This window comes from Mesorhizobium sp. B3-1-8, assembly GCF_006439495.1.
Classification (GTDB): Bacteria; Pseudomonadota; Alphaproteobacteria; order Rhizobiales; family Rhizobiaceae; genus Mesorhizobium.
Genome location: NZ_VFTK01000001.1, coordinates 56,596 through 112,995, shown reverse-complemented (window position 1 = coordinate 112,995; position 56,400 = coordinate 56,596). Strand labels below are relative to the sequence as shown.

Below are 56,400 nucleotides of genomic sequence, written 5' to 3'. Positions count from 1 at the left end.
GCCAGCAATCGCGCGCCGCCGCCGGTCACGGTGCGGTCGATCGCCTTGAACAGCGAGCCGTCGCGGCTGCCCGACAGCGTGCGCAGCAATTCCAGATTGGCGCGCGTCGCCGGATCGATGAACAGCGTCGAGCCCTGCTCCTCGCGCTCGGGCCGCGACAGCGGCGGCCGTTCGGCCTTCTGCGTTTTTTCCACATAGGCTATGGCGCCCGAGATCGCCGACAGCTCGGCGCGCGAAAACGTGCCGAAACTGTCCGGCGTCGCGACCTCGAAGAAGCGCGCGATGCGGCTTGTGGCCGAAGCCGAATCGAACAGCGAAGGCGGCTGCGGGCTGGCGACCCGGCCCAGCACGTCGAACACCGGCCTGAGCTCCGGATCGTGGAAAACCGGCTCGGCGACGATCAGCTCGCGCGGGTCGACGCGGAAGATGTCGGCAAGCAGTCGCTCGGCGCTCGTCTCGGCGACGCGGAAGGCGCCGGTCGAAATGTCGATCCAGGCCAGTGCGAAATTCGCCTGACTGGCCGCGCTGCCCCCCTTGACGCGGCCGAGCGCCATCAGGAAGCTCGATTCCGAGGGTGCCAGCAGCTTGTCCTCGGTGATGGTGCCTGGCGTGACCAGCCGCACCACGTCGCGGCGCACCACCGATTTGGAGCCGCGTTTCTTGGCTTCGGCCGGGTCCTCGATCTGCTCGCAGACGGCAACGCGAAAACCTTGCGCGATCAGCTTCTGCAGATAGTCGTCCGCCGCATGCACCGGCACGCCGCACATCGGGATGTCGTGGCCCTGGTGCTTGCCGCGCTTGGTCAAAACGATGCCCAGGGCCTGGCTCGCCTTCTCCGCGTCGTCGAAGAACAGCTCGTAGAAATCGCCCATGCGGTAGAACAGCAGCGAATCCGGGTTCGCCGCCTTGATCTCGATGAATTGCTCCATCATCGGCGTGACGCCGCTCGTGGCGGGCGCAGGCGTCGTCGTCTCCTGGGCGTCGGTATCTGCGGGCATGTGCATGTTCATGCGGCAACGCTAGCAGAAGTGGCGGCCCGGTTTAATGCCGGCGCCGCGAAAAGCAGGGGAAGACTGGCGGCGGCCTGCTGTGACGCGCCTGGTTGCGCCGGGCCGGCCTGGCACTCTATGCTTCCCGTGGGGAAAGGGCGGCGGGGACTCGTGGATCAGGACAAGCAGGAGACGTTCGACGAGATGGTCGGCCCGGTCGGCTCGGCCGCCGAGCGCTTCTGGCTGCTGGCGACGCGGCGCGCCCATCGAACCGCGAACAAGCTCAGGGTTTCGGCGCGCAAGCGCTTTCCCTATATCCTGCCGGCGCGCGGTCCCTTGTCCGATCTCGATGGCGGCATCGAGATGTCGGCTCATATATTCAGCCGCGACCCGCTGGTGCTCTATATCCCGGTCGGCGGACCCCGTCCCCTGCATCCGCTGGCGGCCATCGGCCGGCGCCTTGCCGAGCGGCGCGCCACCTTTCTGCTGATGCCGATGTGGACGATGGAGAGGCCTGCCGTCATCGCCCAGATGGGCCGCGATCTTGCCTGGTATGCGGCGCGTTTTCGTCTTCATGAGGTGATTTTCCTCTGTAACAACGAGGAAGAGCGCCGTCTCATCGCCGCGGTCGGCGGCAAAGCCATGTTCTCCAATCACAATCTGATGATATCGGAAGATGTTTTCCGGCCGCTGCCGGATGTGGCGGTCGAGTTCGACGCCGTCTACAATGGCCGCATCTCGCCGATGAAACGCCACTATCTTGCCTTCGAGGTCGACCGGCTGGTCCACGTCACCTATTCGATCGGCGAATTGACGCCGCCCGCCGCCCGCGCCTTCATTCGCCGCCTCCAGGCGCAATCGCCGCGCCATCGCATCGCCAATCCGATCGTGGACGGTCTGCCCGGCCGGCTGACCTCCGCCGAGGTCAACCAGGTCTACAACCAGGCCGCCGTCGGGCTGTGCCTGTCCGCCGTGGAAGGGGCGATGTATTCCAGCATGGAATATCTGATGGCCGGATTGCCGATCGTCAGCACGCCGAGCCTCGGCGGGCGCGACGTCTATTTCGATCCGGACTATTGCCTGATCGTCGATCCGGAGCCGACGGCCGTTCGCCGCGCCGTCGAGCGGCTTCGGGATCGCGCCATGCCGCGCGAGGAAATCCGCGGCAGGACGCTGGAAAAGGTTCGCGCCCAGCGGCAGGAACTCACCGCGTTCCTGTCGGCGCTTCTGCGGCGCAAGGGCAGCAGCGCTCCCCCGCTGGAGACGTGGCCGTTCTCAGGCACCGAGGGCTTGATGCGCTGGGCCACCGTGCGGGAAATTGCCACGCTCGTCGGCGAACCGGACCGCGCCTGACCGCTTGGCCGTTTACAGCGCTGCCGTGTAGCCTTAATCCCAAGACACATAAACACGCACCTGCCTCAAGGGTGCGCGAAGGCGAGGAAATCAAAAGCATCATGGCCAGGAAAACCGAAAGCAGCGGCCCCTCCGTCAGTCCAGAGGAGGCGCTGGAATTCCACGCCATGGGACGGCCCGGCAAGCTGGAGATCGTCGCCACCAAGCCGATGGCCACGCAACGCGATCTAAGCCTCGCCTATTCGCCTGGCGTCGCCGTTCCCGTGCGTGCCATCGCCGAGGATCCGAGCCGCGCCTTCGATTATACGACGCGCGGCAATATGGTCGCCGTCATCTCGAACGGCACCGCCATTCTCGGTCTCGGCAATCTCGGCGCGCTGGCCTCGAAGCCGGTCATGGAAGGCAAGGCGGTGCTGTTCAAGCGTTTCGCCGATGTCGATTCCATCGATCTTGAAGTGGCGACCGAGGATGCCGACGAGTTCATCAACTGCGTACGCTTCCTCGGCCCCTCTTTCGGCGGCATCAACCTCGAGGACATCAAGGCGCCGGAATGCTTCATCATCGAGCAGCGGCTGCGCGAGCTGATGGACATCCCCGTCTTCCATGACGACCAGCACGGCACGGCAATCATCTCGGCCGCCGGCCTGATCAACGCGCTGGAGATCACCGGCCGCGACATGAAGACTACCAAAATGGTCTGCAACGGCGCGGGCGCCGCCGGCATCGCCTGCATCGAACTGATGAAGGCGATGGGTTTTTCGCCGGAAAACATCACCCTGTGCGACACCAAGGGCGTGGTCTTCCAGGGCCGCACCGAAGGCATGAACCAGTGGAAGTCGGCACATGCGGTCAAGACCGAGGCGCGCAGCCTGGCCGAGGCGCTGGACGGCGCCGACGTCTTCCTCGGCCTGTCAGCCAAGGGGGCACTCACTACCGCCATGGTGCAGTCGATGGCCAAGAACCCGATCATCTTCGCCATGGCCAATCCCGACCCGGAGATCACGCCGGAGGAAGTGGCCGAGATCCGCACCGACGCCATCATGGCAACGGGCCGCTCGGACTATCCGAACCAGGTCAACAATGTGCTGGGCTTTCCCTATATCTTCCGGGGAGCGCTCGATGTGCGCGCCACCACCATCAACGACGAGATGAAGATCGCGGCCGCCAGGGCGCTTGCCGAGTTGGCGCGCCAGGATGTGCCGGATGATGTCGCCGCCGCCTATCAGGGCAACCGTCCGAAATTCGGCCCCAACTACATCATCCCGGTGCCGTTCGATCCGCGCCTGATCTCGGCGATCCCGCTGGCGGTGGCGAAGGCGGCGATGGAATCCGGCGTCGCCCGCAAGCCGATCCTCGATCTCGACCGCTATGCGCAGGAACTGTCCGCCCGCCGCGATCCGATTGCATCCACCTTGCAGCGCATCTACGACCGCGTGCGCCGCCAGCCCAAGCGCATCGTCTTCGCGGAGGGCGAGGAGGAGCAGGTGATGCGCGCCGCCGTCTCCTATGTGAACCAGAGGCTCGGCACGGCGATCCTGCTCGGCCGCGATGACGTCATCAAGGACAATGCCCGCAATGCCGGCATCGACCTGAACAAGCCGGGCCTGGAGATCATCAATGCCAGGCTGTCGCGCCGCAACGGCATCTACACCGACTATCTCTACGAGCGCATGCAGCGGAAGGGTTTCCTGTTCCGCGACTGCCAGCGGCTGATCAACAACGACCGCAACCATTTCGCCGCCTGCATGGTGGCGTTGGGCGATGCCGACGGCATCGTCACCGGCGTCACCCGCAACTATTCGACCGCGCTCGACGACGTGCGCCGCATCATCGACGCCAAGCCCGGCCACCGCGTCATCGGCGTGTCGATCGTGCTGGCGCGGGGCAGGACGGTGCTGGTCGCCGACACCGCCGTGCACGACATGCCGAACGCCGAACAGATCGCCGACATCGCCGAGGAGGCGGCCGGCTTCGCCCGCCGCATGGGCTACGAGCCGAGGCTCGCCATGCTTGCCTATTCCACCTTCGGCCATCCGCAGGGAGAACGTTCCGAGCGCGTGCAGGAGGCGGTGCGCATCCTCGACAAGCGCCGCGTCGATTTCGAATATGACGGCGAGATGGCAGCGGACGTCGCGCTGAACCCGCGCGCCATGGCGCAATATCCGTTCATCCGGCTGACCGGCCCGGCCAATGTGCTGATCATGCCGGCATTCCACTCGGCCTCGATCTCTACCAAGATGCTGCAGGAACTCGGCGGCTCGACCGTCATCGGCCCGCTGCTGGTCGGCCTCAACAAGCCGGTCCAGATCGTCTCGCTCAACGCCAAGGACTCGGACATCGTGAACATGGCGGCGATCGCCGCCTATACGGCGGGGAACTGACGAGGCCGTTTCATTGCTTGAGTCAAAACAAAAAGGCCCGCGGCGATGCCGCGGGCCTTTACTTTGCGATCTTTGCGTTCGATCAGAAGTTGCGCTGGAAACGGACGATACCGCCCCAACTGTTTTCCTTGTCGGCCTTGGTGAAGTTGAAGTCGTCGGCCTGGCCGAACTTGCCGTCATGGTAGTAGTCGACTTCGGTCGTGACCGTGAAGCCGGGAACGGGCGTGTAGGCTACGTTTGCCGCGACGGCGAAGTTCTTGGCGTCGTCGGCCGAGACCTGGAGGTTGAAGGCGGTCTTCGGATCGAACTTGTACGTGCCGCCGCCCCAGACGGCCCAGTTGCCGCCCCAGGGCTTGTAGAAGCCGCGGCCTTTGGCATGGTCGATGAAGTTGTCGTCGGTGCCGTAGCCGCCCATGACGAACAGCGACAGTTCCTTGGTGACGTTGACGTCCAGGCGAACCTTGCCGGCCACTTCCTCGTAGTTGCTGTCATAGGCGACGACGCCGGTGATCGCGCCCCAGTCGCCCTTGTACTTCAGGCCGCCGACGACATGCGGGACATAGCTGTCGATCGTGCCGGCGATGAGCACGGTGCTGCCGCTGGTGACGTCCGCACCTTCTTCGAGCGAGACCACGCCCGAGAAGCCGCTGCCGGCGTCGAAATAGTAGCTGACGACGTTGGTGACCTTGATGCCGTACGGGATGATCGTGTCCTGCACCACGTTGCCGGCATAGCCGATGAACTGGTCGTAAGGCGTCTCATCCACACCGACGCGCAGGCCGCCGAGCTGGACCCAGCCGAATTCCAGGTTCACCGCCGACGCACCGTTCTTGAAGTTGAAGCGGGTCTCGGTATAGGTCTTCAACGTGCCGAGCTCGGTCTCCTGGCCGGTCCAGGTCCTCAGTGCGAAACGGGCGTTCTTGTTCCAGCTGTTCTGCGAGTCGCCGTCCATGACGTCGGTCGTCTTGCGGCCGTCGAGGGTGCCGGGATCGCCGAAGCCGGCGTCATAGCGGATGTAGCCGCCGACGCGCAGGCAGGTCTCGGTGCCGGGGATGTAGAAGTAGCCGGCGCCATAGACGTCGCAGATCTTGACGTATTCGGCCGGTTCCGGCTCGGCGACGGTCACCGCGTCGGCGGCGCGCGCGCCCGAAACTGCGATCAGGGCCGCAGCGGAGCCGAGAAGAAGGCTCTTGATGTTCATTTTCTTGAATCTCCAGTCAAAGGTTCAAGACAGGCCTGACATGCCCTTCGGCTTTTGCCACCCCCGTCCCCATCATTGAAAAAGTCGCGCACCGGCGCCGCTTCTTCGCCTTGGACATGGCTTAATCGGCCGTCACGTACAACAGAGATTGTGTCTGAAAGGCGGCTTTTTGATTCTTATGAAGGTCATGTTGCCCAAATATCACGTCATATATTTGTAAAAATGGAACATATTGAACAATCTATACAATCGAAACGCAAAGAATGACACGGAAACGTGCCAAATGTGCCAATATTACAGTTTTATGACGAAAGATTTGCCGGCTAAAGGGAAGGGCGAACTTGAAAAAACGAATCCGGGTCAGGACAGCCCGCGGGCTGCGCGTACCACGTCCTCGACCATGTCATCCCTCAACATCTCGATGGGAACGTGGCCATCCAACTCCGGCGACGGCCGGCTCAGCCAAAACCAGGCAAGCCTCGGATTGGCGATCGCCGAAAGCACCTCGCTGATCCCCGGGACCGGCCTGCCGTCGACGAACTGGGCCAAGGGGAAGACATGTTTGCGGCCGCCCTTGCGCAAGGCAACGACCTCACCGCGTCTTTGCCAGCGATGCAGCGTGGAGCGCGGGATACGGAGCCTCTCTTCCAGATAGGTCGAGCCGGCGACCTCGCCGGCCCAATCCTCGATCAGCATGGATTGCAGGTCCGCGGCTCGCTTGGCGATCGGCTGGGCCGTCGGCCTCCCTGTCTCCGACTTCGGCGGCGAGCGCCCGAAGGCGCGGTCGGATATGGCCGCGCCGTCGCTCGTTTCGTTCCCCGTCATCACACGGAGAAAGTCGGAGGCAAGGTCGGTCCACTCGCCGTTGAAGGAGCCGATGGCAAGGCGCTGCGCCGGCGGCAGGAAGGGGAGGGCGGCAGCCACATGGCCCGCGATCTTGCTTGCCGAAGTCAGCGCCTCGGCGTCCAGCATGACGCCATGCTGCATCAGCGCCTGTCGCACGGCTTCGGCCATAAGGCCTGCCAATGCCTCTTGTGAAATCCCGTCGGACGGGTTCTGGAATCTGGTCATGAATCTATCTTGCGGCCCGCGCTCCTCCCCAGGCGCCGGCGGTTGCTGAAAATTCTATCGCGGACAATAAAATATGCGACGGCAACGGGCCTCGCGGCCCGGCAACTTGCTGGTTTGCATCTTCACACCCCTGGTTTGGCGTGCCGAAATGTCAGTCGCGGAACGCCTCATTTTGCATCTTAGAAGTCCAACGTGACAGGTCCGCGACAGGCGGCCCTGTTTGGAGGCAGCCGGCGATGACGCAACGGCATCTCTTCCCACGCAATTGCGGGACCGAAAGCCGCCACTGCTTTGTCAGGGTGTTCACAAGCGGATCATCGTTTCGCGGGAGCGATGATCTGCTCTATCTCTTTGTTTCGGCACGATTTTCGACGGAAGGCTACAGCGAACACACCAAGCCCGTCCGTAGGCCGATTAGAGAAGCCCGGCTTGCTCGGCCTCGCGGCGCAGGTTCTGGCGCGGGCGCGGGCCGATCTGCTGGATCACCAGCCCGGCCGCCAGCGAGCCGAGGTCGCCGCAGTCCTTGAGGCTGCGGCCGGTCGTGTAGCCGTAGAGGAAGCCGGCGGCATAGAGGTCGCCGGCGCCGGTCGTGTCGACCAGTTCCTTGATCTTCGTCGCCTGGATGGTGACGGTCTCGTCGCCGCGCACGATCACCGAGCCTTTTTCAGAACGGGTGACGGCGGCTATTCTGCAATCCTTGCGGATGGCGGCGAGCGCCTCCTCGAAGGAGGCGGTCTGGTAGAGCGACTTGATCTCGTGGCTGTTGGCAAAGACGATGTCGACGGTGCCCGAACGCATCAGCTCGAGGAATTCGTCGCGGTAGCGGTCGACGCAGAAGGAATCCGACAATGTCATCGACACTTCGCGGCCGGCCGCATGCGCCAGCTTCGCCGTCTGGCGGATAGCCTCCTTGGCGCGCGGCGGATCCCACAGATAGCCTTCGAAATAGGTCACCTTGGAGCCGGAGGCCTTGTCGGCCTCGACATCCTCGGGGCCAAGTTCGACGCACGCGCCGAGATAGGTGTTCATCGAACGCTCGCCGTCGGGCGTGACGAAGATCATCGAGCGCGCCGTCGGCGGTTCGCCCTCGAGCGGCCCGGTATCGAAGGCCACGCCCTGGGCATGGATGTCGTGCGTGTAGATTTCGCCCAGTGCGTCGTTCGACACCTTGCCGAAGAAGGCTGCCCGTCCGCCGAGGCTGGCGACACCAGCCGCCGTGTTGCCGGCGCTGCCGCCGGAAGCTTCGATCGCTGGTCCCATGCGGCTGTAAAGCAATTCGGCGCGCCTGGCGTCGATGAGGTTCATCGCGCCCTTGATGATGCCGTTGGTCTCGAGAAAAGCCTCGTCGCATTGCGCGATGATGTCGACAATGGCATTGCCGATGCAAAGCACGTCATATTCCGGCATCAAAATCTCCGCCAAGGACTGCCCGGCTATCTGGCATGCCGGCCGGGCGCGGGTCTAGCGAGTTGGCGCCGCTTTGCCTACCCTGAAAATCGCGCTTGCCTTCCGTGACGCCGCCCCCCGGCGCCGATTGTTCGCCGGCTGCGGCAGCGTTCGTATCGAACTGGCCCACAACAGTCACGACCCTGACAGCTATGGTTTCACCGCGATCCAAACATTTCCGCGGCGTCGCGGGCTAGAAGCGGATCGTTCCGGCGACAGGCTGAAGGGCGCGAACCACGAATGTCCGAGAAGACCGAAATGTCCACCGACCTGGCGCTGCTCGGCGTCCTGGCGGTGCTGTGGGGCGCTTCGTATACCTTCATCAAGATCGGCGTCGAGACGATCCCGCCCGTGACCTTCATCGCCGCCCGGACGCTGATCGCCGGGGCTATTCTCTTCACCATCATCCGCTGGCGCGGCCTCGCCATGCCCGCCGACGCGCCGACATGGCGCCGGTTCGCCTTCCAGGCCTGCCTCAACAGCGTCGTGCCGTTCACGCTGATCGCCGCCGCCGAGCGCTCGGTCGATGCCGGCCTTGCCACCATCCTCAATTCGACGTCGCCGATCTTCACCTTCCTGCTGACGGCATTGGTCACGCGCCATGAGCCCGTCACGGCGCGCAAGCTGGTCGGTGTCGGCGCCGGCATCGTCGGCATCTGTCTCATCATCGGCACGGAGGCGCTTGGCGGACTTGGCCATGAGCTGTGGGCTCAGCTTGCGATCGTCATTGCGACGATCTCCTATGCCGGAGCAGCGATTTTCGGCCGCGGCTTCAAGGGCCTCGATCCGATGATACCCGCCGCGGGTTCGATGCTTTGCGGCGCCGTGATGCTCGTGCCGTTCAGCCTGATCGTCGACCGGCCCTGGACGCTCGCGCCTTCGGCCGCGTCGATCCTGGCCCTGCTTGGACTGTCGGTCTTTTCGACGGCGCTGGCCTTCGTCATCTATTTCCGGCTGATCCACACGCTGGGCTCGGTCGGCACCACCTCCCAGGCCTATCTGCGCGTGCCGATCGGCGTCGGCATCGGCGCCATCGTCCTCGGCGAAAGCCTCGGGCCAGCGGCCTTGGTCGGCATGGCCTTCGTCGTTGCAGGCGTCGCGGCAATGACGATTCCGGCCAGGCAAGCCAGGCTCGCGCGATAATGCATGTCGCCCAAAAGTGTGAAGCGGTTTTGGGGCCAAGCGACATGCTTCGAGACAATGCATGTCGCCCAAAAGTGTGAAGCGGTTTTGGGCCAAGCGACATGCTTCGAGACAAAACCCAAAGCGCGTCGACGAGACGCGCTTTGGTTGCGCCAGGGATCGAGGCGGCCTATCTGCGAAGCGTCGTTTCTCGATGAGGGCCTGGACCTGCCGTGATCCTAGACGCCGCCCGCGCCGCCGCCAGCCGGCTGTTCTCGCCTGAATTCCGCTCCGTCTTCCTGAAGACGCTGGGGCTGACGCTGCTCGCTTTGGTGGCGCTCTGGCTCGGCCTCGACAGCCTGCTCGAATGGCTGGCCTGGCCCTGGCTGCAAGCGCTGCTGCCAGATCTGCCGTCCTGGGCTGGATGGCTGGGCGGCATCATCGCCGGCATCGTTCTGGCTGTGGGCTTGGCCTTACTCGTCGCGCCGGTCACGGCGATCGTCGCCGGCCTCTTCCTCGACGATGTCGCCGAAGTGGTCGAGCGTACCGACTATCCCAACGATCCGCCCGGCAGGCCCGTGCCCGCGCTGCATTCGCTCGTGCTGGCGATCAAATTCTTCGGCGTGGTGGTCCTCGGTAACATCGTCGCGCTGCTCTTGCTTCTGGTGCCGGGCATCAACATTGCCGCCTTCTTCATCGTCAACGGCTATCTGCTCGGCCGGGAATTCTTCGAGTTTGCCGCCATGCGTTTTCGTCCCGAACCCGAGGCCAAGGCGCTGCGCCGCAAATATGCCGGCACTGTGTTCCTCGCCGGACTGGTCATCGCCCTGTTCCTGGCGGTGCCGCTGCTCAACCTTCTGACGCCGCTTTTCGCGGCCGCCATGATGGTGCATCTGCACAAGGCGGTTTCGGCGCGGCAGCCGGTCTAGCCCTGCTCCTTGCCCTCCCGGAACAGCGCCTGCAGCTTGCCGAACGGCATCGCCGCCCGGGTGAAGCCGAAGGTGCCGTCCTGCTGGATCTCGCGGGCCGCCGTCTCCAGCATGCCATAGGCGAAATTGGTCAGCCATGGTCCGAGCGAGATGCGCTTGACGCCGGCCATGGCAAGGTCGGCGATGGTGAAGCCTGGCCGGGCCATCACATTGACCGGCCGGCTCACCGACGAGCAGATCGTGCGCACCATCCCGACGTCGCTAATGCCCGGCGCGTAGAGCACGTCGGCGCCGGCTTTCTCGAAAGCCTGCAGCCGCTTGATGGTATCGTCGAGATCGCTCTTGCCCCACAGGAAATTCTCGGCCCGCGCGGTGAAGACGAAATCGTGCTTGAGCGCGCGGGCAGCCTCGACGGCCGCCGCGACGCGTTCGGTCGCCAGCGCGAAATCGTAGATCGGATTGGCGGCGTCGCCGGTGTGGTCCTCGATCGAGCAGCCGGCGAGGCCCGCGGCTTCGGCCGCGAAGATGGTTTCGGCCGCCTGCTCGGGGCTGTCGCCCTTGCCGCGCTCCAGATCGGCCGAAACCGGCAGGTCTGTCGCCGCAGTCACCTCGCGGCAATGGTGGATCATGGCGTCGAACGTCACGGCGCCGTCCGGCAGGCCGCGCGAGAAGGCAAAGCCGGCGCTGGTCGTCGCCAGCGCCTTGAAACCGAACGAAGCGAGAAGCTTGGTCGTGCCGATATCCCAGGGGTTGGGTATGACGAAGGTGGAGGCATGCAGATCGCGAAAAATCTTGCCCTTGTCCATGGCGGGTCCTCGATTGGGGTCGTAGGGGGAATTTATCGCGCTCGCTCGAACCGGGCAAACGAATGCGTCTGGCTCAGAAGCGCTCGGCGTTTTCTGCTGACAATTTCTCGAAGGCGCCAGAATCCTTGACGTAGCGCGACGCCTTGGCATCCCAGCGATAGGTGACGGAGATATCGTGCGAGACGGCCTTGGGCGCGGGTTCCTCGCAGCTTTCGCCGCTCGGCTTGGTGGCGTCGGTCACCGTCACCTTGATCGCCGAATAGGGTTTGTCGCCAGCATGCGTCTGGAAGGACAGGTCCTGCGTGCGCTTATAGGCGCAGACATTCTCGTCGAACGTGTTGATCTGGTCGATAGGCTCGAAGCGGCCGTCGCGGACCAGGATCAGGATCGTGCCGACATAGCCCTGGTTCGAATTGAAATGCGTGCTCATGGTTATGAGCGCGTCGTCATCCGGGCTGATCGCGAGCTTGCCCGGATCGCGAAAATAGGTGCTTTGGTCGGTTCCGACATTGACGGCGTCGAGCAGCTTCGGCTTGCCCGTGATGTCGTAAAACGCCAGCGCGGCAAACCCTTCGGCGCTGTCCTGCGCCTGGCCGAGGTCGAAAAGCATCGCCAGCCGGTCCTTGCCGCCTGCCTTGACGGCGAGCGCGGCGGCATTGGAAAGGCTGATGGTCTCGGGCGGCGAGCCGCCCTCGTCGCCGCCGAGGATGTCGCGCATCTCGATCGGCGCGCTGCCCTTGTAGAAACCGTCGTCGCCGGCCTTGAGATCGGGCACGATCATTTCGGCGAGGTCGAAATAGGTAACGTCTCGATGTCCGGGAACGGCGCTGCTCAGCTCGGGAAAGCTGACGGCCTGGGTCGCCGCGGCCGTCCACAGGCACGGCAACAGCAGGCATGCAAGCATGAAACGGCATAGTATGGAAATCATGGACCGCGCCCCCTCGGATGCGCTCACGCTAGCACGGCGTTTTGCGGTGCGCAGCCGGGTGCGATCAGCGTATGGGCACGAGTCCGGCCAACTCCCGCATGTCGTCGAACAATATGCCGCCGGCCGCCGCCAGGCCGTCGCGATCGGAGAACGGATCGGCGTGGTAGGAGAACACCCGCATGCCGGCGGCGATGCCGGCCTGGGTACCGGCGACGCTGTCCTCGATGACGATGCTGTCGGCCGGCGCGAAGCCCATCGTCTTTGCGGCATGCAGGAAGAGGTCCGGGAACGGCTTGCCGCGCCCGACCATGGTCGAGGAGAACATGGCATGCTCGAACAGCGGCAAAAGCCCGGTCTGCCCAAGCGTGATGTGCATCTTGAAGACCCGCGCCGAGGAGGCGACGCAATAGGCAATGCCGGCCTTGCGCACCGTCTCGATGAAGTCGCGCACATAGGGGATCGCCTCGACGCCACGCGAGAAAAGGTCCGGCAGGCCGGCATTCCAGCGATCGACGAAGTCGGAGCCGAGCCTGACCTCGGTCGTCTCTTCGATCTCCTTCTGCACCGAGGCCATGCTGCGGCCGGAGAAGTTCTTGCGGCAATATTCGAATGTCGTCGTAAAACCGGCGGCGGTCAGCCATTCGGCAAGGCGCCTGTTGGCAAGGTTCTCGGTGTCGACCAAGACCCCGTCGCAGTCGAAAATAACGAGTTTAGGGATTGCCATTCAAGCGGTGCCGGTCGACCCGAAACCGCCAGCGCCCCGCGTCGTGCCGCCGGCCAGCGCGCGTTCCTCGACCGCAACCTGGGTCACGGCGGCGAAGACGATCTGGGCGATGCGCAGGCCGCGCGTCACTGAAAAATCCTCGTCGCCGAGATTGACCAGCAGCACCTTCACCTCACCGCGATAGTCGCTGTCGACGGTGCCGGGCGAGTTGAGCACGGTAAGGCCATGCTTGAAGGCAAGGCCGGAGCGTGGCCGCACCTGGCCTTCCATGCCTTCGGGGATTTCCAGGACAAGTCCGGTCGGCACCAGGGCTCGCTTTCCAGGCAGGATGAGCAACGGCCGGTCTTCCGGCACCGCCGCGCGCAAATCCATGCCGGCGGCGCCCGCGCTCTCATAGGCCGGCAGAGGCAAGCCCTCGCCATGCGGAAGCCTGACGAAACCGACGGTGGGGCCGATGACGGAGGTAGGATAAACAGCGGTGCGCATGAGCACACTCCTATCGGCGCGAAAGCCGATTCGGTCAACTCTGACGTAGGGCCTATCAACGGCTTTCTTTCGCGTCCGGTTCCAGGGCCGTCAGCGCAGTTCCACCGGCACCACGGTCGTCTCCTTGATCTCCTCCATGACGAAGGAGGCCGAGACGTCCGACAGCGCCACCTTGGCGATCAGCCGCTGGTAGAGACGGTCATAGGCTTTCACGTCGGCGACACGGGCGCGCACCACATAGTCGAGATCGCCCGACATGCGGTAGACGCCGGTTATCTCCGGAAAGCCGGTCACCGCCGCGCGGAATTTCTGCAGCCAGTCCGGATCGTGGTTGGAAGTGCGGATCAGGATGAACACAGACAGGCCGAGGCCCAGCTTGTCGGCATCGACCAGCGCGACGCGACCGGTGATGACGCCATCTTCCTCCAGGCGCTTGACGCGCCGCCAGCAGGCATTGCGCGACAGCGCCACCCGCTCCGACAGCTGATCGACCGACAGCGTGCCGTCGCGTTGCAGTTCGGCCAGCAATCTTCGATCGATCTCATCAATTTCCACCGACATGTTGGGATGAATGTCCCATGAAGCCGGCAAAAGCAAGGACAATTTGGGACCGATGAACCAAACCCATGTGGCACGATACTCAGCATCGGGGCTCATCCCGGCAGGAGGGATCACCATGACGACCAGGCTTGCGGCGCTCTTCACCTCTCACCCGGAGAAGGTCGGCGAGACCTATTTCGGCCACATGGCCTTCGCCGCCTGGTTCTGTTCGCGGCTGTCGATGGCGGCGGGCGCCGCGCTCGTTCACGCTTTCTTGCCATTTCTGTTCGAAACTACGGCGAGCCGAATCGTTCGCGAACTCTATGAGCGCACGCACAACAGAGGCTCGCATGCGTCAAGGAGCCGGCGGCTCTGATGGATCGCGCCTGATAGATGGTGGAAAGCGATGTGCCGGTGGGCGGCCTATCTTGGTGAAGCGGTCTTCCTCGAAGACATCATCACCGCGCCCTGCCACTCGCTGATTGCCCAAAGCCACTGCGCCCAGGAAGCCAAGTCGCCGACCAATGGCGACGGCTTCGGACTCGCCTGGTATGGCGACCGGCCCGAGCCCGGCCTTTATCGCGACATCCTGCCGGCCTGGTCCGACCCCAATCTGAAGAGCCTTTGCCGGCAGATAAAATCCGGCCTGTTTCTGGCCCATGTCCGCGCCTCGACCGGCGGCGCCACCAGCCGCATGAACTGCCACCCCTTCATCTCCGGCCGCTGGTCGTTCATGCATAACGGCCAGATCGGCGGCTTCGAAAAGATCCGCCGCGCGCTGGAAAATTCGCTTTCCGACGCGGTCTTCGACCAGCGCGAGGGCACTACCGATTCCGAACTCTTTTTCCTGCTGATGATCGATGAAGGATTGTCCGGCGATCCGCAGGGCGCGGTCTCGCGGGCGACCGGCCGCGTGCTCGATACGTCGCGCCGGACCGGCATCGAGCCCTCCCTGAAACTGACGGCGGCCTTTTCCGATGGCCAGGCGCTGTACGCGGTTCGCTATGCCACCGACGACCATGCGCCGACGCTCTATACCGGCGCCTTCGCCAAGCGCGACGGCCATTGCATCGTCTCGGAGCCTTTCGACCGCGACGGTGGCGAGTGGCAAGCGATACCCCCGGCGAGCTTCGTCACCATGACGAGGGACGGTACCGGGATCCGTCCGTTTGCGCCGGCGGCGAATAAGCTGGCGCTGGTCGGCTGACGCAAATCCCAGGCTGCCGCGTTCAGGCAGAGATCAGCAAAACGTAAGCACGGCGTAAGGACGCCAAAGCTCCCTCCTGTCATCTGTGGCGCCGGACGAGCCGCGAATTCATTCGCACGCTCAAAAGCGAATCGATAAGAGGATCACAGGACAATGTGCCGGTGGGCAGCCTATCTCGGCGACGCGATCTTCCTGGAAGATGTCATCGCCGCACCCTCCCATTCCCTGATCGCTCAGAGCCGCCAGGCGCGGGAGGCGAAATCGCCGACCAATGCCGACGGCTTCGGCGTGGCCTGGTATGGCGATCGGCCGGAACCCGGCCTTTACCGCGATGTCCTGCCAGCCTGGTCCGATACCAATCTCAGCAGTCTCGGACGCCAGATAAAATCCGGCCTGTTCCTGGCCCATGTGCGCGCCTCGACGGGCGGCGGCACCGGCCGCGCGAACTGCCACCCCTTCGTCTCGGGCCATTGGTCGTTCATGCACAACGGCCAGATCGGCGGCTTTGAGCGGGTCCGTCGGGTGCTGGAGAATTCGCTCTCGGATGCGCTGTTCGACCAGCTCGAAGGGACCACGGATTCCGAACTCTTTTTCCGCGTGATGCTCGACGAAGGCCTCGCGCAGGATCCGCAAGGCGCGGTGTCCCGCGCCACCAGCCGCGTGCTCGAGGCTGCGCGCCGCGCTGGCATCGAGCCGGCCCTGAAACTGACCGCCGCCTTCAGTGACGGAAGGGCGCTTCACGCCGTTCGCTACGCCACCGACGGCCAGGCTCCGACGCTCTACACCGCCGCCTTCGCCAAGGGCGTTGGTCGTTGCATCGCCTCGGAACCGTTCGATCGCGATGGCCGCACCTGGCACGAGATTCCGCAATCGAGCTTCGTGACGATGACCCGCGACCGCACCAGCATCCGGCCGTTCGCGCCAGCTGCCGCCGCGCTGGCGCTGGCGAGCTGAGGTCTCGGCATACTCTCTGCCGGCGGCTTCCGCCGCCAGCCGGCTACTGATCGAAGCGCGACAGAGCGTAAGGCGCCAGCAACGCATCGCGCTCGTCGTCGAGGATTTCGCGGGCAACGAACAGCCCCACGGCCGGCGCCAGCGTGATGCCGGAATGGGTGACGGCGATGTAGAGGCCGCCGACACCGTCGGCGCGGCTGACGATCGGGAAACCATCGGCCGGCGTCGGACGGTAGCCGATCGTGTGGAAGTCGAGTTCCAGCCCGTCGGCGCCGCGCAGCTTCGCTTTCATCGCCTCGAAAAGCGCGCGCGCGTCGGCCTGCGGGTTCTCGCCCGGCTCGCCGCCGCCGAAGTCAGAGCCGGCGACGATGCGTCCCTCGGCCGTCTGGCGCATATGCAGTTTCTCGGCCAGCACCAGCCCGTTGAGCAGCTTCTTGCAGGGGCGAGAATGCACGATCAGGCCGGGCGGGGTCCCGATCGGCAGCTTCACGCCCGCCGTCGAGGCGATCGCCGGAGCACCGGCTCCCGCTGCAATCACCACCTCGTCGGCGGCGATGCGCTCGCCCGATACGACGACGCCCGTGACCTTGCCGTTGGACAGCGCCAGCGCATCGACAGTCCCCGTGACGATCCGCGCGCCGCGCCGTTCGGCGTCCGCCAGCAGCGCTTTTGTGGTCGCCACAGGCTCGGCCACGCCTTCCTCTGCGACGTAGAGCGCAAACGCCGGAAGCTCCGCCAGGTTGGGCTCGATGCGCGCCGCTTGTTCGCGCCCGACCCGCGCGATGCCATAGCCCCAGGACGAATGCTCGGCCGCGTACGTCTCGAGCTCGTCCGCGCGCAGGTCCCAGCACAGGCCGCCACACCAGGCGAGCGGCAGGCCGGACAGGTCGTTCGCCAGCCGTTTCCATTCGGCCATGGCGCGGATGCGCAGCCGGAAGTAGGGTTCCGGATTGCCCCAGCTTGCATTGATCCAGGCGAAGGAATTCGGCGTGGCGACGCCACCGGCGCCGCTTGTCGAGACGACCGTAACGCGCGCGCCGGCTTTCGTCAGATGCCAGGCGATCGAGGCGCCGATGATACCGGCGCCGACGACGATGACTTGTTTTGCGCTGCTCATGCCGGACCTTTTGAGGAGAATTCCCCGTCATGTCACCATGCCGGCTTGACCTCAAGTGGGAGGCGGCTAGGCACCGCCCACCGCTACCGCCTGCGCGCCGGCAATCAGGTCCTTCAGCTCTTCGCAGCGCCGCATGAGCCGGGAAGAGTCGACTTTCTTCGCGACCGCCAGCGCGGTGCCGAGCTCCAGCTCAGCGCCGGAACGATCGCCGATCTTGATGAGCAGCGCCGCGAGCGACAGCCTGGCGTCGGCGACATTGATCGGCGAGCCGATCTCGTTCCAGCGCCAGCATGCGATCTGCAGCTCCCGGGCAGCTTCGGCGAGGCGCTCTTCCTGCATGAAAAGCTCCGCCTTGGCTTCCGCGGTCAGCGCCTGGATGGAGGCCATCGGCCAGCGCTGCGGCTGGGTCTCCAATTCGGCGATTACCTCTCTCGCCCGCTCGCGCCGATTGATGCGCGCCGCCACTTTGGCCAGCGTGGCAAGGACCATGCCTCGCCGCTGCAACGTCGGCCAGCCATTGCCCACCAAGGACCGTTCGAGAGCGCTGAAAGCGGCCTCCGCCTGCCCTTGCTCGAGTTGCAGCAGCGCAAACCCGGGCTGCGGATCCCAGCCCGCGGCGTGCGACGCGCGGTAGGCGGTTTCGGCCTCCGTGAATTCTCCGGCCGCGAGGTGAATATCGCCCAGCACGCGCAAGGCATCGCCCGTCGCCCAGGGCGCGTCGAGGGCGAGCTGGTCGAGCGCCGTGCGCACCAACGCCTCCGCCTCCTTCAGCGTGCCATGAACGCCGAGCACTTCGGCGCGGTGCAGCCGGCACGAGCCCGAAAGGTCTTCCAGCCCATGTCCCCTGCACCAGTCCTCATAGCCAAGCGTCCATTGGTTGGCGCGTGACCAGTCGCCGAAATTCCGGCAGGCCCACAGGATGTTGCAGTAGAGGATGCCGCCGACAACCGGGTCGACGTCGCTGGACAGGCCGAGCGCCGCGGCAAAATCCTGATCCTCCTGCCCGGATTTGGTTTCGCCGAGGCAAAGCTTGAAGAAGCCGCGATAGATCAGGCCGAGGGACTCCACGACCGGATCGTCGAGATGCCTGCCGACCGCGAAGGCTTGCTCGGCGAGCGCAAGCGCCTGCTCCGGCTCGGCTTCCGCGCCCATGATGCGCGCGCCCATCCAGCACCAGAGGCCGTGCTCCCTGCTGTCGTTGGCGGCATCGATCAATTGCGCGGCACGCTTGTGCCAGCCCTTGGCGACGGCAAGTTCGCCTCTCTCGAGATGGATTCTGGCCAGGGTTATTGCCGGCGAAGCCGCGCGCAGGCGCTCGCCGGCGACGCCAAAGGCCGTCACCGCGCGCGCCAGAAGCGGGATCGCTTCGGCCGGCCGCCCCATGCATTCCAATGCCAGCGCCCATTCCTCGAGGTCGGGCGTGAGCAACTCGTCGGCGGCATCCGCTTTTGCGAAGAAAGCCGCGGCCTCGTGCCATTTTCTGACTGCAACGGCCGCGCGTGCCGACAGGATTGATGAACCGGGGCTCGAAGGCCCGTTGCCCGCATCGGCCCGCGCCGGTCCGTTTTCCGAAGCGGTCGCCGGGTCGAGGCAAATCCGGTAGCCGAAGCGGGGCAGGTTGCGCAGTGACGTCTCCATACCGCCCTGGCGAAGGATGCCGCGGGCAAGGCTCGCGACGCGCTGCAGCGAAGCCTCGGTCACCGTCACGCTGGGCCACAGCGTCTCAAGCAATTCGTCCTTGCTCATGGCACGGTCCTGGTGCCGCAGCAAAATGGCGATGAAATCGAAGACGAGGGGCTGCGCCTCGATCTCGTTTCCAGCGAGACGAAGGGCACGGGAGTCTTCATTGAGTTCGAAGTCGCCGAAGCAATAAATTCCCATCGGCAGCAATCCCTGTAACGGCAATAGGCAAAAGATCAGAAGAAGATAAGGGCGGCGTAAGGACTGTTGGCCGCCTGTTCCGTAATTCTCCGTCTGCCTGGCGGGCCAAACCGCAGTTTAGCGCAGCGGCCCCCGGCATGTCACCGGCACCGACCTGATCGGGCGCCCGGGGCATTGAACCCCAGATCAAGGAGATTGCAAAATGCAGAAATACATCATCGAACGGGAGATTCCCAAGGTCGGCACCTTCGAGCGCCAGCAGCTTCGCGACGCCTCCAAGGCCTCGAACGCCGTTCTGGCCGAGCTCGGTCCGGACATCCAGTGGGTCGAATCCTTCGTGGCCGACGACAAGACCTTTTGCGTCTATCTCGCCAAGGACGAAGCGATCATCCAGCGCCACGCCAAGATGAGCGGCTTCCCGGCGACGAAGATCACCGAGGTCAAGCGCCTGTTCGATCCGACGACGGCTTACGCCACCGCCTGACCGGGAGGGATCGATCGTGAAGCGCTTTGCGGAAATCGTCCTAGCGGTCGGCGCCTCGGCGCTGTTTTACAGCACTGCGGTCGCCCATGACATGCCCGATCCCGTGCTCAACCGGTCCCGGGAAATGGCGGCCAAGTATCTCGACATCGAGGTCGCCAAGGCGGACGGCTACCAGCAGCTGTTCGAATGCACGACGCATGACGAGCACGGCACGATGGGCGTCCATTTCATCCATCCCGCCCGCGCCGGCGACGGCAAGCTGGTGCTCGGCGAGCCGGACGTGCTGACCTACGAGCCGGAGGCCGATGGCTCGATGCAGCTCGTCGGCATGGAATATATCGTCTTCGAAAAGGACTGGAAGGGGAAAAGCGTGCCTGAATTCCTCGGCCGCACCCTGCAACGCAAGACGACGGTGGGCGTCCACCCGGTGGACCCCTACTACGAACTCCACGTCTGGCACTGGCGGCACAATCCGGCCGGCATGTTCGCCGACTGGAACCCGTATGTGAGCTGCGAGCACGACCGGTCCTGACCTTTTGTCGGCAAAAGGCCTTTGGGAGGGCCACCGGTGGCCCTCCCTTCACCGTTTTATCGAAAGGAGATATGATCATGACTATCCTTGTGCAGGAGCGTGCGGCCAGTCCGTCCGTACTCCGGCGCGCCTTCGCCGTGGCCATCGATATCTGCCATGCCGGCGGAAGTTTCCTTGCGCGCATCATCCGCATCCGCAGGGATCGCGCCCTGCTGGACGAGTTGCCGGACTACCTGCTGCGCGACATCGGCATCGACCGCTCGGAAATCTCGTCGGTCACCTGGTTCGGCAGCAAGGCCGGTAGCGACGGTCCGTGGATTTGAAGGCCAACGTCTTTTTCCCGTGGCGCTTCCCGGGTCGCGACCAGCACTCTGCCCAAAACCGTCGACAGGCCGGGAAAGCGCTGCTAGAAGCCCGCGCCACAGACAGGATTCCACGACTTGGCAGAAGACATCGAACAGGCCGTATCGCGCCGCCGCACCTTCGCGATCATCGCCCACCCCGACGCGGGCAAGACGACGCTCACCGAAAAGCTGCTGCTGTTCGGCGGCGCCATCCAGCTTGCCGGCGAGGTCAAGGCCAAGAAGGACCGCATCCAGACGCGGTCCGACTGGATGAAGATCGAGCGCGAGCGCGGCATCTCCGTTGTCACCTCGGTGATGACCTTCGAATATGAAGGCAATGTCTTCAACCTGCTCGACACGCCCGGCCACGAGGATTTTGCCGACGACACCTACCGCACGCTGTCGGCGGTGGATTCGGCCGTCATGGTCATCGACGCCGCCAAGGGCATCGAGCCGCGCACGCTGAAGCTGTTCGAGGTCTGCCGGCTGCGCGACATCCCGATCATCACCTTCGTCAACAAGATGGACCGCGAAAGCCGTGATCCGTTCGAGATTCTCGACGAGATCGAGCAGAAGCTGGCGCTCGACACGGCGCCCATCACCTGGCCGATCGGCCGCGGCAGGACGTTTTCCGGCACCTATCACCTGGCGCTCAATGCCGTGCGCAGGGGTGATGAGGAAAAGGAGCGCATGCCCGTCAACGGCCCGGATTCCAACCGCGTCGCCGGGCTCTTGCCGGACAATGAGCGCGAAGCCTTCATCGAGGAACTGGAGCTCGCGCGGGAAGCCTGCCGCCCGCTCGACGTGGAAGCCTTCCGCGAAGGTCATCTGACGCCGGTCTATTTCGGCTCGGCGCTGCGCAATTACGGCGTCCGCGATCTGATCGAGGCGCTGGGCGCCTACGGCCCGCCGCCCCGCGCCCAGGAGGCCGATACCCGCACGGTCGAGGCGACGGAGGAGAAGATGACCTCCTTCGTCTTCAAGATCCAGGCCAACATGGACCCCAACCACCGCGACCGCATCGCCTTCGTGCGCGTCTGCTCGGGCACGCTGGAGCGTGGCATGAAGGCCAAGCTTGTGCGCACCGGCAAGCCGATGTCGCTCTCGGCGCCGCAATTCTTCTTCGCCCGCACCCGCGTCACCGCCGACGAGGCTTACGCCGGCGACGTCGTCGGCATTCCCAACCACGGCACCCTGCGCATCGGTGACACGCTCACCGAAGGCGAGGAGATCCTGTTCCGCGGCGTGCCCAATTTCGCGCCGGAAATCCTGCGTCGCGTGCGCCTCGGCGACGCCATGAAGGCGAAAAAGCTGAAGGAAGCGCTGCACCAGATGGCCGAGGAGGGCGTCGTCCAGCTGTTCTCGCCCGAGGACGGCTCGCCGGCCATCGTCGGCGTCGTCGGCGCGCTGCAGCTCGACGTCTTGAAGGAGCGGCTGAACATCGAATACACACTGCCAGTTGATTTCGAAATGTCGCGTTTCTCGATCTGCCGCTGGATTTCGGCCGACGACAAGGCGGAAGTGCAGCGCTTCATCGAAGCGCATCGCGGCGACATCGCCCGCGATCTCGACAACGATCCGGTGTTTCTGGCCCAGCACGCCTTCTCACTGAATTACGAGGCCGAGCGCTGGAAGGCGATCCGCTTCGCCACCGTCAAGGACTACCAGGTCCGCGACAAGGCGGCGTGATTCTAGTGAGTAGTGAGTAGTGAAGTAGTTGATTGGTAATTGGAAAGAGCTGGCATCGCTACTCACTACTCACTACTCACTACTCACTACTCACTACTCACTACTCACTACTCACTAATTCTCATCCCCTTGCCGCCGCTTCGATCTTGTCGATCTCGATCTTGCCCATCTTCATCATGGCGTCCATGACGCGGCCGGCCTTGCCCCGGTCGGGGTCCATAAGCAGGCGCGGCAGCTGTTCCGGCACCACCTGCCAGGAAACGCCGAACTTGTCCTTCAGCCAGCCGCAAGGTCCGGGCTCGCCACCTTCGCTGAGCCTGGTCCAGAAGTGATCGACCTCTTCCTGCGTCTTGCAGTCGATCGATTGCGATATGGCTTCGGTGAAATTGAATTCCGGTCCACCATTGAGCGCCTGGAACGGCACCCCGTCGAGCTCGAACGTGGTCACCAGCACCTTGCCCTCGTCGCGATGGCCCTTGGGCCAGCGCATGATGCTCAGCACCTTCGAGTTCTTGAAGATGGAAATGTAATGGTTCATCGCCTCTTCGGCCTGGCCGTCGAACCACAGGCAGGTGGTGATCTTTTGCATGTGCTTGTCCTCCGAATGCTTCTTTTGCGGTTACCGTCAAACGGCTGGCCGCGAGAAATGGTGCCATGCCGTCTGCCCAAGGACGGCCGGGCGGGCCGCGATCCGACACAGGCTTGCTGTTTTTCCGCAAGAATCTGGCGCAGTGCAAAATGGTGGTCATGCCGGGCCGTGATCGCTATAACCGCTGCCGACTAAAATTTGAGCGCCGCCCGCCGCGCATCGGCGCGGCCAGCCAGCAAGGACAGTTCGATGCCTGCCTATCGTTCCCGCACCACCACCCATGGCCGCAACATGGCCGGCGCCCGCGGCCTGTGGCGCGCAACCGGCATGAAGGACAGCGATTTCGGCAAGCCGATCATCGCCGTGGTCAATTCCTTCACCCAGTTCGTGCCGGGCCACGTGCATCTGAAGGACCTCGGCCAGCTTGTCGCGCGCGAGATCGAGAAGGCGGGCGGCGTCGCCAAGGAGTTCAATACCATCGCCGTCGATGACGGCATCGCCATGGGTCACGACGGCATGCTCTATTCGCTGCCGTCGCGCGAGCTGATCGCCGACTCGGTCGAATACATGGTCAACGCGCATTGCGCCGATGCCATGGTCTGCATCTCCAACTGCGACAAGATCACCCCCGGCATGCTGATGGCTTCGCTGCGCCTCAATATCCCGACCGTCTTCGTCTCGGGCGGACCGATGGAGGCCGGCAAGGTGGTGCTGGCCGGCAAGGCGCAGGCGCTCGATCTGGTCGACGCCATGGTCGCGGCTGCCGATGACAAGATCTCCGACGAGGACGTCAAGGTCATCGAGCGGTCGGCCTGCCCGACTTGCGGTTCCTGCTCCGGCATGTTCACCGCCAATTCGATGAACTGCCTGACCGAGGCGCTGGGCCTGTCTCTGCCCGGCAACGGTTCGACCTTGGCCACCCATGCCGACCGCAAGCGCCTGTTCGTCGAGGCCGGCCATCTCGTCGTCGATCTCGCCCAGCGCTATTACGAGCAGGACGACGAAACGGCACTGCCGCGCAGCATCGCCTCCAAGGGCGCCTTCGAGAACGCCATGGCGCTCGATATCGCCATGGGTGGTTCGACCAACACGGTTCTGCACATCCTCGCCGCCGCCCATGAGGGCGAGGTCGATTTCACCATGGAGGACATCGATCGGCTGTCGCGCAAGGTGCCTGTGCTTTGCAAGGTCGCGCCAGCCAAGTCCGACGTCCACATGGAGGACGTCCACCGCGCCGGCGGCATCATGGCCATTCTCGGCCAGCTCGACGAGGCCGGTCTGATCAATCGCGACCTGCCGACTGTGCACACGGCGACCCTTGGCGAGGCCCTCGACCATTGGGATATTTCGCGCACCTCTGCCGAAAACGTCCGCGACTTCTTCCTGGCCGCTCCCGGCGGCGTGCCGACCCAGGTGGCCTTCAGCCAGGACCGCCGCTGGGACGAGCTCGACACCGACCGGGAGAAAGGCGTCATCCGCTCGGCCAAGACGCCGTTCTCGAAAGACGGTGGCCTTGCCGTGCTGAAGGGCAATCTGGCGCTCGACGGCTGCATCGTGAAGACCGCCGGCGTCGACGAATCGATCCTGAAGTTCACCGGCCCGGCTCGCGTCTTCGAAAGCCAGGACGCCTCCGTCAAGGCGATCCTCGGCAACGAGATCAAGGCCGGCGACATCGTCGTCATCCGCTATGAGGGACCGCGCGGCGGCCCCGGCATGCAGGAGATGCTCTACCCGACCAGCTACCTGAAGTCGAAGGGCCTCGGCAAAGCCTGCGCCCTGATCACCGACGGCCGCTTCTCCGGTGGCACGTCCGGCCTGTCGATCGGCCACCTTTCGCCGGAAGCCGCCGAAGGCGGCGCGATCGGGCTGGTCCAGGAAGGCGACACGATCGAGATCGACATCCCCAACCGCACGATCCGGCTCGCCATCAGCGACGCCGAGCTCGAAGCGCGCCGCACGGCGATGAATGCGAAAGGCCCGGATGGCTGGAAGCCGACCGAAAAGCGCAAGCGCAAAGTGACGACCGCGCTGCGCGCCTACGCCGCCTTCGCCACCAGCGCCGACAAGGGCGCTGTGCGGAAAGTGCCGGAGTAATGAACGCTTCTCCTTCTCCGGCAAGGGGAGAAGGAGAGGCGCCGCACTACGGCATCAGCTGATATTCATAAAGTTTCTGGTAGAGCCCGCCCTGCTTGAGCAGGGCCTTGTGCGGGCCGCTTTCCACCACCTTGCCCTTTTCCAGCACCACGATCGTGTCGGCCTGGTGCACGGTGGAAAGCCGATGCGCGATCACGATGGTCGTGCGGCCGACGGTGAGCTGCTGCAGCGCGTCGCGGAACAGCGCTTCCGACTCGGCGTCGAGCGCGCTGGTCGCCTCGTCGAGCAGCAGGATCTCGGCGTTGCGCAGCATGGCGCGCGCGATCGAGATGCGCTGGCGCTGGCCGCCGGACAAAAGCGAACCGTTCTCGCCGACCTCCGTGTCGTAACCCTTGGTCATGGCGCTGATGAACTCATGCGCGTTGGCGGCCTTGGCGGCGGCGATCACCTCTTCGTCGGCCGCGCCCTCGCGGCCGAGACGGATGTTGTGCATGACGGTGCCGGCGAACAGGAACGTGTCCTGGCTGACATAGGCGATCTTCTGCCTGAGCGAATCGAGCGTCGCGAACGAGATGTCCTGGCCGTCGAACATCACCTTGCCGGTCTGCGGGTCGTACATGCGCATGATCAGGTTGAGGATCGTCGACTTGCCGCTGCCGGATGGCCCGACCAGCGCCGTCATCTTGCCGGCCTTGAGCGTCAGGTTGAAGCCGTCGAACACGGGCGCGCTTTCCGGATAGGCGAAGCCGACGTCGTCGAAGCGGATTTCGCCCGGGCCGGATTGCAGCGGAGTGGCGCCGGGTTTCTCGGCGAGCGTCAGCGGCCGGTCGGCGAGCTGGAACATCATGCGCACGCCGACGATGCCGGTCTCGAGCGAGATGCGAACGCGGGCCAGGCGCTTTGCCGGCTCATAGGCCAGGAGCAGCGACGCGATGAAGGCCATGATGTTGCCCGGCATTTGCCCGCCCTGCAGCACCAGGAACCCGCTGACGAAGACCGCCCCGGCGATCGCCAGGCCGGCAAGCGTTTCCATCACCGGGCTGGTGGCTGCCTCCAGTGTCGCGATGTTGTTGGCGCGGTTCTCGACATCGGAGACGGCTTTGTACATGCGCTTGCGCATCGCGCCTTCGAGGTTGAAGGATTTGACGACGCGCACGCCGATCGCCGTCTCCTGCATCACATGCACGATCTGGCCAAGCGACTTGAATTCCATGGACGCGATCTTGCGCACGCGTTTCAGGATGCGGTTGACACCATAGATCGCCACTGGCCCGACGGCAAAGCAGATCAGCGACAGCCACGGCTGTTGCCAAACCATGACCGCGACTAGCACGATCAAGGTCACCAGGTCGCGCACATAGGAGGTGACGACGAGGTCGAGCACGCTGCGCGCGGCCTGAGCGTTGTTGGTCATGCGGGCGATCAGGTCGGCCGACGAGGTCGAATGGTAGAATTCGATGCCTTGCGCCAGGATGCGATCGTAGATTTTGCGCTGCCGGTCGGCGATGATGGCGTTGCCGACACGGCTCATGCAATAGGCCTGCACGAACGTTGCGAAGCCCTTGAGCAGGAAGATCCCCGCGACGCTCGCCGCTATCATGTTGACACGGTCGAGCCTCTTGAAGACGACGAATTCGTTGGTGATCTCGCGCAGGATCCAGGCGCTGGCACCAGTCATGGCGGCCACCACCAGCATCGACACTATGGCTGCGCCATAGCCGAATTTATGCTCGTGGAAGGATTCCCCCACCAGCCTTGCTATGAGGCGCTGGTTTTCCGTGGAACGGAAGAAGCGAAACAACGGCCGATCCTGTGTCTGGCTGCGAGAATTTCGGATTCGCCACGAGGGCGAGAGGCGGCTTATAGAGCGAGTTGCGGCGCGATGGAACCTTTCGGCTCCCGGGGAAAGAAAAGGCTGCGCCAGGCTGTCTTTTCGGCCACGATGATTGCCGATTCTTGAAAAGGGTGACGACAGATGGATTTCGACCTCATCGTGCGCGGCGGCACGCTGCCGGACGGCAGGATTGCCGATATCGGCATTGCCGGCGAAACCATTCGGGCGGTCGAGCAGAAACTGCCGGGCTCCGCGCCGACCGAGATCGACGCCCGCGGCAATCTGGTCTCGCCGCCCTTCGTCGATCCGCATTTCCATATGGATGCGACGCTGTCCTACGGCATCCCGCGCATCAACGCTTCCGGAACGCTGCTCGAAGGCATTGCGCTCTGGGGCGAGTTGAAGCCGCTTCTGACGCATGAGGCGGTGCGCGAGCGCGCGCTCGCCTATTGCGACTGGGCGGTGTCGATGGGCCTGCTCGCCATCCGCAGCCATGTCGACGTCTGCGACGACCGGTTGCTCGCGGTGGAAGCGCTGTTCGATGTCAAGAAAACCGTCGCACCCTATATCGACCTGCAACTTGTCGCGTTTCCGCAGGATGGCCTCTATCGCTCCCCGACGGCGCTGAAGAACACCATCCGCGCGCTCGACAAGGGCGTCGATATCGTCGGCGGCATCCCGCATTTCGAGCGCAGCATGGCCGATGGCACGCGCTCTGTCACGGAGCTTTGCGAGATCGCGGCCAAACGCGGCCTGATGGTCGACATGCATTGCGACGAGACCGACGATCCGCTGTCGCGCCATATCGAGCAACTGGCTTATGAAACGCAGCGCCTCGGGTTGCAGGGCAGGGTGGCCGGCTCGCACCTCACCTCCATGCATTCGATGGACGATTACTACGTCTCGAAGCTTTTGCCGCTCATCGCCGAGGCCGGCGTGTCGGCAATCCCCAATCCGCTGATCAACATCATGCTGCAGGGGCGCCACGACACCTTCCCGAAGCGGCGCGGCCTGACCCGGGTCAAGGAGATGCAGGCGCTCGGCATCCGCGTCGGCTGGGGCCAGGATTGCGTGCTCGACCCCTGGTATTCGCTAGGCACCGCCGACATGCTCGACGTCGCCTTCATGGGCCTGCATGTCGCGCAGATGTCGAGCCCGGCCGACATGGCGCGCTGCTTCGACATGGTGACCAACGTCAACGCCGCCATCATGGGACTGGACCATCTGGGTCTCGCGGTCGGCAAGCGGGCGAGCCTCGTCGTGCTCGATGCCGGCAATGCGATCGAAGCCGTTCGCCTGCGCCCCGAGCGCCTCTGCGTCATTGCCAGGGGCAAGGTCGTGGCCGAGCGGACCAGGCAGGAGACCAGGCTTTCGATCGCGGGCAGGCCCGGCCAAGTGAACCGCAGGCATAAAACAGCGTAGATCTCTGCCTCCCGGTTTGACCAGTCACCTGGGCCGGCGAGGCAAGTATCATGAACGGTTCGCTATTGGCTGAAACGCTCGTCACTTCGTCATTCTATGGCGAAGCAAGGAGCGAAGCGACGCGGCGCAGACCATAGAATCCATTCCGTGACGTACGAGCTTTGCGGCGGTCCAGAATGGCCTCCGTCCTGCGCCGCCTTCGCTCTTCGCGCGAGGTCACGGCATGGATCCTCCTCGGGTCTGCGCGTCCGCTTCGCTCCCGCTCCGCCCGTGGATGACGAAGTTCCAGCGCTTCGGCCAGCCTCGATTTCCGCTGGTCTTACGGATTTCCCTCGTCAAACCGGCTGCTTGCGGCTAGGGACCCGGCATGGCCCTGTCCCTTGCGCGCAATTTCACGATCAGGAACATGTTGCTCGCCGGCATCCTCTTGATGCTGGCTGGCGACTTCATGTTCGCGCTGAACGACGCGATGGGCAAATGGCTGGTCGCGAGCTTCTCCGTCGGACAGGTGGTGCTCATCCGCTCGATCGGCGCCTTCATCGTGCTGGGTCCGATGATCGCCAACCAGGGCACGGCCAGGCTGTTTCACATGGACCGGCCGGTTTTGCAGTTCCTGCGTGTCGTGGCCACCACAACCGATACCGGGCTGTTCTATGCCGCGGTCGTCTACCTGCCGCTGGCCGACGTGATGAGCTTCTACATGGCCGGGCCGATCTATGTCGCGGCCCTGTCGCATCTCTTGCTCGGCGAAAAGGTCGGCTGGCGCCGCTGGCTGGCGATCCTGGTCGGCTTCTGCGGCGTGCTGATCATCCTGAAGCCGTCCTCGGCGGCCTTCTCGTTGTCTTCGGCCTTCGCGCTCGTGGGCAGCATCGCCTTCGGATTCGCTATCATCCTCGGCCGTCTCCTGCGCGGCACCAGCGACACGACTTTGGTTACCTGGCAGACCATCGGCACGCTGATTGTCGGCGGCCTGCTCACCATCGGCGCCTGGCGCACGCCGTCGGCGCTCGATTTCGGAGCCATGCTTTTGCTCGGCGTCGTCTCTTGCGCCGCGCATCTGATGATCACAAGGGCGCTGAAGCTGGCGCCGGCCTCGACGCTGGCGCCGCTGCATTACACCCTGCTCCTGTGGGCTGTGGTCTTCGGCCTCGTGTTCTTCGGCGATGTCCCGGGGCCGCGTATCCTGGTCGGCGCGGTCATCGTCGTGCTCGCCGGCCTGTTCATCTTCCATCGCCAGAAGGTGGTGGAGACCGAGGTGCCGCCGGAGAACGTGCCGAAGGGCGTGAACTAACCCGCGCGTATCGCTGCCAGATGCCTGGAGAATTCCGTTGTCTCCATCAGCGCCTTGCAGCGGGCGAAGCGGCCGTCGGCATAGGCTCGGAAATCGTCGGCCGGATTGTCGTTGGCGAGCTGGATCAGTCCCCAGAGCGTCCAGAGCAGATCGCACATTGCCTTGTAGATGACGATACGTCCGCGCTCCGCCGGCCTCGCCTCGCCGCCGAAATAGGCGTGCATCAGTTCCTCGTCCTGGCCGACATCGAATTTGCCCTCGACCGAAAGGTCGCCGAGGTCCCACAGCGGATCGTTCATGCCGGAATATTCCCAGTCGACGATCCACATCCGATCGCCGGTATCGAGGAAATTCTCGCACAGCGGGTCGCAATGGCAGGCGGCGAGCGGGATTGCGTGCGCGGCAAGGGCCGCGCGCACAGCTTCCGCCTCGCGCACCACGTCGTGATAGCCGGCGGGCAGCGCCACGTCCTTGGTCGACAAAACCTTGAGATAGTCGTCGATCATCGCGAACAATTCGAAGCGGAAGGGAAAGGCCGCGCCGGAAGAGTGGAGCTTGTGGAAGGCCTGGCCGGCCCGCGCCGGGCTGCCCGGCCGCGCCTTGAATTTTTCGGGCGACATCGTCTCGGCGCCAGCAATAAAACGCGTCGCCATCAGGCCGGACGCCGGATCGGCATAGAGCACTTCGGGACTGACGCCGGCCCTGGCCGCCTCGCGCGCCGCCACCGCCTCGTTGGCGCGGTTGATATATTCTTGCGTGCCCTTGCCGGGAATGCGCAGACACGCTTCGCCGGCCCTGTAGACCATGTTGGTCAGACCGCCCAAATGCTGCAGCGGTCCGTCATAGCCTGCCAGCGCCGGAATGGCGGCTAACGCGGCGCGCGCCTCGTCCATCGTCATCCCCTTTACCATCACACGATGTTTTATAGCGGAACGGTTCCACAGTTTTTGCCGCTTGGCTACCATTGCGGATACGAATCGGCGGCGGGAGCAGAAATGGCGGACGGCAAGCACAGCGGCTCGCTAAGCGCGGCCTACGCCGCGAAGCGGCCTGAGGAAGTGGCGGCGATCTATGACAGCTGGTCCGAGACCTATGACGCCGACATGTCGGCCGCCGGCTACCGCCACCCGACGATATGCCTTGCGCTGCTTGCCCGGCACTTGCCGCGCGGCGCCGAACCGTTGCTCGACGCCGGCGCCGGCACCGGCCTGATCGGCGAATGGCTGGCCATCACCGGCTATCCCAGGGTCGAGGCGCTCGACATCTCGCAAGGCATGCTGGACAAGGCAGGCGCGAAGGGCGTCTACACGGCGCTGCATCGCCTGGCGATGGGCGACGCTTTGCCCTTCGCCGGCGGCGCCTATGCCGGCATTGTTTCGGCGGGCGTCTTCACCTCGGGCCATGTCGGGGTCGAGGGACTGGACGAGCTGATCCGCATCTGCCGTCCAGGCGGCGTCATCGTGCTGACCGTCAAGAACACGCTTTGGCAGGCCGGCTTCGCCGAGCGCATCGCCGGGCTTGAGGCTCAAGGCAGGTTGAAGCGCGTCGAGGAAACGGCGCCTTATGCCTCGATGCCAGGCGAAACCGATACCGTGCCGAGCAGGGGGCTTGTGCTGCGCGTCAGCTGACCCGCTCTGCGTGGATCAGGCCCTTATCCTTGCTCCGGCCGGATCGTACATCGGCTCGAGATGGATTTTTGCCGGCGTGCGTTCCATCGCCACCACCAACTCGTAGTCGCCAGAGGTAAGGAACTCGTCGCCGACGCCGTCGGCATTGCGCACATAGCCGTAGCCGATATTCTTGCCCACCGTGTAGCCGTGGCCGCCGCTGGTGAGGTAGCCCACCGGTTCGCCATTGCGCAGGATCGTCTCGCGCCCGACCAGCACGATCTCGGGATCGTCCACGGTGAAGCCGGCAAAACGTTTCGTCGGCGCTTTGCCGGCTGCTTTCCCCAGCGCCCTGCGTCCGACGAAGTCGGTGTTCTTGCGAAGCTTCACCGCCCAGCCGAGCCCCGCCTCCAGCGGCGTGTCGTTCGGCGTGATGTCGGAACCCCAGGCGCGGTAGCCTTTCTCCAGTCTGAGCGATTCCAGCGCGCGGTAGCCGACCGGGCGAATGCCATGCGCCTTGCCCGCCGCCATCAGCGCGTCGAAAACCTCGCCGGTGGTGGCGATCGGCGCATGCAACTCCCAGCCGAGTTCGCCGACATAAGTGACGCGCAGCGCCTTCACGCTATGGCCGGCTATTGCGATCTCGCGCGCATGGCCGAAGGGGAAGGCGGCGTTCGAGACATCGGCCTCCGTCACCGCCGACAGCACGTCGCGGGCGCGCGGCCCCATCAGCGACAGCGTGCCGAAATCTTCCGTGACGTCCTTCAACCTGGCGTCGAGGCCCGAGCCGATATGGTCGCTTATCCAAGACAGATCATGCGTGCGGAAGCCGGTGCCGGTGACGATGTAGAACCGCTCCTCGCCGAGCCGCGACACGGTGAGGTCGGCCTCGATGCCGCCGCGCGTGTTGAGGAGCTGCGTGTAGGTCAGCCGTCCGACCGGCTTGTTGACGTCGTTGGCGCAGATCCAATCGAGCGCCTTCAGCGCGTCCGCGCCGGTCAGCTCGTATTTGGCGAAGGAGGACTGGTCGAAGATGCCGACCTTCTCGCGCACATGACGGTGTTCGTCGCCGACCGGGCCGAACCAGTTCTGGCGGCCCATCGAATAGACGTCCTCGGCGGCCGCGCCGTCCGGCGCGAACCAGTTCGGCCGCTCCCAGCCGAGCTTGGAGCCGAACACGGCGCGGTGCGTCTTCAGCCGCTCATAGAGCGGCGAGACGATGCGCGGCCGTCCTGTCAGATACTCCTCGTGCGGGAAGCCGATCGTGTAGTGCTTGCCATAGGCTTCCAGCGTGCGGTCGCTGACCCAGTCGCGGTCGCGGTGCAGGCCGGAGAAGCGTCTGATGTCGACCACCCAGAGGTCGAGCGGCGCCTCGCCGTCGACCACCCATTGCGCCAGCACCCAGCCGGCGCCGCCGCCCGACGCGATGCCGAAGGCGTTGAAGCCGGCGCCGACGAACATGTTGGCGCATTCGGGCGCGACGCCCAGGATGAAATTGCCATCCGGCGTGAAACTCTCCGATCCGTTGATCATCTGCTTGACGCCGGCGGTTTGCAGAGCCGGAACACGCGCGATCGCCTGGGTCATATGCTGTTCGAAGTGATCGTAGTCGTCGTCGAACAGGCGGAATTCCCAGTCGTTGGGGACGTCACCCCCTGGGAGATTGGTTGTCCAGGCCTGCGGGTTGGGTTCATAGCCGCCCATCACCAGCCCGCCGACCTCTTCCTTGAAATAGGTGCGGCGGTCGGGGTCGCGGATCGTCGGCGCGTCGTTGGCCAGTCCCTCGATCTTCTCGGTGATGATGTACTGGTGCTTGACCGGCTGCAGCGGCACGTTGATGCCGGCCATCGCGCCGACCTGCCTTGCCCACTGCCCGGCGCAGTTCACCACCTTGCCGCAGGCGATGTCGCCTTTTGAAGTCTTCACCGCCGTGATGCGGCCGTCCTTCATCGCAAAGCCGGTGACGCGCACGTCCTCGAACAGTTTCGCGCCATGCATGCGCGCGCCCTTGGCGAGCGACTGGGCGATGTCGGAGGGGCTTGCCTGCCCGTCGGTCGGCAGCCACGAGGCGCCGACCAGATCGCCGGTCTCCATCAGCGGCCACATGCGCTTCACCTCCGCAGGCGACAGAAGCTGCATGTCCATGCCGAAGCTTTTTGCCGTGGTCGCCAGCCGCTTGAATTCGGTCCAACGGTCGGCGTTCGTCGCCAGCCGCAAACAGCCGGTCATCTTCCAGCCGGTCGCCAGGCCCGTCTCGGCCTCCAGTCCCTTGTAGAGATCGACGGAATATTTGAGCACGCGCGTGATCGAGGCCGAGGAGCGCAACTGCCCGACCAGTCCGGCGGCGTGCCAGGTCGAGCCCGAGGTCAGCTTGCCCTGCTCGAGAAGCACCACATCGGCCTTGTGGTCGCGTACCAGATGATAGGCAGTGGAGCAGCCGATGATGCCGCCGCCGATGACGACGATTTCGGCATGGCTGGGCAAAGTCATGACTTGGTCCCGTATTTCGTCCAGTAATTCTCAAGCGCCGCGTCGAGCCGGACGAGGTTTTCCTCGGTATAGGCGACATAGTCGATGCCGGGCGCGTCGAGATAAAGCTCGGAGACCATGCTCCACATCGCCTCGCGCAGCAGCGAGGCGCATTGCATGGCGGCATGCGAACGGCGGATTTCGCCGTCCGGCTCCTTCATGAAATAGGCGGTCAGGAAGGCGAAGGATTCGTCGTTGCTCATGCCGGCATTGGACGCGACGCCAGCGAGGTCGAACATCGCCGTGTTGAATCCGGCATACTCGAAGTCGATCAACCACAGCCGTTTGCCGTCATCGAGAATATTGGCCGGCAAAAGATCGTTGTGGCCGAAGACGATCGGCAAAAGCTTCTGCGCCCGCTCGAGCTCGTCGGCGAGCGAAAGATAGCGCGGCAACTGATCCTTCTTTCGGCTGCCGCCTTCGTCCAGCGTGCGCGCATAGTCGCGGATGACGTGGAACACCCAGAACATGAAGCCGGCGCCGGAGACGTGGTTCGGCATCTCGCGATGGAAGCCGCGCAGCAGAGCCGCCACGCTGCCGAGATTGGCGCGCACATCCTCTCCGAGGAAAGTCTTGGCGCCGAGAAATTCCGTCACCAGTATGCCGGGCTCGGCATAATGCACGGCCGGCGCGAAGCCCGCCGCATGCGCTGCCCGCGCCGTCATCACCTCGCGCTCGCGAAAGACATGGTGGAACGGGAAGTCCTGGCCGAAGCGCACGACATGCCGCCCGGCCGCATCCGTGACGACAAAATTGGCGTTGCTGAGCCCGCCCGGCAGCGGCTCGATCTCGATGCCGCCGTTCCAGCACGGCAGGGCGCGGATGCGGTCTTCGGCGTTCACGGCTTCGTTCCGGCCTCAGCCGGCCCCGCCCAAAACAAGGATGGCAAAAAATGAAAAAGCCTCGTCGGTGCGAGACGCCAGGATCGGTATCCCGCACCGCACCGACGAGCCCCTTGGCCAGGTATGATATCCCGGCATCCGCCCCCGCGGATTTGATAAAAGCTCGCGCCTGGCTGGTTCCAGGCGATCTGGTCACTAGGCTGCGGCTCTGCCATCACCCTCCCGCGGCAGTTCCGAGCCTGTCACAAGGTTAATGTCATGCCAGGGTGACAGAGCTGTCAATCAAAAGCTGTGACTTTTTTTGGGTGTTTTGCCCGAAAATATAAGCGACTCCTTTCAAAGCGTTGCCAAAGCCTTAAATTCGGTCAAAGTGCCGGACATCCACATGATCCATTCGAAACGGCATGGCGAAATCCTGCGGCTCCTCAACGAGGAGGGCACGATCACCATAGCCAGCCTTGCCGAACGTCTGGGCGTCTCGCTGGAAACGGTGCGGCGCGACGTCAAGCCGCTGGCCGACGACGGGTCGGTGCTGAAGATGCATGGCGCCGTGGGCCTTGCCTCGATGGTGGGCGAGGCGCCATTCGAGCGGCGCATGCGCGAAAATGCCGAAGCCAAGCGCCTGATCGCCAGGATGGTCGCGGCCACGATCCGCGATGGCGAGGCGATCATGCTAGACACTGGCACGACCACCTCCTTCCTCGCGCGAGAGTTGCTCGGCCATCGCCGGCTGACGGTGGTCACCAATTCCTCCGACATCGCCCGCACGCTGGCGACGGTGAACGGCAACAAGGTCTATATGGCCGGCGGCGAGCTGCGCAGCGATTCAGGCGCGGCTTTCGGCATCTCGGCGATCGAGTTCGTCAGCCGCTTTTCGGTCGATCACGCGGTGATTTCGATCGGCGCGGTCGACGCCGCCGCCGGCCTCACGGACTACGAGCTGGAAGAGGCGGAATTCGCCCGCATGGTGCTGTCGCGCGGCCAGCGCTCGCTGGTCATCACCGACCATACCAAGTTCGGCCGCCAAGGACTGGTCCGGGTCTGCGGCTTCGACGGCTTTTCCGAGCTCGTCACCGACCAGCCGCCGCCACGCGACATAGCCGCCGCGCTGAGCCAGGCCGGCGCCCGGCTCAGTATTGCCGCAGCCTGACGCGCCCAAGGAATGAGAGCCTAACCGAACACCAGCGACTGGTGCGCCGCAACCCCGGCCATCGCGCCGCCCGACACCGCGAAGGCGATGTTGTGCATCAGGCGCGCGGCGTCTCCGGCCGCGAAGACGCCGGGCACCGATGTCTGCTGCTTGTCGTCCACGACGATCGCCCGGCCAAGCGGGCCTTCGTTGAAGGCGCAGCCCAGCTGCTCGGCGAGCGGACTTGCCATTTCGTTGCGCGGCGCGGTGAACAGCGCCCGCACGCTTGCGCTGCGATTACCATCCAGCCTGACGACCAGACCGTCGGCGCCGTTGTTGTGCACTTCCGCCACTTTAGCCGGCTCGAACCTGATGTTGCGCTTCTCCAATGCCCGCGCCTGGTCCGTGTCCGGTTCGAACAAGCCGTCAGCGAACAGCGTGACGTCGCCCCAGTCGGAAATCAGCTCGGCCTGGTGCAGCGACATCGGTCCGGTCGCCAGCACGCCGAGCGGCCCGCCGGCCACCTCGTAGCCGTGGCAATAGGGGCAATGCAGCACCGTCTTGCCCCACTGCGCGGCAAGTCCTGGAACGTCCGGCAGGATGTCCCTGACACCGGTGGCGAGCACCAGCCGTGTCGCGCCGAAGCCCTCGCCATCGTCCATCCGGACCTCGAAGCCGGTGCCGGCAGCGGTGGCCCGCTCGGCGCGGCCGTCCATCACCTTGACGGTGGGATAGGCAAGCAACTGTGCCCTGGCCTCGTCGAGGATGTCCGACGGCGCCCGCCCGTCCTGACCGAAGAAGCCATGCGAATGCTCGGCAAAGCGGTTCCGCGGCTGCCCGGCATCGATCACCAGCACCTTGCGCCGCCCACGCGCCGCATACATGGCGGCGGAGAGGCCGGCAAAGCTGCCGCCGACGACGATCATATCATACTGCATGGCTGGATACTCCAATCAGGTCATAACGGCGGCGGAAGTCGGCCGTGAGGTCGGCCAGCGTGATATGGCTGAGCCGCTCAGTGAGCAGCCTTTCCGCCTCCAGGCGAAAATCGTCGAGCACGGCGATCACCGCCTGCTCGACCAGGCACCCGGGACTTTCCGGCTCGGTGCTGAACGGCAGCAGCGTTTCGCCGAGCGCGGCGCTGATCTCGGCCAGCGAGATCTTGTCCGGCGCGCGGCCGAGCTGCCAGCCGCCGCCATGGCCGCGCGACGAGGTGACGATGCCGGCCTCGCGTAAGCCGGCGATGGTGCGGCGCACGACCACCGGATTGGTGTGGATGAAGCCGGCCAGTTGCTCCGAGGTCAGCGCCCGGTCGGGCGCGTCGGCCATATGGACGAGGATATGCAGGGTCGAGGACAGTCGGCTGTTGCGTTTCATGTAACTTACATAGTTACAAATAGAGCGGTCGTCAAGTTTTGGACCTTGCCCACTTCCCAGCACCGCATTGGCCGGTGTTTAGTCCGGCCATGGCTTTCACCATCCGCCAATTGCAGTTCTTCGTCGCCGTCGCCGAGCAGGGCACCGTCTCGGGCGCCGCGCAGAACCTGTCGATTTCCCAGTCCTCGGTCACCGAGGCGATCAAGGAATTGGAGAGCGATCTCGGCGTCGAGCTGTTCGAGCGCCATCCGCGCGGCCTCAACATCACCCACAAGGGTCACCAGTTCCTGCGCCACGCGACCAAGATTCTGGCCGATGTCTCGGATGCGCGCCGTTCCTTCTCCAGCGAGCAGGCCGCCGCGGGCGGCCGCCTGCAGCTCGGCGTCACCTCGCTGGTCGCCGGCTATGTGCTCTCCGATCTGCTCGCCCGCTACCGCCGCGCCTATCCCGGCGTCGAGGTTTCGGCCATCGAGGACAATGGCGACTATCTCGAGCACCTTCTGGTCGGCGGCAAGCTCGACATCGCCGTCATGGTGACGTCCAACCTGCGCGACCGAACGGCGCTGCAGTCGGAAATCCTGGAAGTTTCGGCCTACCGGCTGTGGATTCCGCTCAGCCACAGGCTCGCCAGCGCCGACATCATCTCGATCGGCGATATCGCGTCCGAGCCGCTGATCATGCTCACCGTCGACGAGATCGAGGAGAACACCGGCAAGCTGTTGTCGGCGATCGGCGCCCGGCCGCATGTCGCCTTCCGCACCCGCTCGGTCGAGGCGGTGCGCAGCCTTGTCGCCACCGGCGCCGGCGTGGCGCTGCTGCCCGACCTCGTCTACCGGCCCTGGTCGCTGGAAGGCGACCGCATCGAATCGCGCGACGTTTCCGGTTCGCTGCCAGTGGTCCAGGTCGGCACCGTCTGGCGCCGCGGCTCCGGCCTGCCGCAGGCCGCGCGCGACTTCATCGGCCTCGCGCAGTCGCAGCGGATGGTGCGTCAGCGACTGTGATACCTATCGGTAAAACCGATATCGGCTTTCTGATAAATGAATTTGCGAAACCGGATTTTTCACAGCACCTTTCGTTCAGGGAACAAAGCCGCGCCCTGAGAGCGCTGCCCCTAGCAATGGGAGATCGATGATGAATGCATTCCTGAAGTCGTGCACGGCGCTGACAGTCGCACTGACTTTTTCCAGTCAGGCCATCGCCCAGGTCAAGGAACTCGGCAAGGGCGAGGGTGAGGTCAACATCGTTGCCTGGCCGGGCTATATCGAGCGTGGCGAGACCGACAAGGGCTATGACTGGGTGACGGCTTTCGAGAAGGAAAGCGGCTGCAAGGTCAACGTCAAGACCGCCAACACCTCGGACGAGATGGTCTCGCTGATGAACGAGGGCGGCTTCGATCTGGTCACCGCTTCGGGCGATGCCTCGCTGCGCCTCGTCGCCGGCAAGCGTGTCCAGCCGATCAACACCGATCTGATCCCAAGCTGGAAGACCGTCGACGACCGCCTGAAGGATGCGCCCTGGTTCACCCTCGACAAGGTGCATTACGGCGTTCCCTATCAGTGGGGCCCTAACATCCTGATGTACAGCACCGAAGTGTTCAAGGAAGCGCCCAAGAGCTGGAATGTCGTCTTCGAGGAAATGAAGCTTCCCGACGGCAAGTCGAACAAGGGCCGCGTCCAGGCCTATGACGGCCCGATCCACATCGCCGACGCCGCCAACTATTTGATGTTCCACAAGCCGGAACTCGGCATCAAGGACCCTTACGAGCTCAATGAGGACCAGTACAAGGCGGCGCTCGATCTTTTGCGCACGCAACGCACGCTGGTCGGCCGCTACTGGCACGATGCCGCGATCCAGGTCGACGACTTCCAGAACGAGGGCGTGGTCGCCTCAGGCTCATGGCCCTATCAGGTCAACACGCTGGTCGCCGCCAAGAAGCCGGTCGCCTCGACCGTGCCGGAAGAAGGTGTCACCGGTTGGGCCGACACCACCATGATGGAAGCCGACGCCGCTCATCCGAACTGCGCCTATATGTGGCTCGAGCATTCCTTGTCGCCGAAGGTCCAGGGCGACGTCTCGGCCTGGTTCGGCTCGCTGCCGGTCGTGCCCGCCGCCTGCAAGGGCAACGAACTGCTCGGCGAGGAAGGCTGCAAGACCAACGGCTACGAGAATTTCGACAAGATCAAGTTCTGGAAGACGCCGGTGTCGAAATGCGCCAGCCAGAACGACCAGTGCGTGCCTTACTACCGCTGGGTGTCGGACTATATCGGCGTCATCGGCGGCCGGTGATCTCCTAGTCCTCCCCTCCGGGGGTAGGTTCGAGATGCAGTGTCGGGGTGGGGGCGATCCCCACCCAAGGCTGAACCGCGACCTCTCGCGGGGAGGTGGTTCGCCGCGCGAATTTCCCAGACCCGGCTATAGACAGCCCGGCTATAGACAGACAGGCCCATGATCTCTGCCGTTTCCTTCAAACAAGTCTCGCGCCATTTTGGCAACGTGCGCGCCGTCGACGCCGTCGATCTCGACATCGTACCGGGCGAGTTCTTCGCCATGCTGGGGCCGTCAGGGTCCGGCAAGACGACCTGCCTGCGTCTCATCGCCGGCTTCGAGCAGCCGACGGCCGGCTCGATCTCCATCTTCGGCGCGCGCGCCGAGGGCGTTCCGCCCTATCGCCGCAACGTCAACACCGTCTTCCAGGACTATGCGCTGTTCCCGCATCTCAACGTGCTCGACAACGTCGCTTACGGCCTGATGGTCAAGGGCGTCGGCAAGGCCGAGCGGCTGAAGGCGGCGGAGGAAACGCTGTCGCTGGTGCGTTTGCCGGGCTATGGCGCGCGCCGCCCCGGCCAGCTATCCGGCGGCCAGCGCCAGCGTGTCGCGCTTGCCCGCGCGCTGGTCAACCAGCCCAAGGTGCTGCTGCTGGACGAGCCGCTCGGCGCGCTCGACCTCAAGCTGCGCGAGAACATGCAGGAGGAATTGAAATCGCTGCAGAAGGTGCTCGGCATCACCTTCGTCTTCGTCACCCACGACCAGGGCGAGGCGCTTTCCATGGCCGACCGCGTCGCCGTCTTCAACGATGGCAGGATCATGCAGGTCGGCACTCCGGAAGATATCTACCAGCGGCCGAACACGCGCTTCGTCGCCGATTTCGTCGGCTCGTCCAACGTGCTGCCGCCGGATTTCGTCCAGCGCTATTCCGGCCAGCATCGCTGGGGGAGTCTGCGCCCGGAGTCCATCCGCATCTCCAGCGCGGCCAGCGGCGACGGCGTCGCCGCGCGCCTGGTCGGGACCAACTACCTCGGCGCCACGACCAGGCTGGCGCTCGACGCCGACGGGTTGAGGCTGCACGCGGTCGTGCCGGCCGGCACGGCGCTGCCGGCGGAAGGCGAGGCGGTGATGCTCACCTTCAACCGCGAGAGCCTGCATCTGATGGACGAGCCGGCATGAGGAAGGTTGGCGCGAGGCCCCCCTCTCTGTCCTGCCGGACATCTCCCCCTCAAGGGGGGAGATCAGCAGTTTCTCGGCCTCGCCAATTCTGCTTCGTTGGAGATTGGCGAAACCCGGAGGGACAGCCAATCTCCCTCCTTGAGGGGGAGATGTCCGGCAGGACAGAGAGGGGGGCGAAGGATCGCGACCTCTCATGTTTCCTCCAAGGCGCGGCCCCATGACCGTCGCCGCTGTTCAATCCAACCCCACCCCCGCCATCCTGCCCGGCAGCGGCGGCATGCGCGGCGCGCTGTCCGATCTCTTCTGGCGGCAGCCGAAGCTTCTGCTGCTGCTCATGCTCCTGCCACCCGTGCTATGGCTCGGCATCGTCTATATCGGCTCGCTGTTCGCGCTGCTGGCGCAGAGCTTCTTCTCGATCGACGAGTTTTCCGGCCTCATCAACCGCGAGTTCACGCTGAAGACCTATGGCGACCTGTTCCAGGCCGCCAATCTCGACATCATCCTGCGCACGGTGACGATGGCGGCGCTCGTCACGCTTGCCTCGGCGATCATCGCTTTCCCCATCGCCTATTATGCTGCGCGCTATGCGCGCGGCCGCTGGAAGGCGCTGTTCTATCTCGGCGTCATGCTGCCGCTGTGGTCGAGCTATCTGGTCAAGATCTATGCCTGGAAGCTGATCCTCGCCAAGGAGGGCATCCTCACCTGGCTGCTCGCCAAGCTGAACCTGCTCTGGCTGCTCGATGCCTGGCTGTCGCTGCCGATCGTCGGCGGCAACTCGCTGTCGGTCTCCTTCACCGGCACCTTCATCGTCTTCGTCTATGTCTGGCTGCCCTTCATGATCCTGCCGGTGCAGGCCGCGCTCGAACGCGTGCCCGGCAATCTGGTCGAAGCCTCGTCCGATCTCGGCGCCTCGCCCGGCCAGACCTTCCGCAACGTGCTGTTCCCGCTGGCGCTGCCCGGCATCGTCGCCGGCTCGATCTTCACCTTCTCGCTGACCTTGGGCGACTACATCATCCCGCAGATCATCGGCACCTCGCGCCTGTTCATCGGCCAGGCCGTCTATTCACAGCAGGGCACCGCCGGCAACATTCCGTTGGCCGCCGCCTTCACCGTGGTGCCCATCGTCATCATGGGCTTCTATCTCTGGGGCGCCAAGCGCATGGGGGCTTTCGATGCGCTCTGACCGTGGCCAATCCGCTCCGCTCGGCCTGAAGATCGCCGCCGCCTGCGGCCTGCTCTTCCTGCACCTGCCGATCCTCCTGATCTTCGTCTATGCCTTCACGACGGAAGAGAAGAGTTTCGTCTGGCCGCCGCCGGGGTTCACCACGCAATGGTTCGCCGTCACCTGGAACCGGCCGGACGTCTGGGATGCGTTGTCGCTCTCTGTCCGCGTCGCCGCCATCTCGACGGCGATCGCGCTGGTGCTCGGCACGCTCTGCGCGGCCGCTGTCTCGCGGACGCGCTTCTTCGGCCGCGAGGCCATCTCGCTGCTGGTCATCCTGCCGATCGCGCTGCCCGGCATCATCACCGGCATTGCGCTGCGCTCGGCCTTCGCGCTGGCCGACATCCCGTTCTCGTTCTGGACGATCGTGCTTGGCCACGCCACCTTCTGCGTGGTCGTCGTCTATAACAACGCCGTCGCCCGCTTCCGCCGCACCTCCGGTTCGATGATCGAGGCGTCGATGGACCTCGGCGCCGACGGTTTTCAGACCTTCCGGCATGTCGTGCTGCCCAACATCGCAACCGCATTGCTCGCCGGCGGCATGCTCGCCTTCGCGCTCTCCTTCGACGAGGTCATCGTCACCACCTTCACCGCCGGCCAGCAGCAGACCGTGCCGATCTGGATGCTGGAGGAACTGATCCGCCCGCGCCAGCGCCCGGTCACCAATGTCGTGGCCATGGTCGTCGTGCTGGTGACGCTGCTGCCGATCCTCTTTGCCTATTACCTGACCCGTGACGGCGACCAGATCGCCGGTTCGGGCAAATAACCGAATTGATTAGGGAGTGACGTCCATGGACACCCAGATGCTGATCGGCTCGAAATTCGAGAAGGGCACCGAGACGGAGGAGCCGATCCTCAATCCGAAGACCGGCGCGACGATCCTCAACCTGCCCGAAGCGAGTCCGGCGCAGATCGAGGCTGCCGTCGCTGCGGCCGAACGAGCGTTCGTCAGTTGGTCGCGCACGACGCCGGCGCAGCGCTCGGGCTATCTGCTCAAGATCGCCGACCGCATCGAGGCCGAGGCGAAGGACTTCGCGGCGCTCGAAGCGCTGAATTGCGGCAAGCCGATCAACGCCGTGCTCAATGACGAGATTCCGGCGATCGTCGACTGCTACCGCTTCTTTGCCGGCGCGGTGCGTTCGATGCCCGGCCAGGTTGCCGGCGAATATATTCCGGGCCACACCTCGATGGTGCGGCGCGACCCGGTCGGCATCGTCGCTTCCATCGCGCCCTGGAACTATCCGCTGATGATGATGGCCTGGAAGCTGGCGCCGGCGATCGGCGGCGGCAACACGGTCGTCTTCAAGCCGTCGGAGCAGACGCCGCTGACGGCGCTGAAGCTGGCGAAGATCCTCGCCCAGGTGCTGCCCGAGGGCGTCGTCAATGTCGTGCTCGGCCGCGGCGACAGCGTCGGCAACACGCTGATCAACCACCCCAAGGTGAACATGATCTCGATCACCGGTGACGTCGCCACCGGCAAGAAGGTGCTGCAGGCGGCCGCCAAGTCGGTCAAGCGCACGCATCTGGAGCTCGGCGGCAAGGCACCGGTCATCGTCTTCGACGACGCCGATCTCGGCGCGGTGGTCAACGGCCTGCGCGCCTTCGGCTATTACAATGCCGGCCAGGACTGCACCGCCGCTTGCCGCATCTATGCCGGCAAGAAGATCTACGACAAGCTCGTCGCCGACCTCTCTTCCGCCGTCTCGACCATCAAATACAACCAGCCCGACGACACCGAGAACGAGATCGGGCCGCTGATCTCGCGCCGCCAGCGCGACCGCGTGTCGAGCTTCGTCGAGCGCGCTTCGGAACTGAAGCACATCGAGATCACCACCGGCGGCAAGCCGGGCGAAGGCTCCGGCTTCTACTACCAGCCGACCGTCATCGGCGGCGCGCTGCAGGAAGACGAGATCGTGCGCCGCGAGGTGTTCGGTCCGGTCGTCTCGGTCACTCGCTTCTCCGACGTCGATGAAGCGGTGAACTGGGCGAACGACAGCGACTACGGCCTGGCCTCGTCGGTGTGGACGAAAGACGTCTCGCGCGCCATGGCGACGGCCGCCCGCCTGCAATATGGCTGCACCTGGATCAACACGCACTTCATGCTGACCAACGAGATGCCGCATGGCGGCCTGAAGCAGTCCGGCTACGGCAAGGACATGTCGCTCTACGCGCTGGAGGACTACACCGCCGTCCGCCACGTGATGGTGGCGCACGGCTAGGCGCCTTCTACCTCTTCCCTTGTGGGAGAGGTCGGATTGTCCCGAATTGCGAAGAGCAATTCGGAGGCAATCCGACCTCGGCGCGACGATCCCTGTGTCGGCGGGATCAGCGTAAGAATTAAGCGGCTGTCCTGCCTTCCGTCATCGAAGTCGCGGGCTTGATGTTCTGGTTGACCCGGAAGACGTTGAAGGGGTCATAGGTGCGCTTCACCTGGCTCAGCCGCTCGTAATTTGCGCCATAGCTCGCCTGCACGCGCGCTTCTCCTTCGTCGTCCATCATGAAATTCACGTAACCGCCTTCGCCGTTATGGGGGTGGATGCTCGTCCAGTAGGTCTTGGCCCACCTGGTGAGGTCGGCGGCCTTGCCCGGATCGGGATCGATGGCGGCGATGACCATCGACCAGGTTGCGTCGCGCGCGTTCCATGCGGTCTCGTTCTTGCCGACGCGGCGAACGGCGCCATCGATCGGGTAAAGATGCATGAGCGACAATTCGCTCGGCGCCGCGGCGGCCTGCGCGATATGGGTTGCGATGGCTTCGTCGGGAAGCGACTTCACGAAATCGCCCTTCCAATACCATTGCAGGCCTTTCGGAAGCAGCGGATCGAACAACGCCTGCAAGGCCGGGAATGGCATCACGCCCATCCAGTTGAAAATCGGCGGCGGCAGATTGTCGAGCAGCGGCGCCATGGCCTTGCGCCCGTCCTCCTCGGTGCCGTTGTAGCAGGAGATGATGGCGCAGGCGCGCTTGCCCCAATATTCGCGCGGGAAGGGATCGGTCGAGGGAACGGTTTTCAGGCCGACAAAGGCGCCAAGATCTTCCGGCGCCTCCGGCAGGTAGTCGCGATAGGTCTGCATGACGGCCAACGCATCCTTGGCCTCCCAGAACACCGGGCCGCCGAAGATCATGTTCACAGGATGGGCCTGGAACAGGAAGCTGGTCACGACGCCGAAATTGCCGCCGCCGCCCCGGAGCGCCCAGAACAGGTCGGGATTCTCGGCTTTGCTGGCTGTCACCACGCTGCCGTCGGCCAGCACCAGATCGGCTTCGACCAGATTATCGATGGTGAGACCGTATCTGCGCGTGAGATAGCCCGTCCCTCCGCCGAGGGTAAGACCGGCAACGCCAGTGGTCGAGACGATGCCGGCCGGAACAGCCAGCCCGAAAGGATGGGTGGCATGGTCCACGTCACCCGACGTGCAGCCTGGCCCGACCCTCACGGTGCGCGTTTTCGGATCGACATGGACCCCTTTCATCATCGACAGGTCGATGACGAGGCCGTTGTCGCAAATCCCCAGCCCGGCGCCGTTGTGCCCGCCGCCGCGCACGGCGATCAGCAGGTCGTTATCGCGCGCGTATTTCACGGCGGTGATCACGTCGGCGACATCGGCGCAGCGTGCGATCAGCAGCGGGCGCTTTTCGATCATGCCGTTATAGACCTTGCGGGCCTCGTCATAGCCGGCATCGTCACGCAGGATCACCTCCCCGCGCAGGCTTTCACGCAGTTTTGCATGGGTTTCGTCGGTCATCGGTTTGCTCCCTTGATTGCGCCCACCGCCATGCGGCGTCGGCGCGACGCATTTGTTGCTTCGTTATGCCGCCTCGACGGGCGGGTGCGTTCGACGGTGCAGGAAGAGCACATTGCACCAATCCGGTGCGCGCCGCTTCGCCCGAAAGGGCCAGCGGGGCATGGCCCGGGAGAGCCATGACATGGCAGCCAACCCGGCCGGGGCCGGCCGTGCCGGGATGCTCGGTCCCTGGCCCTGTCGATCTGATGCTGACGAGCGGCCGCCCGCGTCGCGGCCACTCGCGCCTTCGTGCTCGCCGGCGGCCTCTCAGCCCCGGCTCTTCGACGGTGCAGCTATTCCACGATGCGGAAGATCTGCCACTGGCTGGTGCCCGACACCACATAGGGCTCTAATTCCTTGCCCCATTTGGCGTGCGCGTCGATCTTGGCGATCTTGGCGAAGAACGCTTCCAGCTGGGCCAGGCTTTCGACCTCGTGATGGGACTCGATCGTCGCTTCACGTGCGCCGATCGAGCCGGTCATGAGGCGAAAATTCAAGTCAGCGAGCCCGACCTGCGAGCCGATCTCGCGCTCCCATTTCCGCATCAGCTCGAGTGCGGTCTGCTTCTGGCCGAACTTCGCGTCGATCTGCCATCTGGCGCTGAACATGTTTGCTCTCCCTCATGATTGCGGCCAGGCCGCTGTTGATTTGTCCGCGACTTGTTATTCGTCCCAGGCCTGCACGACGGTCTGCCGCGCGATCAGGCCGTTCTTCAGCTCCACCATCGCCGCGCAGTACACTTTTGTGCCGTCCGGATAGGCGCAGGCTTGCATGAAGGCGAGGTTGTCGCCCTCGGCGATGGTGGTATCCACCTTGTGGGTCATCGCCCGGCTGCAGATATCGTCCCAGAAGGTGCTGATCGCCGCGCGGCCGCGGATCTCGCGCGGCTTGCTCGGCGGATTGTTCCGGTCGATCACCCGCACCAGCGCATCGTCGTTGTAGAAGCTCGACAAGAGCTTGCCGTCACGGCCCTCGATCGCCTTCTTGATCGCCGCGCCATCCACTGTCTTTGTCTTGGTCAACATTTCTTGCCTCCATGGCCCGTCTGATCGGGCGTTCCGTTGCTGGGACGCAGCCCGGCGTGACCGCCGGGCCGAGGTCTTTCACTGCGACTTCGCCTTGACGGCGGCGAACAGGTCGTCGGTCTGCTTCTTGAATGTGGCGAGGTCGACCTGGCTGCCGTTGAGCATCGTCGACCAGTGGCGCACGATCGCCGCCATGGCGATGGCCTCCTTGATCTCCTCGTCGCTCGCGCCGTTCGCCTTGGCCGCCAGCGTGTGGAAATAGATGCAGTACTGGCAGGGGATTTGCGAAGCGACCGCCAGGCCCATCAGCTCCTTGGTCTTGCCATTGAGGGCGGTGTTCGGATTGAGCTGCACGCCCTTGATCTCGGCCCACGCGCCGGCCACCGCGACATCGGGCAGCGTCTTGAACATGTCGGGCACCGTGCCGAGCGTGGCCTGGATATCTTTGTAGGCCGCGGTTGCCGAGGCGTCCGCGGCCCGCGCCGGAGTGATGGCCAGCAACGCGCCCGCGGCAAATGCCAGCAATCCGATCTTGCGATTCAATTTCAGCATTTCATCCTCCATTCGCAGTGCTTTCGTGGCTGCATCGCCTAGCCTGCATGGGGAGAATTGATACCTCTTAGGGCGCCCCGACCGCTTCGCCCGAAAGCGCCATGGCTCTCATGGCCCGTCCGGGCCAGCATGTCTGGCCGAGAAGGCCGCCGCCGCCGCCCGCGACGGCAGGTCGAGCTTGAGCAATATGTTGGCGACGTGGCGCTTGACCGTGTGCTCGCTGAGGCAGAGTTCGGCGGCGATCGCGGCATTGCTCTTGCCGTCGGCGATCAGGTTCACCACCTCGCTCTCGCGCGCCGTCAGCGCGGCCGGCTCGGCGGGCCTTGCCTTGGGCCGGCAGGCCGGCTCCAGATGCTGCTCCGACGTCGCCAGAACTGCCGGCATGGGCTCGTCCACCTCATCGAGGCTGACGCGGCCGGCATCGACGAAATGCAGGCCGGAACCTATTGCGAGATCGGCGACTAGCCGCGAGGCGAGGATGTCGCCGCGCCCGGCATGCGCGGCGAGCTGCATCGTCACCCGCGCCGTCAGCCCGACCGGCTGGCCGCGCATTTCGATCTCGCCAACATGCACGCCTTGCGCGCTGGCCACGCCGATCTGCTGGGCCGCCTCGCGCAGCGCCGCGGCGCAGCGCACGGCGCGCGCCGGCCCATCGAAGCGCGACATCATCAATTCGCCATGCGTGCCGGCCGTGCGGCCGCCATGGCGGCCGACCAGAAGCCGCCAGGTTTCCTGGAAGCGCTGGCTGCGCTCGCTCCACATGCGGTCGCCGAGCTTGGCCGTGTCGTAGATGCGCGTCCCCAGCAGCGCCGCCAGCACGCGCTCGGTGTCGGCCACCGCCGGTTCTCCGGTCAGGAATTCCTCGATCAGATCGGCCACTCGGTCGACGTCGCCGGTCCAGATCGGGTGGTCGCGCCCAGAGATCTCGACCAGGCGAGCGCCGGGGATCTTCCTGGCCAGGAAGCGGCTGGCATCGGGGTCGACGCGGGCGTCGTTACGGCGATGGATCAGGAATGTCGGCACCCTGATCATCCCGAGTATATCGCGCACGTCGATATCGGCGTTCATGCGGGCAAGCGCTGCGGCCGCCGTCGGACTGGCCGACAGCCGCTCAAACCGGGCCCACCACTGGGTGAAGTGGGTATCGTCCACCCGGCCAGGCGCGAAATTCGGCAAGGTGGCGCCGGTGCCCCACGATGTCTCCGCCGTCTCAATGAAAGCTTCCAGCCGTTCCGGCGGCATCACCCATCTGTGGAAATGCGCATAGGCGCCATAGAGGACGAGCGCGCGCGTCCGCTCCGGATAGGTGGCGGCGAACAGCATCGCCATCGGCGCGCCCTCCGAGGCGCCGAGGATCGCCGCCCGGCCGCTGCCGGCGGCGTCCATCACCGCGCGCACATCGTCCATGCGCGTTTCGAGACTGGGCAGATTGTGGTTGTCGACGCGGTCGGAAAGCCCGGTGCCGCGCTTGTCGAACAGGATGAGCCGCGAGAAGGCCGAGAGCCGTTTCAACAGGCGGCTGTAGCCTTCGTCTTCCCAATGCAGATCGAGATTGGAAATGAAGCCCGGCACGAAGACCAGATCGAACGCGCCCTGGCCGACCACCTGATAGGCGATCCGCACCTCTCCGCTGCGCGCGTATCTGGTCTCGATCGGCCTCACGAGTTCTTCCGCCTGGCCTGACGATTTCCGATCGTCAAACATAGCAGAGCCGACCAGGTAGCGGCAGCTTAAACTTTAGCAAAAAGAAATGTAAGACGGCCGGTCGCTGCGACTATTTCTGCGAAGCGGCGATGTCGGCCGGGAAAGCCTTGAGTCCAAGCTTCGTGTCGGCCTCCGCCGGGCTGATCGGTCGCTTGATCTTGGCCGAGGCGGCGATCACAAGGTCGTCGAAATTCTCCGTGCCGGCGTCCAGCATCTCGAAGAATTGGCGCCGCATCCGAGGCTCCCAGAACTTGTTGATGTGCTCGGCAACGCCGGTAATGCCTTCCTCGCGCGGCTTCGAATGGAAGAAGGTGGCGATCTGGTTGGCCATGCGCACCAGCTTTTCCTTGGTGCTGGCGATGTGGTCTTCGTCATGCGACATGCTTGGCAACTCCGGAAGCCACCCGTTCGGGGTGGGTGAAAATATCGAAATCGTCGCCGCGAACCAGCGCCACCAGCGTCATGCCGGCGGCCTCGGCCGTGCGAATGGCAAGCGCGGTCGGCGCCGAGACCGCCATGATGATCGAAGCGCCGATGGCTGCCGTCTTTTGCACCATCTCGACCGACACGCGCGAGGTCACCACGACGGCGCCGCTCGCGCCGTCGATGCCGGCCTTGGCCAGCGCACCGGCGAGCTTGTCCAGCGCGTTGTGGCGGCCGACATCCTCACGCGCCATCACGATGCCCTTGCCGGGAACGTAGAAGCCGGCGGCATGCACAGCGCCGGTTTCGGTGTGCAGCGGCTGGACCTTCGACAAAAGCCTGACCGAACGGGTGATGTCTTCGGCATCGAGCGTAAGCTTTGACGCACCGACCGCATCGACCGAACGCATCGCCTCCTCGATCGATTCGATGCCGCACAGGCCGCAGCCGACCGGCCCGGCAAGCCTGCGCCGCCGCGCCTGGAAGCGCGTGTTGGCCTGGTCCTTCAGCCGGATCTGGATATCGATGCCGGCGCCGAGATCCTCGACTTCGATCGCTTCGATTTCCTTTGGGTCGGCGATGATGCCTTCGGTCAGCGAGAAGCCGAGCGCGAAATCCTCGAAATCGGCCGGGCTCGCCATCATCACCGCATGCGTGGTGCCGGCAAAGGAGAACGCCACCGGCGTCTCCTCCGGCACCATGCGGTTCGCGGCCGAGGTGCCGCCGGCGCGATGCGCGAGGCGAGAGATTTGGGAGATAGGAGGGCGGTTCACGAGGCGCCAGTCCCTGGCCTGCCGGCCATTTCGCTCAGGATATGTCGAAGGCCTCTTACGTCAATCGGCAATTGCTCTCCAACGCCTTCCCCCACTCCGTCGCTGCTTCGCAGCGCCACCTCTCCCCCCTCCGGAGGGAGAGGAAAGGAGCCAACTGGGATCGCCGCGCGCCTTTCCTCTCCCCCGTCGATCGGGGGAGAGGTGTCGAGCGAAGCTCGACGGAGTGGGGGTCGATCAGCCGTCAAGATTGAGCTCTGTCCTCGACACACCTACTCCGCCGCCTGCAGCGGGGCGATGCGCCGGCTCTGCTTGGCCTGTTCGTTATAGTCCTTCTGCCAGTCGCTCGGACCGTTGGACGGCGCCACCTGCACAGCGGTGACCTTGTATTCCGGACAATTGGTCGCCCAGTCCGAGAAGTCGGTGGTGATCACGTTGGCCTGCGTGTCCGGGTGGTGGAAGGTCGTGTAGACGACACCGGGCGAGACGCGGTCGGTGATCAACGCGCGCAGCGTGGTTTCGCCCGAACGGCTCGCCAGCCGCACCCAGTCGCCTTCGCGCACGCCGCGGACCTCGGCGTCGTGCGGATGGATCTCCAGCCGGTCCTCGGCGTGCCACATCGAATTCTCGGTGCGCCGGGTCTGCGCGCCGACATTGTACTGCGACAGGATACGGCCGGTGGTGAGCAGCAGCGGATAGCGTGGACCTGTGCGCTCGTCGGTCGCCACATATTCGGTGCGGATGAACTTGCCCTTGCCGCGCACGAAGCCGTCGACATGCATGATCGGCGTGCCGAGCGGCGCCTTCTCGTTGCAGGGCCACTGCACCGAGCCGACGCGGTCGAGCAGCTCGAAGGAGACGCCGGCAAAGCTCGGCGTCGTCTTGGCGATCTCGTCCATGATCTGCGACGGATGCGTGTAATTCCAGTCGAGCCCGATGGCGCGGGCGAGCTCCTGCGTCGCTTCCCAGTCGGCATAGCGCGCCTTCGGTTCGATGACTTTGCGCACCATGTTGATGCGGCGCTCGGCATTGGTGAAGGTGCCGTCCTTCTCGAGGAAGGTCGAGCCCGGCAGGAAGACATGTGCGTAGTTCGCCGTCTCGTTCAGGAAGAGGTCGTGCACGACCACGCATTCCATCGCGGCGAGGCCGCCGGCGACATGCTTGGTGTCCGGATCGGACTGCAGGATGTCCTCGCCCTGGATGTAGATACCCTTGAACGAACCGTCGACGGCGGCGTCCAGCATGTTGGGGATGCGCAGGCCGGGCTCGTCGTCCAGCTTCACGCCCCACAGGCTCTCATAGATGTCGCGCACCGCCTCGCCGGAGATATGGCGGTAGCCCGGCAGTTCATGCGGGAACGAGCCCATGTCGCAGGAGCCCTGCACGTTGTTCTGGCCGCGCAGCGGGTTCACGCCGACGCCTTGCCGGCCGATATTGCCCGTGGCCATGGCAAGGTTGGCGATGGCGATCACCGTGGTGGAGCCCTGGCTGTGCTCCGTCACGCCGAGGCCGTAATAGATCGCGCCATTGCCGCCCTTGGCATACATGCGCGCGGCACCGCGGATCAGTTCCGGATCCACGCCCGATAGCTTGCCGACGGTTTCGGGGCTGTTCTCCGGCAGGGCGACGAAGGATGCCCAGTCCTGGAACTCGGCCCAGTCGCAGCGCTCGCGGATGAAGGCCTCGTCGAACAGGCCTTCGGTGACGACGACATGCGCCAGCGCCGTCAGCACCGCCACGTTGGTGCCGGGCTTCAAAGGCAGGTGGTAGTCGGCCTCGATATGCGCCGACTTGACCATTTCGGTGCGGCGCGGATCGAGCACGATCAGCTTGGCGCCCTGGCGCAGCCGCTTCTTCAGCCGCGAGGCAAAGACGGGATGGGCGGAGGCCGGATTGGCGCCGATGATGACGGCGACGTCGGTGAATTCGACCGAATCGAAATCCTGCGTGCCGGCGGAGGTGCCGTATGTCTGGCCGAGCCCGTAGCCGGTCGGCGAATGGCAGACGCGGGCGCAGGTGTCGACATTGTTGTTGCGGAAGCCCTGCCGCACCAGCTTCTGGACGAGATAGGTCTCCTCGTTGGTGCAGCGCGACGAGGTGATGCCGCCGATCGCGGTGCGTCCGTACTGATACTGGATGCGGCGGAATTCCTTCGCCGTATGCGCGATCGCCTCTTCCCAGCTCACTTCGCGCCACGGATCGGAGATCTTCTCGCGGATCATGGGCGACAGGATGCGGTCCTTGTGGGTGGCGTAGCCATAGGCGAAGCGGCCCTTGACGCAGGAATGGCCGTGGTTGGCCTTGCCGTCCTTGTAAGGCATCATGCGGATGACCTCGTCATCCTTGACCTCGGCCTTGAACGAGCAGCCGACGCCGCAATAGGCGCAGGTGGTGACGGCCGAGCGCTCCGGCATGCCCTTTTCGAGCACGGTCTTCTCGCGCAGCGCGTCCGTCGGGCAGGCCTGCACGCAGGCGCCGCAGGAGACGCATTCGGAAGCGATGAAGTCCTCATGCATGCCGGCGACCATGCGCGACTCGAAGCCGCGGCCCTCGATGGTCAGCGCGAAGGTGCCCTGCACCTCTTCGCAGGCGCGCACGCAGCGCGAGCAGACGATGCACTGCGCCGGATCATAGGTGAAATAAGGATTGGATTCGTCGCGGGCGATGTAGTCGACCGCCAGCGAGCCATGGCCAGGCGCAACGCCGTTCTCTTCCTTGACGTGGTTGCGGCCTTCGACGCCGTAGCGGTTCTCGGAGAGCCCAACCGACTTCGCCACCGCGTCGAATTCGCTGGCGCCGGTACCGGCCTTTTCGTTCCAGCCGGTCGGATGGTCGGAGACATAGAGCTCCATGATGCCGCGGCGGATAGCGTCGAGCCGGTCCGACTGCGTGCGCACCACCATGCCTTCGCCGACCGGCGTCGTGCAGGAGGCCGGCGTGCCGCCGCGTCCTTCGATCTCGACCAGGCAGACGCGGCACGAGCCGAAGGAGTCCAGCATGTCGGTGGCGCAGAGCTTCGGGATCTCGACCCCGCCCTCCATCGCCGCGCGCATGATCGACGTGCCTTCCGGCACGGTGATGCTTTGCCCGTCGACGGTCAGCGTGATCTGCTTCGTCGCTTTCGACTCCGGCGTTCCGTAGTCGATCTCTTCGATGAGTGTCGGGAAGTCGGCCTTGATGTTCATCTTCTGCCAGCTCCTATTCAGCCGCCACGCGCGCAGGCGCAGGTTTGAAATCCTCGGGGAAATGCGTGATCGAGCTCATCACCGGGTAGGGCGTGAAGCCGCCCAGCGCGCAGAGCGATCCGAACTTCATCGTGTTGCAGAGGTCGGTGACCAGAGCGAGGTTCTTTTCCGCCTCGATGCCGGCGGCGACCTTGTCGAGAACCTCCACGCCGCGCGTCGAGCCGATGCGGCAGGGCGTGCACTTGCCGCAGCTTTCGATGGCGCAGAATTCCATGGCGAAGCGCGCCTGCTTCAGCATGTCGGCGCTGTCGTCGAACACGGTGATGCCGGCATGGCCGATCAGCCCGTCGCGCTTGGCGAATTCCTCGTAGTCGAAGGGTGTGTCGAACAAGGCGCGCGGGAAATAGGCGCCGAGCGGGCCGCCGACCTGCACCGCCTTGACCGGACGCCCCGAAGCCGTGCCGCCGCCGATGTCGTCGACGATCTCGCCCAGCGTCAGGCCGAACGCCGTCTCGAACAGGCCGCCATTCTTGACGTTGCCGGCGATCTGGATCGGGATCGTGCCGCGCGAGCGGCCCATGCCGAAATCCTTATAGTAGGCGGCGCCCTTGTCCATGATTATAGGCACAGAGGCCAGGCTGATCACATTGTTGATCACCGTCGGCTTGCCGAACAGGCCTTGGATGGCCGGCAGCGGCGGCTTGGCGCGCACCACGCCGCGCTTGCCCTCGAGGCTGTTCAAGAGCGAGGTTTCCTCGCCGCAGACATAGGCGCCGGCGCCGACGCGGATCTCCACGTCGAAGGCGTTGGGCGAACCCAGCACATTGACACCCAGCACGCCCGCCTTGCGGGCGATCGCCACGGCCTTGTTCATCGTCGCCACCGCATGCGGATATTCCGAGCGGATATAGACGAAACCTTTGGTCGCGCCGGTCGCGATGCCGGCGATCGCCATGCCTTCGATCAGCACGAAGGGATCGCCTTCCATGATCATGCGGTCGGCGAAAGTGGCGCTGTCGCCTTCGTCGGCGTTGCAGACGATGTATTTCTGCGCGCCCGCCGTATCCAGCACCGTCTTCCACTTGATGCCGGTCGGGAAGCCCGCGCCGCCGCGGCCGCGCAGGCCGGACTCGGTAACCTGCTTGACGACGTCGGCCGGCGCCATGGCGACCGCGTTCTGCAGCCCGCGCAAGCCGCCCAGCGACTTGTAGGCGTCGAGCGACAGCGGGTCGTTGATGCCGCAGCGTGCGAAGGTCAGCCGCGTCTGCTTGGCGAAGAAGGGGATCTTGTCGGGCGAGCCCAGCCAGCGCTTGTGGTGGCCGCCCTTGAGGAAGCCGCTGTCGAACAGGCTCTTGACGTCGGACGGCTTGACCGGCCCGTAGGCGACGCGGCCCTCGGCCGTGGCCACCTCGACCATCGGCTCCAGGAAATAGGCGCCGCGCGAGCCGTTGCGCACGATCTTGGCCTCGACGCCGCGCTCCTTGAGTTCCTTCTCGATCGCTTTGGCGACCTTTTCGGCGCCGAGCGCCAGCGCGCCGGAATCTGCCGGGACATAGATGCGCGGGATCATGAACGTACCTCCGCGACGATCTCTTCGATCTTCTCGTCATCGAGCCGGCCGATGACTTCGCCATCGAGCATCGCCGACGGCGAACAGGCGCAAAGCCCGAGGCAGTAGACCGGCTCCAGTGTAACCGATCCGTCGCGCGTGGTCTCGTGGAAATCGATGCCGAGCAACTGCTTGACCTTGGCCGCGACGGCGTCCGAGCCCATCGACTGGCAGGCTTCCGCCTGGCAAAGCTTCAGCACGTGCCGTCCGGCAGGCTTGGCGCGGAAATCGTGATAGAAGCTGACCACGCCGTGCACCTCGGCCCGGGAGAGGTTCAGCCCGTCGGCGATCACCGGCAGCGCGTCCTTCGGAACGTGCCCGAACTCTTCCTGTATGCTGTGCAGGATCGGCAGCAGCGGGCCTTCGAGGCCCTTCATCTCGTCAATGATCGCCGCCGTGCGCGACGCGATCTCGGTACTTGCGGCCTGCATGGTCACGCAGCGCCCTCCCTGGTCGTGGCGGCCAATGTATGTCACCCCAGGATATAGAGCGGTTTCGGGGCAACGACATGCATAGGGCGCAATATCGCTAAGTCCTTACGAAATCAGAGGAAACCTCCGAAATCAATAAAGCGCTCCCGTCGCTTGATAGAAATTTTCTATCAAAATCGGGCAGCTCGCATTGTCTAGCCTAGCGGTGGCGGCGGAAATCGTCCGCCAGCGCCATCGCCTCGTCCAGCAGCGCCTGAACCAGCGGCGTGTGCGGCTCGCGCGGCGCCGCCACTAGCCCGACCGTGTGGCTGGCATCCGGCTCGACGATGGGAATGGCCCGGATGGGCTCGGAAAAGCCGAACGTTTCCGCAAGGTTGAGCGGCATGATCGATGACCATTTGCCTGTACGGATATGCGAGAAGAGCACGATCATCGAATTCGATTCCAGCGTCGGCCGCACCTGCACACCGGCTTCCGCCAGGTGCTGGTCGATGATGCGCCGGTTCTGCATGTCCGGCGTCAGCAGGCAGAGCGGCAACTGGCTGATCTCGGCCCACGACACTTTGTCGCGGTCGGAATAAGGGTTCCCGACCGCCGTGATCAGCTGGTAGCGCTCGTCATAGAGCGGCACGCTGGTGACGCGCCCCAGCGGCTCGTTGTCGAGATAGGTGATGCCGGCATCGACATCGAAATTGCCGAGCAGCGACAGCACTTCGATGGATGTGCGCGACAGCACCGAAAAGGTGACACCCGGATGCTTTTCGCGGAATGGCGTGGTCAGCCGCGCCACCATGGCCAGCGCCGTCGGGATCGCCGCGATCCGGATGCGCCCGGACAGACCGTGGCGCGCCGCCCGCATCTCCTCGCGCATGGTGCGCGAGTCGCCGACGATGCGGCGCGCCCAGCCCAGCACCTGCTTGCCTTCCGGCGTCAGGCCCTGGAAGCGGGAGCCGCGCAGCACCAGCATGACGCCGAGTTGCCCCTCGAGCTGCTTGATGCCGGCCGATAGCGTCGGCTGCGTGACGCCGCACACCTCCGCGGCCCGGCCGAAATGCTCCTCCTTGGCCAAAGCGATGAAGAATTCCAGTTTGTCGATCATCGACGCAAACTATCGAGCGCCGAAAGCCTGCGCCAGATAGGCTGTTGCGATCGGGCACAATCTTGACGTCGACCGACAACCCCGGCGCTTTTATCCAACCAGGTTGAGGATATTGCCGTCGGGGTCCTTGAACCAGGCGACCTTCATGCCGTCGCCGACATGGATGTCGCCTTCAAGCGTCAGGCCCGGCATCTCATAGTGCTCGAAGCTGACGCCTTTCGATTTCAGCGACTTGACGATCGGCTCGATCTG

General features: G+C 64.6%; 52 protein-coding genes (2 of these 52 cut by a window edge). 22 read left to right on the top strand and 30 right to left on the bottom strand.

Annotated elements, in window-relative coordinates:
* Window positions 1-1,010: the 5' end (the start) of a DNA mismatch repair protein MutS gene (gene mutS / locus FJ424_RS00540; protein ID WP_140650309.1), read on the bottom strand. The gene continues 1,729 nt to the left of window position 1, outside the view; only the first 1,010 of its 2,739 coding nucleotides appear in the window; it begins with the start codon at window positions 1,008-1,010; the stop codon falls past the left edge of the window.
* A gap of 150 nt (window positions 1,011-1,160) precedes the next feature.
* On the opposite strand from mutS, the gene FJ424_RS00535 reads away from it, so the two are divergent.
* Window positions 1,161-2,342 carry a glycosyltransferase gene (locus FJ424_RS00535; protein ID WP_140650307.1) on the top strand — a complete coding sequence of 394 codons (1,182 nt, stop codon included), beginning with the start codon at window positions 1,161-1,163 and terminating at the stop codon, window positions 2,340-2,342.
* A gap of 101 nt (window positions 2,343-2,443) precedes the next feature.
* Window positions 2,444-4,723, top strand: a complete 2,280-nt coding sequence (locus FJ424_RS00530) for an NADP-dependent malic enzyme (protein ID WP_140650304.1) — start codon at window positions 2,444-2,446, stop codon at window positions 4,721-4,723.
* Between the two features lie 82 nt (window positions 4,724-4,805).
* On the opposite strand, the gene FJ424_RS00525 is transcribed toward FJ424_RS00530, so the two are convergent.
* The 3 genes from FJ424_RS00525 to FJ424_RS00515 form a co-directional block, all read right to left on the bottom strand.
* On the bottom strand, window positions 4,806-5,924 hold the full coding sequence (locus FJ424_RS00525; protein ID WP_140650301.1) for a porin: 1,119 nt from the start codon (window positions 5,922-5,924) through the stop codon (window positions 4,806-4,808).
* A 360-nt stretch (window positions 5,925-6,284) separates the two neighbouring features.
* Window positions 6,285-6,995, bottom strand: coding sequence for an antitoxin Xre/MbcA/ParS toxin-binding domain-containing protein (locus tag FJ424_RS00520; RefSeq protein WP_140650298.1), 711 nt, complete (start codon window positions 6,993-6,995; stop codon window positions 6,285-6,287).
* 414 nt (window positions 6,996-7,409) lie between these two features.
* Window positions 7,410-8,402 (bottom strand): adenosine kinase, encoded by a 993-nt coding sequence (locus FJ424_RS00515; protein ID WP_140650295.1) that lies wholly within the window; start codon window positions 8,400-8,402, stop codon window positions 7,410-7,412.
* A gap of 279 nt (window positions 8,403-8,681) precedes the next feature.
* Between FJ424_RS00515 and FJ424_RS00510 the strand changes: the two genes are divergently transcribed.
* On the top strand, window positions 8,682-9,584 hold the full coding sequence (locus FJ424_RS00510) for an EamA family transporter (RefSeq protein WP_140650292.1): 903 nt from the start codon (window positions 8,682-8,684) through the stop codon (window positions 9,582-9,584).
* 212 nt (window positions 9,585-9,796) lie between these two features.
* Window positions 9,797-10,492 (top strand): sulfate transporter family protein, encoded by a 696-nt coding sequence (locus tag FJ424_RS00505; RefSeq protein WP_140650289.1) that lies wholly within the window; start codon window positions 9,797-9,799, stop codon window positions 10,490-10,492.
* Here the strand turns inward: FJ424_RS00505 and FJ424_RS00500 are convergent.
* The 5 genes from FJ424_RS00500 to FJ424_RS00480 form a co-directional block, all read right to left on the bottom strand.
* The gene (locus FJ424_RS00500; protein ID WP_140650285.1) at window positions 10,489-11,298 is read right to left on the bottom strand and encodes an oxaloacetate decarboxylase; all 810 of its coding nucleotides are present in this window, start codon (window positions 11,296-11,298) and stop codon (window positions 10,489-10,491) included. The genes FJ424_RS00505 and FJ424_RS00500 overlap by 4 nt on opposite strands.
* Before the next feature lie 73 nt (window positions 11,299-11,371).
* Window positions 11,372-12,226, bottom strand: a complete 855-nt coding sequence (locus FJ424_RS00495) for a hypothetical protein (RefSeq protein WP_140650282.1) — start codon at window positions 12,224-12,226, stop codon at window positions 11,372-11,374.
* Between the two features lie 64 nt (window positions 12,227-12,290).
* Window positions 12,291-12,950, bottom strand: a complete 660-nt coding sequence (locus FJ424_RS00490; protein ID WP_140650279.1) for an HAD family phosphatase — start codon at window positions 12,948-12,950, stop codon at window positions 12,291-12,293.
* Window positions 12,951-13,436, bottom strand: coding sequence for a dUTP diphosphatase (gene dut / locus FJ424_RS00485; protein ID WP_140650276.1), 486 nt, complete (start codon window positions 13,434-13,436; stop codon window positions 12,951-12,953).
* Window positions 13,437-13,526: 90 nt separating this feature from the next.
* The gene (locus tag FJ424_RS00480) at window positions 13,527-13,997 is read right to left on the bottom strand and encodes an Lrp/AsnC family transcriptional regulator (RefSeq protein ID WP_140647325.1); all 471 of its coding nucleotides are present in this window, start codon (window positions 13,995-13,997) and stop codon (window positions 13,527-13,529) included.
* Between the two features lie 115 nt (window positions 13,998-14,112).
* On the opposite strand from FJ424_RS00480, the gene FJ424_RS00475 reads away from it, so the two are divergent.
* From FJ424_RS00475 to FJ424_RS00465, 3 genes are all read left to right on the top strand, one after another.
* Window positions 14,113-14,352 carry a DUF6356 family protein gene (locus FJ424_RS00475; RefSeq protein WP_140650274.1) on the top strand — a complete coding sequence of 80 codons (240 nt, stop codon included), beginning with the start codon at window positions 14,113-14,115 and terminating at the stop codon, window positions 14,350-14,352.
* A 30-nt stretch (window positions 14,353-14,382) separates the two neighbouring features.
* Entirely contained in the window at window positions 14,383-15,183 is an 801-nt protein-coding gene (locus FJ424_RS00470; protein ID WP_140650271.1) for a class II glutamine amidotransferase, read from the top strand.
* A 153-nt stretch (window positions 15,184-15,336) separates the two neighbouring features.
* Window positions 15,337-16,137: a class II glutamine amidotransferase gene (locus FJ424_RS00465; RefSeq protein WP_140650268.1), complete on the top strand. Its 801-nt coding sequence runs from the start codon at window positions 15,337-15,339 to the stop codon at window positions 16,135-16,137.
* 43 nt (window positions 16,138-16,180) lie between these two features.
* On the opposite strand, the gene FJ424_RS00460 is transcribed toward FJ424_RS00465, so the two are convergent.
* Window positions 16,181-17,254, bottom strand: a complete 1,074-nt coding sequence (locus FJ424_RS00460; RefSeq protein WP_140650265.1) for an FAD-binding oxidoreductase — start codon at window positions 17,252-17,254, stop codon at window positions 16,181-16,183.
* A gap of 66 nt (window positions 17,255-17,320) precedes the next feature.
* Window positions 17,321-19,135, bottom strand: a complete 1,815-nt coding sequence (locus FJ424_RS00455) for a winged helix-turn-helix domain-containing protein (protein ID WP_140650262.1) — start codon at window positions 19,133-19,135, stop codon at window positions 17,321-17,323.
* 202 nt (window positions 19,136-19,337) lie between these two features.
* Here FJ424_RS00455 and FJ424_RS00450 point away from each other — a divergent pair, with 202 nt between their 5' ends.
* From FJ424_RS00450 to FJ424_RS00435, 4 genes are all read left to right on the top strand, one after another.
* Window positions 19,338-19,619 carry a DUF4242 domain-containing protein gene (locus FJ424_RS00450; protein ID WP_140650260.1) on the top strand — a complete coding sequence of 94 codons (282 nt, stop codon included), beginning with the start codon at window positions 19,338-19,340 and terminating at the stop codon, window positions 19,617-19,619.
* 16 nt (window positions 19,620-19,635) lie between these two features.
* Complete coding sequence (locus FJ424_RS00445; RefSeq protein WP_140650257.1) at window positions 19,636-20,151, top strand: hypothetical protein; 516 nt, start codon at window positions 19,636-19,638, stop codon at window positions 20,149-20,151.
* 77 nt (window positions 20,152-20,228) lie between these two features.
* A complete protein-coding gene (locus FJ424_RS00440; RefSeq protein WP_181166837.1) occupies window positions 20,229-20,474 on the top strand; it encodes a DUF1127 domain-containing protein in 246 nt (81 codons plus the stop codon).
* 117 nt (window positions 20,475-20,591) lie between these two features.
* Window positions 20,592-22,184, top strand: a complete 1,593-nt coding sequence (locus FJ424_RS00435) for a peptide chain release factor 3 (protein ID WP_140650252.1) — start codon at window positions 20,592-20,594, stop codon at window positions 22,182-22,184.
* A 121-nt stretch (window positions 22,185-22,305) separates the two neighbouring features.
* On the opposite strand, the gene FJ424_RS00430 is transcribed toward FJ424_RS00435, so the two are convergent.
* Window positions 22,306-22,773, bottom strand: a complete 468-nt coding sequence (locus FJ424_RS00430; RefSeq protein WP_140650249.1) for a VOC family protein — start codon at window positions 22,771-22,773, stop codon at window positions 22,306-22,308.
* Between the two features lie 249 nt (window positions 22,774-23,022).
* Between FJ424_RS00430 and ilvD the strand changes: the two genes are divergently transcribed.
* The gene (gene ilvD / locus FJ424_RS00425; protein ID WP_140650246.1) at window positions 23,023-24,867 is read left to right on the top strand and encodes a dihydroxy-acid dehydratase; all 1,845 of its coding nucleotides are present in this window, start codon (window positions 23,023-23,025) and stop codon (window positions 24,865-24,867) included.
* 46 nt (window positions 24,868-24,913) lie between these two features.
* On the opposite strand, the gene FJ424_RS00420 is transcribed toward ilvD, so the two are convergent.
* On the bottom strand, window positions 24,914-26,668 hold the full coding sequence (locus FJ424_RS00420; protein WP_140650244.1) for an ABC transporter ATP-binding protein: 1,755 nt from the start codon (window positions 26,666-26,668) through the stop codon (window positions 24,914-24,916).
* A gap of 174 nt (window positions 26,669-26,842) precedes the next feature.
* Here FJ424_RS00420 and FJ424_RS00415 point away from each other — a divergent pair, with 174 nt between their 5' ends.
* Both FJ424_RS00415 and FJ424_RS00410 read left to right on the top strand, forming a co-directional pair.
* Window positions 26,843-28,123 carry an amidohydrolase family protein gene (locus FJ424_RS00415; protein WP_140650241.1) on the top strand — a complete coding sequence of 427 codons (1,281 nt, stop codon included), beginning with the start codon at window positions 26,843-26,845 and terminating at the stop codon, window positions 28,121-28,123.
* Between the two features lie 367 nt (window positions 28,124-28,490).
* Window positions 28,491-29,414, top strand: a complete 924-nt coding sequence (locus FJ424_RS00410) for a DMT family transporter (protein ID WP_140647312.1) — start codon at window positions 28,491-28,493, stop codon at window positions 29,412-29,414.
* Here FJ424_RS00410 and FJ424_RS00405 read toward each other — a convergent pair.
* Window positions 29,411-30,313 carry a phosphotransferase family protein gene (locus FJ424_RS00405; protein WP_140650239.1) on the bottom strand — a complete coding sequence of 301 codons (903 nt, stop codon included), beginning with the start codon at window positions 30,311-30,313 and terminating at the stop codon, window positions 29,411-29,413. The genes FJ424_RS00410 and FJ424_RS00405 overlap by 4 nt on opposite strands.
* Before the next feature lie 96 nt (window positions 30,314-30,409).
* Here FJ424_RS00405 and FJ424_RS00400 point away from each other — a divergent pair, with 96 nt between their 5' ends.
* On the top strand, window positions 30,410-31,042 hold the full coding sequence (locus FJ424_RS00400) for a class I SAM-dependent methyltransferase (RefSeq protein ID WP_140650236.1): 633 nt from the start codon (window positions 30,410-30,412) through the stop codon (window positions 31,040-31,042).
* 15 nt (window positions 31,043-31,057) lie between these two features.
* Here the strand turns inward: FJ424_RS00400 and FJ424_RS00395 are convergent, their stop codons facing one another.
* Window positions 31,058-33,511, bottom strand: coding sequence for an FAD-dependent oxidoreductase (locus FJ424_RS00395; protein WP_140650233.1), 2,454 nt, complete (start codon window positions 33,509-33,511; stop codon window positions 31,058-31,060).
* The gene (locus FJ424_RS00390; RefSeq protein ID WP_140647058.1) at window positions 33,508-34,392 is read right to left on the bottom strand and encodes a phosphotransferase family protein; all 885 of its coding nucleotides are present in this window, start codon (window positions 34,390-34,392) and stop codon (window positions 33,508-33,510) included. The genes FJ424_RS00395 and FJ424_RS00390 overlap by 4 nt, the downstream gene beginning before the upstream one ends.
* A 385-nt stretch (window positions 34,393-34,777) precedes the next feature.
* On the opposite strand from FJ424_RS00390, the gene FJ424_RS00385 reads away from it, so the two are divergent.
* Entirely contained in the window at window positions 34,778-35,542 is a 765-nt protein-coding gene (locus FJ424_RS00385) for a DeoR/GlpR family DNA-binding transcription regulator (protein WP_140647059.1), read from the top strand.
* A gap of 20 nt (window positions 35,543-35,562) precedes the next feature.
* Here the strand turns inward: FJ424_RS00385 and FJ424_RS00380 are convergent, their stop codons facing one another.
* Together FJ424_RS00380 and FJ424_RS00375 are read right to left on the bottom strand one after the other, a co-directional pair.
* Window positions 35,563-36,459, bottom strand: coding sequence for an NAD(P)/FAD-dependent oxidoreductase (locus FJ424_RS00380; RefSeq protein ID WP_140650231.1), 897 nt, complete (start codon window positions 36,457-36,459; stop codon window positions 35,563-35,565).
* On the bottom strand, window positions 36,449-36,898 hold the full coding sequence (locus tag FJ424_RS00375) for an Rrf2 family transcriptional regulator (protein WP_140650228.1): 450 nt from the start codon (window positions 36,896-36,898) through the stop codon (window positions 36,449-36,451). The genes FJ424_RS00380 and FJ424_RS00375 overlap by 11 nt, the downstream gene beginning before the upstream one ends.
* Before the next feature lie 89 nt (window positions 36,899-36,987).
* Here FJ424_RS00375 and FJ424_RS00370 point away from each other — a divergent pair, with 89 nt between their 5' ends.
* From FJ424_RS00370 to FJ424_RS00340, 6 genes are all read left to right on the top strand, one after another.
* Window positions 36,988-37,899 (top strand): LysR substrate-binding domain-containing protein, encoded by a 912-nt coding sequence (locus FJ424_RS00370; RefSeq protein WP_140650225.1) that lies wholly within the window; start codon window positions 36,988-36,990, stop codon window positions 37,897-37,899.
* Window positions 37,900-38,029: 130 nt separating this feature from the next.
* Window positions 38,030-39,184: an ABC transporter substrate-binding protein gene (locus FJ424_RS00365; protein ID WP_140650779.1), complete on the top strand. Its 1,155-nt coding sequence runs from the start codon at window positions 38,030-38,032 to the stop codon at window positions 39,182-39,184.
* A 159-nt stretch (window positions 39,185-39,343) separates the two neighbouring features.
* Entirely contained in the window at window positions 39,344-40,342 is a 999-nt protein-coding gene (locus tag FJ424_RS00360; RefSeq protein ID WP_140650222.1) for an ABC transporter ATP-binding protein, read from the top strand.
* A 277-nt stretch (window positions 40,343-40,619) separates the two neighbouring features.
* Window positions 40,620-41,525: an ABC transporter permease gene (locus FJ424_RS00350; protein ID WP_181182148.1), complete on the top strand. Its 906-nt coding sequence runs from the start codon at window positions 40,620-40,622 to the stop codon at window positions 41,523-41,525.
* Complete coding sequence (locus tag FJ424_RS00345) at window positions 41,515-42,330, top strand: ABC transporter permease (protein WP_140658349.1); 816 nt, start codon at window positions 41,515-41,517, stop codon at window positions 42,328-42,330. Before FJ424_RS00350 ends, FJ424_RS00345 begins: the two co-directional genes overlap by 11 nt.
* A 25-nt stretch (window positions 42,331-42,355) precedes the next feature.
* Complete coding sequence (locus FJ424_RS00340; RefSeq protein ID WP_140658347.1) at window positions 42,356-43,783, top strand: gamma-aminobutyraldehyde dehydrogenase; 1,428 nt, start codon at window positions 42,356-42,358, stop codon at window positions 43,781-43,783.
* Window positions 43,784-43,901: 118 nt separating this feature from the next.
* On the opposite strand, the gene FJ424_RS00335 is transcribed toward FJ424_RS00340, so the two are convergent.
* The 12 genes from FJ424_RS00335 to FJ424_RS00275 all read right to left on the bottom strand — a co-directional run.
* On the bottom strand, window positions 43,902-45,311 hold the full coding sequence (locus FJ424_RS00335) for an FAD-binding oxidoreductase (RefSeq protein ID WP_140647068.1): 1,410 nt from the start codon (window positions 45,309-45,311) through the stop codon (window positions 43,902-43,904).
* A 332-nt stretch (window positions 45,312-45,643) separates the two neighbouring features.
* A complete protein-coding gene (locus tag FJ424_RS00330; protein ID WP_140647069.1) occupies window positions 45,644-45,958 on the bottom strand; it encodes a hypothetical protein in 315 nt (104 codons plus the stop codon).
* Window positions 45,959-46,012: 54 nt separating this feature from the next.
* Window positions 46,013-46,375, bottom strand: a complete 363-nt coding sequence (locus FJ424_RS00325; protein WP_140647070.1) for a nuclear transport factor 2 family protein — start codon at window positions 46,373-46,375, stop codon at window positions 46,013-46,015.
* Window positions 46,376-46,453: 78 nt separating this feature from the next.
* On the bottom strand, window positions 46,454-46,927 hold the full coding sequence (locus FJ424_RS00320; protein WP_140658345.1) for a carboxymuconolactone decarboxylase family protein: 474 nt from the start codon (window positions 46,925-46,927) through the stop codon (window positions 46,454-46,456).
* Window positions 46,928-47,035: 108 nt separating this feature from the next.
* The gene (locus tag FJ424_RS00315; protein WP_140658343.1) at window positions 47,036-48,589 is read right to left on the bottom strand and encodes an alpha/beta fold hydrolase; all 1,554 of its coding nucleotides are present in this window, start codon (window positions 48,587-48,589) and stop codon (window positions 47,036-47,038) included.
* A 112-nt stretch (window positions 48,590-48,701) separates the two neighbouring features.
* Window positions 48,702-49,013, bottom strand: coding sequence for a formate dehydrogenase subunit delta (locus FJ424_RS00310; RefSeq protein ID WP_140647072.1), 312 nt, complete (start codon window positions 49,011-49,013; stop codon window positions 48,702-48,704).
* Window positions 49,003-49,827: a formate dehydrogenase accessory sulfurtransferase FdhD gene (fdhD, locus tag FJ424_RS00305; protein WP_140647073.1), complete on the bottom strand. Its 825-nt coding sequence runs from the start codon at window positions 49,825-49,827 to the stop codon at window positions 49,003-49,005. The genes FJ424_RS00310 and fdhD overlap by 11 nt, the downstream gene beginning before the upstream one ends.
* A 269-nt stretch (window positions 49,828-50,096) precedes the next feature.
* Entirely contained in the window at window positions 50,097-53,009 is a 2,913-nt protein-coding gene (fdhF, locus tag FJ424_RS00295) for a formate dehydrogenase subunit alpha (RefSeq protein ID WP_140647074.1), read from the bottom strand.
* Window positions 53,010-53,022: 13 nt separating this feature from the next.
* Window positions 53,023-54,579 (bottom strand): NADH-quinone oxidoreductase subunit NuoF, encoded by a 1,557-nt coding sequence (locus tag FJ424_RS00290; protein ID WP_140658341.1) that lies wholly within the window; start codon window positions 54,577-54,579, stop codon window positions 53,023-53,025.
* On the bottom strand, window positions 54,576-55,055 hold the full coding sequence (locus tag FJ424_RS00285) for a formate dehydrogenase subunit gamma (RefSeq protein ID WP_140658339.1): 480 nt from the start codon (window positions 55,053-55,055) through the stop codon (window positions 54,576-54,578). The genes FJ424_RS00290 and FJ424_RS00285 overlap by 4 nt, the downstream gene beginning before the upstream one ends.
* A gap of 193 nt (window positions 55,056-55,248) precedes the next feature.
* Window positions 55,249-56,148: a LysR family transcriptional regulator gene (locus FJ424_RS00280; protein WP_140647077.1), complete on the bottom strand. Its 900-nt coding sequence runs from the start codon at window positions 56,146-56,148 to the stop codon at window positions 55,249-55,251.
* Between the two features lie 90 nt (window positions 56,149-56,238).
* Window positions 56,239-56,400, bottom strand: the end of a protein-coding gene (locus FJ424_RS00275) for a VOC family protein (protein ID WP_140647078.1). The gene runs 213 nt beyond the window's last position; only the last 162 of its 375 coding nucleotides appear in the window; its start codon lies beyond the right edge, outside the window; its stop codon occupies window positions 56,239-56,241.

What these genes read in the sequence shown, in the direction of transcription:
- FJ424_RS00530 (WP_140650304.1), top strand. Translation starts at nt 2,444, where the DNA reads ATGGCCAGGAAAACCGAAAGCAGCGGCCCCTCCGTCAGTCCAGAGGAG.
- FJ424_RS00525 (WP_140650301.1), bottom strand. Translation starts at nt 5,924, where the DNA reads ATGAACATCAAGAGCCTTCTTCTCGGCTCCGCTGCGGCCCTGATCGCA.
- FJ424_RS00520 (WP_140650298.1), bottom strand. Translation starts at nt 6,995, where the DNA reads ATGACCAGATTCCAGAACCCGTCCGACGGGATTTCACAAGAGGCATTG.
- FJ424_RS00515 (WP_140650295.1), bottom strand. Translation starts at nt 8,402, where the DNA reads ATGCCGGAATATGACGTGCTTTGCATCGGCAATGCCATTGTCGACATC.
- FJ424_RS00510 (WP_140650292.1), top strand. Translation starts at nt 8,682, where the DNA reads ATGTCCGAGAAGACCGAAATGTCCACCGACCTGGCGCTGCTCGGCGTC.
- FJ424_RS00500 (WP_140650285.1), bottom strand. Translation starts at nt 11,298, where the DNA reads ATGGACAAGGGCAAGATTTTTCGCGATCTGCATGCCTCCACCTTCGTC.
- FJ424_RS00495 (WP_140650282.1), bottom strand. Translation starts at nt 12,226, where the DNA reads ATGATTTCCATACTATGCCGTTTCATGCTTGCATGCCTGCTGTTGCCG.
- FJ424_RS00490 (WP_140650279.1), bottom strand. Translation starts at nt 12,950, where the DNA reads ATGGCAATCCCTAAACTCGTTATTTTCGACTGCGACGGGGTCTTGGTC.
- dut (WP_140650276.1), bottom strand. Translation starts at nt 13,436, where the DNA reads ATGCGCACCGCTGTTTATCCTACCTCCGTCATCGGCCCCACCGTCGGT.
- FJ424_RS00480 (WP_140647325.1), bottom strand. Translation starts at nt 13,997, where the DNA reads ATGTCGGTGGAAATTGATGAGATCGATCGAAGATTGCTGGCCGAACTG.
- FJ424_RS00475 (WP_140650274.1), top strand. Translation starts at nt 14,113, where the DNA reads ATGACGACCAGGCTTGCGGCGCTCTTCACCTCTCACCCGGAGAAGGTC.
- FJ424_RS00470 (WP_140650271.1), top strand. Translation starts at nt 14,383, where the DNA reads ATGTGCCGGTGGGCGGCCTATCTTGGTGAAGCGGTCTTCCTCGAAGAC.
- FJ424_RS00465 (WP_140650268.1), top strand. Translation starts at nt 15,337, where the DNA reads ATGTGCCGGTGGGCAGCCTATCTCGGCGACGCGATCTTCCTGGAAGAT.
- FJ424_RS00460 (WP_140650265.1), bottom strand. Translation starts at nt 17,254, where the DNA reads ATGAGCAGCGCAAAACAAGTCATCGTCGTCGGCGCCGGTATCATCGGC.
- FJ424_RS00455 (WP_140650262.1), bottom strand. Translation starts at nt 19,135, where the DNA reads ATGGGAATTTATTGCTTCGGCGACTTCGAACTCAATGAAGACTCCCGT.
- FJ424_RS00450 (WP_140650260.1), top strand. Translation starts at nt 19,338, where the DNA reads ATGCAGAAATACATCATCGAACGGGAGATTCCCAAGGTCGGCACCTTC.
- FJ424_RS00440 (WP_181166837.1), top strand. Translation starts at nt 20,229, where the DNA reads ATGACTATCCTTGTGCAGGAGCGTGCGGCCAGTCCGTCCGTACTCCGG.
- FJ424_RS00430 (WP_140650249.1), bottom strand. Translation starts at nt 22,773, where the DNA reads ATGCAAAAGATCACCACCTGCCTGTGGTTCGACGGCCAGGCCGAAGAG.
- ilvD (WP_140650246.1), top strand. Translation starts at nt 23,023, where the DNA reads ATGCCTGCCTATCGTTCCCGCACCACCACCCATGGCCGCAACATGGCC.
- FJ424_RS00415 (WP_140650241.1), top strand. Translation starts at nt 26,843, where the DNA reads ATGGATTTCGACCTCATCGTGCGCGGCGGCACGCTGCCGGACGGCAGG.
- FJ424_RS00410 (WP_140647312.1), top strand. Translation starts at nt 28,491, where the DNA reads ATGGCCCTGTCCCTTGCGCGCAATTTCACGATCAGGAACATGTTGCTC.
- FJ424_RS00405 (WP_140650239.1), bottom strand. Translation starts at nt 30,313, where the DNA reads ATGACGATGGACGAGGCGCGCGCCGCGTTAGCCGCCATTCCGGCGCTG.
- FJ424_RS00400 (WP_140650236.1), top strand. Translation starts at nt 30,410, where the DNA reads ATGGCGGACGGCAAGCACAGCGGCTCGCTAAGCGCGGCCTACGCCGCG.
- FJ424_RS00395 (WP_140650233.1), bottom strand. Translation starts at nt 33,511, where the DNA reads ATGACTTTGCCCAGCCATGCCGAAATCGTCGTCATCGGCGGCGGCATC.
- FJ424_RS00385 (WP_140647059.1), top strand. Translation starts at nt 34,778, where the DNA reads ATGATCCATTCGAAACGGCATGGCGAAATCCTGCGGCTCCTCAACGAG.
- FJ424_RS00380 (WP_140650231.1), bottom strand. Translation starts at nt 36,459, where the DNA reads ATGCAGTATGATATGATCGTCGTCGGCGGCAGCTTTGCCGGCCTCTCC.
- FJ424_RS00375 (WP_140650228.1), bottom strand. Translation starts at nt 36,898, where the DNA reads ATGAAACGCAACAGCCGACTGTCCTCGACCCTGCATATCCTCGTCCAT.
- FJ424_RS00370 (WP_140650225.1), top strand. Translation starts at nt 36,988, where the DNA reads ATGGCTTTCACCATCCGCCAATTGCAGTTCTTCGTCGCCGTCGCCGAG.
- FJ424_RS00365 (WP_140650779.1), top strand. Translation starts at nt 38,030, where the DNA reads ATGAATGCATTCCTGAAGTCGTGCACGGCGCTGACAGTCGCACTGACT.
- FJ424_RS00360 (WP_140650222.1), top strand. Translation starts at nt 39,344, where the DNA reads ATGATCTCTGCCGTTTCCTTCAAACAAGTCTCGCGCCATTTTGGCAAC.
- FJ424_RS00350 (WP_181182148.1), top strand. Translation starts at nt 40,620, where the DNA reads ATGCGCGGCGCGCTGTCCGATCTCTTCTGGCGGCAGCCGAAGCTTCTG.
- FJ424_RS00345 (WP_140658349.1), top strand. Translation starts at nt 41,515, where the DNA reads ATGCGCTCTGACCGTGGCCAATCCGCTCCGCTCGGCCTGAAGATCGCC.
- FJ424_RS00340 (WP_140658347.1), top strand. Translation starts at nt 42,356, where the DNA reads ATGGACACCCAGATGCTGATCGGCTCGAAATTCGAGAAGGGCACCGAG.
- FJ424_RS00335 (WP_140647068.1), bottom strand. Translation starts at nt 45,311, where the DNA reads ATGACCGACGAAACCCATGCAAAACTGCGTGAAAGCCTGCGCGGGGAG.
- FJ424_RS00330 (WP_140647069.1), bottom strand. Translation starts at nt 45,958, where the DNA reads ATGTTCAGCGCCAGATGGCAGATCGACGCGAAGTTCGGCCAGAAGCAG.
- FJ424_RS00325 (WP_140647070.1), bottom strand. Translation starts at nt 46,375, where the DNA reads ATGTTGACCAAGACAAAGACAGTGGATGGCGCGGCGATCAAGAAGGCG.
- FJ424_RS00320 (WP_140658345.1), bottom strand. Translation starts at nt 46,927, where the DNA reads ATGCTGAAATTGAATCGCAAGATCGGATTGCTGGCATTTGCCGCGGGC.
- FJ424_RS00310 (WP_140647072.1), bottom strand. Translation starts at nt 49,013, where the DNA reads ATGTCGCATGACGAAGACCACATCGCCAGCACCAAGGAAAAGCTGGTG.
- fdhF (WP_140647074.1), bottom strand. Translation starts at nt 53,009, where the DNA reads ATGAACATCAAGGCCGACTTCCCGACACTCATCGAAGAGATCGACTAC.
- FJ424_RS00290 (WP_140658341.1), bottom strand. Translation starts at nt 54,579, where the DNA reads ATGATCCCGCGCATCTATGTCCCGGCAGATTCCGGCGCGCTGGCGCTC.
- FJ424_RS00280 (WP_140647077.1), bottom strand. Translation starts at nt 56,148, where the DNA reads ATGATCGACAAACTGGAATTCTTCATCGCTTTGGCCAAGGAGGAGCAT.